The organism is Clostridium sp. CX1 (genome assembly GCF_025398335.1).
Lineage (GTDB): Bacteria > Bacillota > Clostridia > Clostridiales > Clostridiaceae > Clostridium_AM > Clostridium_AM tanneri.
The window spans coordinates 57,672-115,342 of sequence record NZ_JAODOO010000010.1 but is presented as its reverse complement, the minus strand read 5'-3'; the positions used below and the strand labels follow the sequence as shown (position 1 = coordinate 115,342).

Below are 57,671 nucleotides of genomic sequence, written 5' to 3'. Positions count from 1 at the left end.
AAAAATATTCTGTAATTCTTCTAAGGTTTCACTAATTTCTTTTGCACTTGAAACTAAGTCCAAGGCTACTGTTTCTGTTCTATTTAGCTCTTCATTATGTAAATTTACAATTTTTGAAATCTCACTAGTGTGTTTTACGATATTTTGTACCTCTGATGCCTGTACATTTGTGGCAGCAGCTACTTCATTAGCCTGTTCAGCTATATCCTTCACAGTATTTTTAATCTTATCAGCACCTGTTGCCTGTTCTTTTATAATTTCATTAATTTGTCTCATTTGCTCTCTTGCATTTATCGTTCCCTTGATAACCTCTTCTACACCTACTGCCTGCTCCTTGGCTGCCTTTGCTACCTGTGTTATTTGCCCTGCCAAATTCTCTGTTGCTACAGTTATATTTTGTCCCTGAGCAGCCTGTTCTTTTACTGCTGCTGTAATTTGTCTTACCTGTTCTCTTGCATTTTCTACACCCTTTATAACTTGCTCTACTGCTAAGGCTTGCTCTTTTCCTGCTGTAGCCACTTGTATTGTTTGTTCTGATACATTTTCTACTGCTGCAACTATATTTTGTCCCTGTTTAGCCTGCTCCTTTACAGCTACTGTAATTTGTCTTACCTGTTCCCTTGCATTTACTACCCCTCTTATAACTTCTTCTGCTCCCTCTGCCTGTTCCTTTGTTGCCGAAGTTACCTGTGCTGCTTGCTCTGTTACACTTTCTACTGCAGCAACAATATTTTGACTCTGCTGTGCCTGCTCTTTTACAGCTGAAGTGATCTGTCTCACTTGTTCTCTTGCATTAGCTACTCCATTTATAACTTCTTCTACAGTTATTGCTTGCTCCTTTGCAGCGGCAGCCACTTGTATTGTTTGTTCTGATACATTTTCTATAGCTATGACTATATTTTCCCCCTGCTTAGCCTGCTCTTTTACAGCCACTGTAATCTGTCTTACCTGCTCTCTTGCATTTACTATTCCTTTAATAATTTCTTCTACTCCTGCTGCTTGTTCCTTAGTTGCTTGAGTTACCATAATAGACTGATTTGTGACATTTTTCACTGCTTCTAAAACACTTTTGCTATCACTAGTTTGGGCCTCTGTAGCCGTTGTAACTTCTACTATCTCACTATTTACTCTTTCAATACCAGCTACTATTTTATCTATAGCTTTCCCAGCTTCGTCTCCTAAACGGGTGCCGTATTCCACCTTTTCCGTCCCTACTCCTATAGCTTTAATAGCATTTGCAGCTTCTTCTTGAATTCCTTTAATTAAGGAGGCTATTTCCTTAGTAGCTGCTGCTGAACGCTCAGCAAGCTTTCTAACTTCATCTGCAACTACAGCAAAACCCTTTCCATGATCTCCAGCTCTTGCTGCCTCAATAGCTGCATTCAAAGCAAGAAGATTTGTTTGGTCAGCAATATCATCAATTACCTCAATAATGCTGCCTATCTTCTCTGAACTTTTACCTAGTCCATCCATTACTTTTTCAGCTTGATGTATTACCTGAGAAATTTCCTTTATAGCAACTACTGATTCCCCTATAGCATTTTGTCCTTCTCTTGCATCTGCCTGAACTTTATCGCTAAGTTTATTTATATTTTGAGCATTCTTAGCCACCTGTTCTATAGAGGCTACCATTCCCTCTACTGTATTATGAGCTTCCACAGCAGATTGCTGAAGCATTTCTGAGTTATCAGCTACTCCTTTTATAGATTGGCCCATCTCTTCTATAGATGCTGATATTTGTTCTACTGAACTTGCAGTACTTTCACTGTTACCTGCTACCTGTTCTATAGAGGCTACAATTTCCTGTACCGCTGCGGAGGTTTCTTCTACTGAACCTTTTAAACTGTCCGAATTACCTGCTACTCCCTTAATAGACTTTCCCATCTGCTCTATAGATGCTGATATTTCCTCTACTGAGCTTGCAGTACTTTCACTATTGCCTGCTACTTGCTCTATAGAAGCTGCCATTTCCTGTACTGCTGCAGCAGTCTCTTCTGCTGATCCTTTAAGGCTCTCTGCATTACCTGCTACTCCCTTAATAGACTTTCCCATTTGCTCAATAGACACAGATATCTCTTCTACTGATTTGGCAGTGCTTTCACTGTTACCTGCTACCTGTTCTATAGATGCTACAGTCTCTTGCACTGCTGCGGAAGTTTCCTCTACTGATCCCTTTAAACTTTCTGCATTACCTGCTACTCCTTTTATGGACTTTCCTATCTGCTCTATAGATGCAGATATTTCCTCTACTGATCCTGTAGTACTTTCACTATTGCCTGCTACCTGCTCTATAGAAGCAGCCAATTCCTGTATTGCACTAGTGGTTTCTTTTGCTGATTCTTTTAAACTATCTGCATTACCTGCTACACCTTTTATTGACTTTCCCATCTGCTCAATAGACACAGATATTTCTTCTATAGAAGCAGCTGTACTTCTACTGTTTTCTGATGCACTTTTCATTCCTACTGTCATTTCTTCAATATATTCCGTTGAGTTTGTAGCTAACTCCTTAAGACGTTCAGAATTCTTTACCACACCAGTAATGGATTGAGAAAGTTCCTTTGTCATTGTGCTAGTAGACTCTGTTGATGCAGCCTGCTCTTTTGTCCCTTTGTTAATTTGTTTTACAACAGAGGATAAATCCTTCAACTGTTCCTGCAATGTTGTTGTGTTATTAGCTGCCTTGTTTAGTTTTTTGTTAACTCCATAGCCTTCCATGTACTTAATAGCCATTTTCTTTGTAAATGAGTTCATAATTTTCCTCCTGATCTACTATTTTTAGTTAATTATAAGTTTCTTCTACTAGCTACCATTTTGGCAATTCCTACTACATCTAGGATACAGGCAACGCTGCCATCTCCTAATATAGTTGCTCCCGAAAAACCATCAACCTTTCCTATGTAGCCTCCAAAAGACTTTACAACAATTTCTTGATTCCCTATTAGCTCGTCTACAACTATTCCAATTTGTTTTTCTGCTACTCCAATAATTACCACAAAAACATTTTTTCTCTCTGTAGTCCTTGAAATGTTAAAATAATCATGTAGCCAAACCAATGGAATAATCTTACCTCTTACCATAACAATTGGTTGTCCCTTAACATTTTCTATTTCACTTTTTTCTTTTCTTACAATTTCTATTACATTACTCATTGGAAGTGCATAGATTACATCTCTAAGTTTTATTAAAAGTCCCCTTAATATAGCTAATGTTAAAGGTAACTTAATTTTAAACTTCGTGCCCTGTCCTTCTTCTGTTTCTGTTTCTATGATGCCATTTAACTTATCAATATGATTTCTTACTATATCCATACCAACTCCACGACCGGATACATCACTTACGGTTTTTGATGTAGAGAAACCACTTTTAAATATTAAGTTTATGATATCCTCTCTAGACATAGTTTCTGCTTCTTGTGGAGCTATTAGTTTTTTTTCTATAGCAGACTCTTTTATCTTCTCTAAGTTTATTCCTGCTCCATCATCTTCAACGGTTATAATTACATGATTCTCCTGGTGACACGCTGTAACTTTTAATGTTCCCTTTTCTGCCTTTCCTGCACTTTTACGAAGTTCTGATTTCTCAATTCCATGGTCTACAGAATTACGAATTAGATGAATAAGTGGATCACTTATTTCTTCTATTATAGTCTTGTCCATTTCTGTATCTTCACCTTCTAGAATCAAAGTAACCTCTTTTTCTAGTGCAGCTGACAGATCCCTAACTATTCTAGGAAGTCTATTGAACAACTGCTTAACAGGGACCATCCTAGTTTTCATAACTCCCTCTTGCAGCTCACTAACTACTCTGGTTATATGATTAGAAATTCCTAAAAGTTCTTCCACAGAGTTGTCTTGGGAATAACGATTATATAAATCACTTCCAACCTTAGCCATCCTAGTCTGTTCAATTACTAATTCCCCTATTAAATTCATTATCTTTTCCAACCGTTCTACATCTACCCGTAGAGTTTGTAGTACTTTTTTATCACTATTAGGCTTGTCTTTATCTGTAGCAGCACTTTTTTCTTCTACAGTCTCTTCGTCTTTACAATTTTCTATCTGGTTACACTGTACTTCGTTAAAGTTATGTATTTCAACTTTATCTACATCCATCAACTGTTCTTCTGCATTCTTTTGAAGTTCTATTTTGTCATAATTACTAATAAGTAAATAACTTACCTTACCTACAGAAGATTCATCAGATAAATTCATTAAATCCGGTATAGTCTTTACTACAGTTCCAAGTTCATTAAAATGGTTCATGATAAGACAAGCTCTAGTTAACTTCATAAAACTTTCTTCTGAAATATGAATTTCACAAAGTAAAGTATTAAGTCCCATTTCCCTTGCTTGAACAACTTGCATTTTCACATCTTCATCCTGGAAAAGTTCCTTTGATAGACTTTCTAAATCAACTTCTCCACTGGATACATTTTGTTCTAATATTAGGTTCAGTTCCGAAATTATTTCATTAATTTCTGTAGTTATATTTGTTTTATCTACTACAAATTCATCTATTAACAACTTTAAATTGTCTAAACACTTAAATAAAATATCAATAACAGTTTTATTTAAAAAAAGTATTCCATTCCGGATTTTATCCAATACGTTCTCCATTTCATGGGTCAGTATCTTCATTTTCTCAAATCCCATAGAAGAAGATGATCCCTTCAAGGTATGAGCTACTCGAAATATTTTTTGTATAAGCTCAGGACTTTCACCACTTTGCTCCAATTCTAAAATACCTTGTTCTAATAACTGCAGCTGTTCTTCCACTTCATCCACAAAGGCTCTAATTATTTCAGAACGTTCAAATACTCCAGACATAGTTTTCAGCTCCTTTATTCATGGTAGAGAATCTTATCAATCTTCAAGATACCAGCAATCCCTTCTTCCATAATCCCAATTCCAAGAAAATAACTGCTGTCTAATTCACCTAACATATCAGGTGCTTGTTGAATTTCTTTAAAACGAAGAACTTGACTTACTTCATCTACTATCATTCCTATTATTTCATCTCTACTTTCAACCACAATAATTCTTGTGGACTTAGTGGCAGAATAATTTTTTATTCCAAATCTCTTATGTATATTCACTACTGGAACAACCTTCCCACGGAGATTAATAATCCCCTCTAGAAAAGCTCTGCTGTTAGGCACAGCAGTAATCTTTTGCATCCTAATTGTTTCAAAAATATCATTAATTTTTAAAGCACACTTATCATCAGCTAGCTTAAAGATAACGTATTGACTATCTAGTAAATCATCCATAAAAATTCAACCTCTGTTCATAATAATATTAGAGCTTATTAAGGGTTTGTACTACGTAATCTTCTTTATAAGGCTTTACAATGAATCCTTTCGCTCCTGCCATAACTGCTTCTCTAACAAAGGTTTCTTGTCCCATGGCAGAAATCATAACAACCTTCGCATTAGGATCTATCTTTCTAATTTCCCTTAAGGCATCTACTCCATCCATTTCAGGCATAGTTATATCCATTGTAACTACATCAGGGCAAAGTGATTTAAATTTTGTCACTCCATCTAAACCGTTTACTGCTTCACCTACAACTTCAAAGCCATTACTCTCTAAGATTGTCTTAAGGGATACCCTCATAAAGGCCGCGTCATCTACTATTAAAACCTTTTTCATTACCATCATCTCCCTAATCATTTATTTATATTATATAGATACTCTTTTTTTGTTTCATTCTTTAGTATCCAAAATATTACACTAGTTTAAAAACCATTTCCAAAGTTGAACTAACCTTTTCCTGTAAAGAGAATTTGCATTCATTCATTCTCCATTTCATTACCGTTTCTCTAAATAAACCTAAAATTACAGCCGAAAGCATTTCACCATCTAATTCAATAGAAAACTCTCCGGATTTTTTTCCTTCTTCTACAAGCTCAGCAATAAAATTACTTCGTGAATTAGAAATGGATTTAATTTTTTCGAATGCATCGTTATTTTGTCTGAAAAACTCGTATGAGTTATATATAGCTGTTATGGCAGGATAATTTTCATAGTACTGGGCAAAGGATTGTATAAAAAATCTTATGGCCTCTTTTGACTTTAATTCTTTTATTTTTATAGTTTCTATAATCACATCATCATAATGGCTATAGTATTCTATAACAGCTAAGATAATTTCATCTTTGCTTTTAAAATGCTTATATAAAGCCCCTTCCGTTACGCCTTGGTTTTTCGCAAGCTCCTTGGTAGACAGACCCTGCAAACCTAATCTATCAATTATTTCTACAGCACCTAAAATTATTCTTTCTCTTCTTGATATAAACAGATTCTTCATTTTTCCTCCTAGGTAAGTAAGTACTTACTTTCCACTATTAATTCCATTATATAAAAATTAGCATAATTTTGTCAATATGTAGGTTTTTTTAAGCTAAATTGTAGAATTTAGTATAATATTAACTTTTTGCCTTTTAATAGAGTCAAAGTAAAGAGCAAAAAAATACTGTCTAGTTCTAGAAATTACCTTCTATCCCTTAGACAGCTACTAAAATATTTTCTATCTTAAATCACTTAAAGTATTTTTATAGATCTGTATTATCTCCCTTACCAATTCATCATTATTAAAGTTTCTTTCACACCAGCTTTTTCCCCAGTCTCCTATTTTTTTACGTGCTTCTGGGTTTAATATTAGGTGTTTTATATCTCTAGCTATCCTAGCAGCATTAGGTTTCTCTAGGGCGTCATGATCTCCAAAATACATCTTCCATTGAATATCTCTGGTTCTTTCAGTTATAGGTCCCGCATAACCTTGATTTCCTACAGCAATTATTGGTTTGCTGCATAACATTCCTTCCAAGGCGACTCTTCCAGTACCTATTATTATCTCACTTTCTTTATAATAAGGTATTACATCTACCTTAGCACCTACTACATGAACGACCTTTTCATTTACCATTTCATTGATAACCTGTGCTTCCTTTTCTATACCCTCCTTTCCTGGACCATCTCCTACTATAACTGCGTGTAGATTATGGAACTGTCCTAGAAGTTGAGAATAGCTAAATAAAAATACACGGGCTGCGTCGGTCTTGTTCCAATCTAATCTACTACAGTAACACAGAATTCCTGCATTTCTTGGAATGCTAAGTTCTCTTCTTATGTCTGCAGACCTAGAAGAATCTTTAAGCATATCTGTACTGACTCCATTTTGAATTACAACAACTTTGCCCTTACTCCTATCTTCAAGTTTTGCCTCTAGCATTTCTTTTACTGGTTCGCTTACTGCAATGACCTTAGATGCCATTATACAGCTAGAGTATAAAATACTATTAGGATAAAATAGTCCATGAACGGTAACGACATAAGGTATCTTATACATTCTATAAAGTTCACTGGCAAGCTGCATACTTGCAAAGAGATGACAGTGAACTAAGTTTATTTTCTCTTCGTCAATAATGTTCTTTACCAGCTTTAGCATACCAAACTTTTTCTTATTAGATATATAATCTGTATCCATAGGAATTTTAATTACTTTTATCCCATAGGAATGTAGTATTGCTTCTGTAGGTCCACCGGAAGTCCCTACTACCACATAAACTCCCCTTTGAATTAGCTTTCTTGTAAGATTAACCACATGTGTTTCTGTTCCACCAACATTTAATGCATCTATAAGCATCAATACTCGTATATTACTTTTCTCATTTATTTGTATTTTGTTCTCAATAACCTTTAACTCCTTATAAAAATCGTTATATTGAAGATGATTTTTAACAGAAGGGTCTTTAAGAAGTTTAGATACTTGCTTATTATATTCCTTTTCGTTTTGCATATGGTATGCATCCTTATGTCTTCTATAAGAATATAGAATAGCCTCTACTTTTCTTACTTTGCCCATTTTAATAAGCTCTAGTAACAGCTCTACATGGTCGTCAAGCTCCAGGGTCTTATTTTCAAAATTCACTTTATCCATAAGTTCTTTACGAATCATTAAGGTAGGAAATAGAATAGGGATGAAGCCTCCAATGATGGCCTTTTGAATATCTTCATAAGTAACATAATGATTTTGAATTCTTTCCACAAAAGTACAGTCCTTTGCCAAGGATTGGTCTCTTGTAAAACAAGAAATAAGACAGGATACCATACCATCCTGTGGATTTTCCAACAAGTATTTTAACTGTAATTCTAAGCGGTTAGGTGCACTTATGTCATCACCGTCATGCCTTATGACAAAATCTCCCTTCGCAAGCTTGTATCCCTCTAAAAAGGCGTAGGTAAGTCCTTTATGCTGCTTTAGGTTTACTAAACGAATTCTAACGTCCTTTATTCCAGATATTTTTTCTTCTGTTTTATCTTCCGAACCATCATTTACAATTATCAATTCCCAGTTCCTATAGGTCTGCTCTAGTATACTTCTAATACTCTCTTCCATAAAAGCTTCACAGTTATATACCGGCATAATAATGCTAATTAGCGGTCTCATAAAATCAACCCCTTTGCTCAAAGTACAAAACATCTCTTAAATTTTGTACTTTATACCCATTGTTTAGTAGTCTGTAGATGAATTCGAAATCTGCTGCACCCTGCATTAAATTACTAAAACCAGCAGTTCTATGGATATGCTCATATCTTACCATTAGGGTATTAATATTAATACAACTTAATCCTTCTGAAATATAAGAGTACTCAAGCTTATCATCATATCTTATTCTTGAGCCCCCTGGTTCACAATTTGTGCCGATAGCCCCATACATAAAATTATTCTTTAAAAAGTCTACTTGTTTTTCTATTCTTTTAGGATGACTTATACCTTTATCATTATGAAAGGCAATGTATTCTCCCCTAGATAAATAAGCTCCCATATTATAAATCCAAGGCACCCCAACTTCCTTAGGAGGTTTAAAATATAATAATTCCTTAACAGCTTTTTTACCGGAAGAATTTCTATACTTTTTGTACCAGTTATTTATTATTTTTTCAGAGTCATCAGTAGAGTTATCATCTACCACAATGATTTCAATGTTAGGATAAGTTTGCTCAGCTATACTATTTAGTGCCTTCAAAATAGTACTCTGACTATTTTTGATAGGTAATACTACTGTGACGAGATTTTCAGTAACTTTCCTCTTTTGTAATACCTTTATATCCTTTTTATGCCTTAAATCACTACTCATAGAACCGGTATGTTTTCTTACATAGTGTAGTTCTTCCTTTATATTTTCAACAACAAAATCATGATTTACAATGTTATTCACAAAAAACATATCATTACCAACAGGAATAGCTTTGAAACATCCAATAATTTCTTCTAGCATAGCAGCTCTAAACATCAAGGTACCATAAGCAACACAGTGCCTGAAATGTTTTTTATAGTTTCTTTCAATACTTTCTGGTTTAAAACTTAACCAACCACTTCCTGCCTTACTTTTGGAAATACTATCTGTAAAAGTCCTAAAGCCTGTGCCTACCATAGCTGTATTAGGATGTTCTTCTAACAATTTAACCTGCTTTTCTATTTTTTCTGGATAGCTGACATCATCTGCATCATGGATTACAATATATTCACCTAGCGAAATTTGAAATCCAATATTGTAAGCCCAGCCGGCACCACAATTTCTTGGTAGTTTTAAATAAATAAAGTTTGAAAGTTTAGTTCCATATTTTCCATACCAAGACTTTACAAGTTCTTCTGTGTTATCCTCTGAATCATCGTCCATTACAATTAGCTCTATATTAGGATAGGTTTGGCTTTTAATGCCATCGAGAGCATCTACAATAAATTTGCCATAGTTATAGGTAGCAATGACGATAGTCACAAGTCCTGGCTTTCTATCGTACAATTTTGTCATCATAAGTCCCCCCTTTTTTCCAGTGTTTCTATTTATAATATATGTAAATTACTACATCCTGTGAGCAATTATAAAGTAATTTATTACTATTCCTTGTTATAAACATAAGCTATCTCCTGATAAATCATCAATATTGTCAAAGAGTCATTACCTCCTCCCTATATCACTATTCATCCTGGAACCTTATCTTATTGAACCACATATACTATATTACTAACTAATAAGCGAGGGATGAGAATGTGGTTAAGCAATAAAAACATTTTAATAACTGGTGGCACTGGTACAATTGGAAAGGCACTGCTGAATAGATTACTAAACTATGATGTAAAGCATATTTATATATTCAGCAGAGATGAACAAAAACAAGAAGCAGAACTTTATAATTTAAAATATAATCCTAAGGTTAGCTTCATAATTGGAGATATAAGAAACTACCATAGCATAAATACTGCTTTAAGAGGTATAGATATAGTTTTTCATACTGCAGCTATGAAGATTGTATCCATATGTGAAAATAACCCTAAGGAAGCCTTTATTACAAATATTATTGGCACTGACAACATTATAAGGAGTGCAACATTAAATGGAGTGGAAAAGGTTGTATTTACTAGTAGTGATAAAGCAGCCAATCCTACTACCGTAATGGGTGTTGGGAAGCTCTATAGCGAAAGACTTATGACCCATGGAAACTTTATAAATGAAAACAACACAATTTTTTCCACTGTACGTTTTGGAAATGTTCTAGGTTCAAGAGGTTGTGTTCTAGACTTATTTAAAGAACAAATAAAAAACCAAGATTATGTAACGGTTACTGACCCGGGGATGACACGGTTTATATGCACCATTGATGATGCCGTTGATTTGATGTTAAAAGGTGCTGAAAAAGCTGTTGGCGGAGAAATATTTATAAAAAAGATGCCAAGTATCCGCATAGAAGACTTAGCTGAAGCTTTAATCAATTATTTAGCACCATCTTTCTCTAAAGATCCCAAAAGTATAAAAGTACAGTTTATTGGAAAACAACCTTCTGAAAAATTATTTGAGGAACTAATCACAACTCATGAGGCAGAAAGATCCTTAGAGTTTGATGATTATTATTGCATACTTCCTACTATTTTAAAAGGTAGCAAGAATATATATCCTATAAAAAACTGCAAAGCAGTATCTGGCGAAATATCATCCCATACTAATAGACTTCTTACAAAGGAGGAAATTATAAATTTTCTTCTAGCTAATAAATTGCTATGATGGTCAATAACAGAATTTTTACGGTATAGAGGAGGAAGTGAGATATGAATATATTAGTAACTGGTGGTACAGGCTTTATTGGAAGATGGGTAGTAAAAAGACTTATAGAGGATAATCATAATGTCTGGATACTAGATAATCTTTCAAATAGTTCAATAGATAATATAAAAGAGTTTCAGGTTAACTATCCTAAAATCTTTTTTATAAAGGGCAGTATAACAAATCTCCCCCTTTTAGAAACTCTTTTTACAAATAAATTTGATATTTGCTATCACTTAGCAGCTTCAATCAATGTTCAAGATAGTATTGACAATCCTAAAACTACTTTTGAAAATGATGTGATAGGAACCTTCAATCTTCTGGAGCAGTGTAGGCATAGTAATACAAAATTTGTTTATATGAGCACCTGCATGGTTTATAGTAGAGCTTTAGATGAAGAAGGAATTTCGGAAAATCATAGTACCTGTCCTACATCCCCTTATGCTGCTGCTAAATTGGCAGGTGAACAACTAGCTTTATCTTTTTATTATGCTTACGGTCTTCCTGTGACTATTCTTCGCCCCTTCAACACCTATGGTCCTTACCAAAAGCAGAATAGCGAAGGTGGAGTTATTTCTATTTTTATAAATAAAAAACTTATGAACAAGCCACTAAAAGTCTACGGTAGCGGAAAACAAACTAGAGACTTTTTATATGTTACCGATTGTGCAAACTTTGTAGTTGCTGCAGGATACAGTAGCCGCACAGAGGGAAAAGTGTTGAATGCAGGCAGTGGTAGCGATATATCTATTACCGACTTAGCTAAAATGATTGCCGGTGAAGATGGAAGTATTAAATATATACCTCATATTCACCCTCAAAGTGAGATAAAAAAATTGCTATGCAATTCAAAACTAGCTGAAAAAACACTTTGCTGGAAACCAGAGGTTTCTCTGATAGAAGGTATAACTAAAACAGAGGAATTTTTAAAAAACAAACTATTATTGGAGGGGATATAGATGAAATCTTCCTTTCGTATTGTACTAATGGGTGATTGCAGTAAGCATACTATAGCCTTTAACTCCGAAATGCTTCACAACCTCCTCTCTAATATTAAAAAGTTATCTCCTCAACCAGATTTTATATTTTTTTTAGGAGACATGGTTTATGGTGGTTCCAATGTCAGTGAACAATTAGATAAGTGGAAACAATTTGTAAATAATTATTATCCAATTAATATGTTTTATACTCTTTTAGGAAACCATGAAAACAATGAAACTGCCTTTAGTAACGCTTTTTCCCATCTCCCAAATGAGCAATTAGAAAAATATCAAAGAACTGTATACTATTTTGATCATTTAAATACCCGTTTTATTTTTCTAAACTCCAACCGCTGGGGTAAGGGAGGAGGTTATGCTCTTGATCCAAAACAATTAACTTGGTTAGAAAACACTTTAGAAAGCAGCACTAGAAAATATAATTTTGTTATGTTTCACCTACCGGCTTTCCCTACAGGACATCATTATAGCGAAAGCCTAGATAGTAGTAAATGCGAACGAGATGCGCTCTGGTCAATTATTGATCGGTACAATGTAACAGCAGTTTTTGTAGGCCATGAGCACAACTACTGCAGACGTATTATTGATAAGTCTTTTAATACCAAAGGACTTATTATAAAAAACCCTATTTATCATATTACCACTGGTGGAGCAGGTTCTTCACTAAATGGACATATAAAAGATATAAAAAATGTTGTAGTTGGTCCATTAGCGATTTATCACTATGTTGTTTTAGACATCACGAGCCAAGGAGTTACTCTACATGCCTACGATAATAATAATACTCTTATAGATAGCTGTAGCCTTACATCCTTTAGCAATAAGATTAAAGATAACAATGTTTCTGATATTTTAATTCCTCTTAGTTCAACTTGGAGATACTTAGACAACGGCTCCAACCAAGGAACCCAGTGGAAGGAACTGAATTTTGATGACTCTAAATGGTCTTCTGGTTTGGCGGAATTTGGATATGGTGATGGTGGTGAAGCTACTGTTGTAAGTTACGGACCTAATGTTTACAAAAAATATATTACAACCTATTTTAGAAAGCATTTTACTATAGATGTGCCATCTCAGTATAGTGATTTAACTCTTCGAATTCAGCGAGATGATGGAGCAGTTGTATATTTGAATGGAACAGAAATATATAGAACTAATATGCCTTCTGGTAAAATTCATTATAATACTTTAGCAGTAAAAGCTTTGAGTGGCGCAGATGAAACTTCTTACCAAAAGGTTACAATAAGCACAAGTCTTCTTAGAAAGGGTGATAATGTAATAGCAGTTGAAATCCATCAAGCCAGTGCATCTAGTTCTGATATAAGCTTTAATTTTCAGCTTTTAGGTCACAAGAAAAATATAAAAATGGAGAATTGATTTTTTTCAATTCTCCTTTGGTTTTTACTATGGAATAATTTTCCGAACTAATTCGAAGGCTTCTGCATAGTTACAGCCTATAACTGTACCCCATCTCCTTGCAGCAGTTTCCAATCCTTCTATAGAGCGGGGATGAGGGAATTGTCTCAATTCGGATTTATAGCATTTTATTGCTTGAAGCTTATCCTTTAAGGTAGTTTCTATATTTACAAAATAGTTGGGAACAAATTTATCTTTGTCTATAAAGCTCCACTCTGTAGCAGAAAAGGTTTCAAAGCAATATAATTCTTTCACTGGGCAGTTAACCATAGGCCTTGATGCCGTTTGAACTGCTTGAAAAGTTCTCTGATGATCAATATTTAAATCCCCATAATGGTGAGTAAATATAATAGATGGCTTTAAGAGAACTATATATTTTTCTATAGCTTTTACTATATCTAAAAGGGTGTCTTTATCAAAGCTATTATCAACAAACTGACAGAAAAATAGTTCCTTATACCCAATAATTTTAGCTGCAGCTTGGCTTTGCTTAAGCCTATTTTTAATCTCTTCTAATACTACTTCCGTTAAGTTACCATGCCTGGAAGTAGTGCCATCAGATAAAATCAATGAATAGGCTTCATTGCCTTCATCTATAAGACGCTTAATAGTTCCACCACAGCCTAAAATCTCATCATCAGGATGAGCTGCAATGACTAATATCTTTTCCATATAAAGTCCTCCTAATTTAAGATATAAGTCTAAGTAATATTAATATCTATAACATTAAGCTATGCAAAGTTAATTTATTAAGTTACATATAACAATAATATATCGCATATTTATATATAGGACTATTCATCATAAAGGAAGGATTTATCATGAAACAATATAAGGCTTTAGTTACTTCTATTGGAGGTGATTTAGGTCAGGCAGTTTGTAAAGCTCTCTGTCGTTCTAACTACAATATAAAGATCTTTGGAACTGACTGCAGAAACTACGAGCCTCATCCTCTATTTTGTAACCTTTTTCAAACCATACCTAAAGCAAAGGATTCAACCTATCCCGAATTTATAAATAGATTTATTACTGAAAATTCAATAGACTTAGTTTATGTTTGCAGCGAGCAGGAGCTCTTATATATTTCTGATCATTTCCTGGAGATTGATGAGGAGATTCGCCCTCGTATTGTTATGCCTTCACCTGGGATAATTAATATATGCAGAGATAAATTAAAAACAGTTCAGTTTTTGAAAAATAACTATTTTCCTTATCCTCATTCAATCCTATATAACAGTTCAGTATCTGTTGATATGTTGCTGAAAGGTTTCAATTATCCCTTTATAGTAAAGAAGCTTTCTAGTAGTGGCTCAAAGGATTTTTATATGGTTAGAGATATTTTAGACTTTAAATCTATAAAAGATCTAGACAGCAGTTATATGCTTCAAGAGTATATTACTGGACTTGAATATACCAACGGAGTTTATAGAGATCCTTTTAACAATGAAACATACGTAATTACCCTTGAAAGGACTTTGAAGGATGGGGTAAGCAGTGAAGTTAAAGTTGTTTTCGACAAAGATATAGAAGAATTGTGTAAATCAGTAGCAAGAATTCTAAATTTATCCGGTTCTATTAATATTCAATTGCGAAAACAAAAGGATAGTGCTCCTGTAATCTTCGAAATTAATCCAAGATATTCTAGTACTGCTTTTATAAGGTCAAACTTTGGTTTCAATGATGTAATATATGCCTTTGAAAATATTATCCTTAAAAAGGCTATTGATAAACCTAATATAAAATCTGGTAAGGCATTCCGTTATTTAGAGGAATACTATAAATTTGATTAAGAGGTGTAAAGTATGGATTATCAAATAAACCGATTTGTTATCGAAATTCCCGACAGTGATGAAAAAACAAGTACAGACCAATTAGATATGGATTTTTTTCTGCAAAAGGATTATAGAAAAGTTATACTAGGTACAGTTCGTTTTCCAGATGGTGAACCAGCACCTTGCTCTGTAGTAAAAATCTTCAAATTAAAACACCCTCACTGTGATGCTGAAATCACATCAGAGCTTGAGCCTATTGGCCATGCAATAACTGATGATAATGGTCAATTTCTTTTAGGACCTTTATATCCCGGTGATAAAATAGTATTAAAAATACTGTATCTAAATGGTCTAGTATATGAGCCTTCCTCTAAATCTGTGAAAAGTACCTGTGAACCAATGGATACTGAATATGAGGAAGAAGAATAATTCATGGGTGACCTAGGAAAAAGAGATTCAGCTATTATAATTCCATGTAAAAATGAAGGAATCTATCTTAAGCAAACTATAGACTTTATGTTAAAAACTGAAGCTAAAAAGCTATCAGATATTTTTGTTATAGATGACAATTCTAACGATAACTGTTGTGAATTTTTAAAGAGTGCTTCTAAACGTTATCCTAACGTATCGCTAATTCAAACAAAGGGAATAGGTCCATCACAGGCTAGAAACTTAGGAGCAGCTCTAGCATCTGATGCGAGATTTCTAATCTTTTGTGATGCACATCTCACTATGAGGGAAGGCTGGCTTAATACTATGCTAGAAGCTTTTAATAATAGGGAAGTTAGCGTAATTTGTCCAGGTATTGGACATTTTCACCCTAACAGTGCTGTAGGCTATGGTCAAAGCTGGAATGAAAATCTAGAAACTTATTGGCTGGAGAGGCCTAACAGTATAGGAGAAATCCCATTGGCTCCTGGTGCCTGTATGATTATTAAAAGAGATGTATTTCATGCTGTAGGAGGTTTTGATCCCTTATTTACTAGCTGGGGTTATGAGGATGTGGAATTATCACTTAAACTCTGGCTTTTTGGATATAAAATTTTCGTACACCCTGCTGTTAAGGTCGGTCATAAATTTAGAAAAGTTCAGCCTTATAATGTAAATATAGTAGATTTTCATTATAATAAGTTAAGAATAGCCATTATCCATTTTAATAAGGCTAGGGTTAAAAAATTAATAAAATTAATGAATGATTATCCTCATTTTGAAAAAATAATAGAAAAAATAAAGATAAGTAATAGTCATGAACATCGCAAAAACTATTTTAGGCGACGTATATATGATGACAACTGGTTTTTCAATAAATTTAACATACCCTTTTAACATTAATATATAGAGGTGATCTACTTGAAATATTCACTAGAGGATATTGATAATAAAAAAAATTTCAAAGTTTCCGTTGAAGCAGTTATAGAGAAGATGTATAAATTAAATGGTACTAAAAGACAGGAAATTGATTGTAATCAGTTAGTATTAGAGGAAGAAGCCCCTAACTTAATAGAGTTAGATATTATTATAAGCCCACCGCAACACTAGCCTTGATCAAATACTTTACTATTGATGATAAATTTAAATTAATTCCTAGCTTAAGATGAGTGGGCGAGGGATTAATTTAAATTTATATAAAGAATTTCCTAAGGAGGGTGTCTATGTTAGAAATGCTTTCCTTTATTCAGCAGCTTATAATTTTATATAGTATTGCTTTAGTTGGTTACGCAGCTAAAAAATTTGGTATTATTGATGACACTGCTGATAAAGCTCTTACCAACATAATTCTCTATATTACTTTGCCGGCATTAATTGTCTTTTCTATGGATTTCCCTTTTTCCTTTTCTTTTTTAAAGAATTTCTACACTTTAATATTCCTATCAATATATATTCTTGTTTTAGCTTGTATATTAGCATTCTTTATGGCAAGACAGAACAAGCTTCCAGAAGATAAAGGAGGCGTTTATCAAAGCTTAATAATCTTTGGTAATCAAGGCTTTCTTGGCTATGCTCTTTGTTTTTCTTTATTTTCAAAGGAAGGAGTTATGTATGCTTCCGTATTCAACCTTTTTTTCTTATTCTTGATTTGGACCTACGGAGTATATTTAATCGCAAAAGAACAACTATCTTTTTCTTGGAGGATACTAATACTAAATCCTGGTGTTCTTGCTACTTCTTTTGGCTTATTACTCTTTCTTATGCCTTTTAAGCTTCCTTTGACTATATCAAAATTCCTTGAAAACCTTGGCACACCTACAACTCCTCTTTCCATGCTTCTTATTGGTAGCCTTATTGGTAATTTAAAAAAAGATGTACTCTTCAAACTATGCAAAGACAAGCATCTCTGGCAAGCAGTTTTTGCTAAACTAATAATTGTACCTTTACTTCCTTTTATGCTGATTTTTTTAAATATAAAATTTACTCTGCTAGCCATAGCAGTAATTTTAACTGCTATGCCCTCTGCTCCTACCACTGCCATATTTGCAAAAAAATATGGCAGTGATATCTACTTTGGATCTATAGGCATATGTGTATCCACCTTACTATCCTTGATATCTCTGCCACTACTATATTGGCTGTTGAATATTTTGGCTAAGTAGACTACATTGTCGGCATTTAATATATTCTAAAAATCATTGTTATGTTTACTTATATCTTAAATAGAGTTATTAGATGGATTATAAAACTACCTACACAATTTATTATAGCGTAAGTAGTTTTATAATCAGCTTTTATCTAGTTTCTGCGACTAACTTGTCTACAGCTAAGTTTACCTCATTAGAAGCTTTAACCTGTAATTGGGAAAGTTCATTAAGCTTATTTGTTGAACTCTTAATATTCTTTATTTCATCTGAAAGCTGGCCTAAAATTTACCCCCTAACTTTGTAGTTAGGAGGTGTAACTGTTAATTACTATTAATATTAATTTTTTATAAAGTGATTCCTTCAATCAACAATGCCCTTGTTGGCGCAGCTTCTACACCCTTTATTTTTAAAGGTGGAGCACAAAGCACATAACTTCCTTCACTAATATCTTTCAGTCTAAGTCCCTCTACTATGGTAATTCCCGCTTCCATTAGGATTTTATGTGTCTCATGGTTTGGCTGACTTCTTTCTATTCCTAATCCATCAGTTCCAACGCCCTTTATTTCCTTTTCCTTTAGGTACTCTGCTCCACTCTTCTCTAGATAAACAAAGTCAAAATCAAATTCTTCTGTATTAGAATTTCTTGTCTTTAATATTATAAAGTCTCCCTTTTGTATATCTTTTTTTATCAGATCTTCCCTCATTATTGTATTATGAACATTAGTTAAATCCAAGACCTTACATTTAGTTATAACAGTACTTAAATCAAGAGTTTCAATAGTACTGCCTTCTTCAATCATATGAAGAGGTGCATCAACATGAGTTCCTGTGTGCATATCCATTGAAATTCTAGATTCATAAGCACTGCTGTTAATAAAGTTCTGAACATTATTTAAAACAGGTCTCTTCTCTTCCTTATTCTTATATACCATCATATCATAGTGTATATTCATTGAAATATCATAAATTTTCATTTATTTCTCCTCTTTTAAACCAATAGACTAAATTTAGAACTCTTATTTTCTTGCACAAAAACTGTTAGACTCTATATTCCACCATTTTCTGTTATCTCTAGATAACAGCAGTTCCGCTTCTCTAGGACCATTGCTGCCTGCCTCATAGTTAGGAAAACTGTTTTCTTCACTTTTCCATGCCTCTAAGATACTGTCAACAAATTTCCATGAGTACTCAACCTCATCCCACCTTGTAAAGAGAGTAGGATCACCTTTCATAACATCATAAAGCAGCCTCTCATAAGCTTCTGGTGTATTGCTCTCAAATTCGCAATTTTGACAAAAATCCATCTGAAGGGGAAGAATGTTATTCCTTGAACCTGGCTCCTTCCCATTAAACTGAAATACTACCCCTTCCATTGGGTTAACTTTTATACTAAGCAAATTAGGCTGCAGCTCCTTATTTTCTTTAAAGTATAAAATATTAGGAAGTTCCTTAAATTGTACAGTTATTTCAGTAGATTTCCTATCAAGTCTCTTGCCACTTCTTATATAAAAGGGTACCCCAGCCCATCTAAAGTTCTGTACATGCATCTTTAACGCCGCAAAGGTTTCAACTTTTGACTCCGGTGATACATTAGCTTCGTTTCTATAGGCAGGCACAACTTTACCTTCAATTGAACCTGCTCCATATTGTCCTCTAACTACATTACTTTTAATAAATTCCGGTGTTAACTTTTCAAGAGACTGAAGTACCTTAACTTTCTCGTCTCTAATATGCTCAGTCTTAAGGCTTGGTGGTGGTTCCATGGCTGTTAAGGTAAGAAGTTGAAGCATATGGTTTTGAACCATATCTCTAAGGGCTCCTGCCTTTTCATAGTATCCTCCCCTATTTTCCACACCTACAGTTTCAATAGCAGTAATTTGAATGTTATCTATATATTTATTATTCCATATAGGTTCAAATATTGAGTTTGCAAACCTTATAATCATGATATTCTGTATCATTTCTTTACCAAGGTAATGGTCAATTCTATAAGTGTTATTTTCTGAGAACACTTCGGTAATCTTTTTATTCAAGTATTGAGCAGATTTCAAATCTCTTCCAAAGGGTTTTTCAATAACTACTCTTTTAAAGCCTTCTCTAGTATCAACCATATTGTGATTATTTAACTTATCTACTATTACTTCAAAATATTCTGGTGCTACAGCAAGATAGTACATCCTATTTCCGTTAGTATGATACTCTTTGTCTAAAGCCTTCAAAAATTCATTTAGTTTGCTATAGCCTAAGTTATCATCAAAACTAAACTTACTATAGTATATTTTATTTCTAAGAATACTCCATAGATCATTATCAATTTTAAGCCTAGAAAATTTTTGTATTGATTGGTATATACTATCTCTATACTCTTCATGAGATAAATCTCTTCTTCCAACAGCTACCACCGCAAAGTTTTCTGGCAGCATATTCTCATGAAGTAAGTTATATATAGCAGGCATAAGTTTTCTATGAGCAAGATCCCCTGTACCTCCAAAAATAGTCATAACACAGGATAAGTCTTTAGTTATTTCCACTTAAATCACCATCTTCCAAAATATAATGTCCTGTTTACTTCTTAGCAACTGCATGGCCGCCAAATTCATTTCTTAATGCAGCTACCACCTTACCAGTAAAAGTATCTTCTTGTTCAGAACGATATCTCATAAATAAAGACTCGGTGATTATTGGTGCAGGAACCTTAAGCTCTAAAGCCTCTTGTACTGTCCATAACCCCTCTCCTGATGAGTACATTATACCCTTAATTCCATCTAAATTAGCATCCTTTCTAAAGGCACTTTCCGCAAGCTCCATGAGCCACCCACGAATAACAGAGCCATTGTTCCAAACCCTAGCTACTTCCTTATAATTTAAATCAAATTGGCTTTTTTCAAGTATTTCAAATCCTTCTCCCATAGCTTGCATCATTCCGTATTCAATACCATTGTGGACCATTTTAACAAAATGTCCAGAACCGTTTTTACCTGTATGCAAATATCCCTTTTCTACACTTATATCCTTAATAAGTGGCTCTATGTGCTTAAAAACATCCTCTTCAGCACCTACCATTGTACAAGCACCATTTCTCGCTCCTTCTATTCCACCGCTTGTTCCTACATCTACAAAATCTATTTCTTTCTCCTTTAATTCTCTATATCTCCTAAGAGTATCTTTATAATTTGAATTTCCTCCATCAATAATTATATCCCTCTTATTTAATAATGGTACAAGCTTCTCTACCATATCATCTACTGTGTTTCCTGCAGGCACCATAAGCCAAATAATTTTTCTTCCAGTTAACTTATTTACTAACTCCTCTATGCTATAGGCTCCTGTAATACCTTCCTTTTCTGCTTCCTTCACCTTTTCCGCCGTTCTATTAAAAGCCACTACCTTATGACCTTTATCTCTCATATTTAGTGCAAGGTTAAAGCCCATTCTTCCCAAACCAATTAAACCTATTTCCATTATTGTAGTCCTCCTTAAAGATTATAAACAATAGCTTATAACATAGTATTATTTATAATTAACTAAGTTTATACTTTTATATTTCTCAGTTATAGTAACAGGTATACCAAATTTATATAATAAAAGCAGAAAATTATTATTCTACATTTTTGGCTGTAATTTTATTAACATTATATCATATTTTTAATGCTAATCAATAATAATTATCATTTAATACTTCATACTAATATAGTATAATTTTTCTTATATTTTGTGCATAACTCTTTTTTAATCATAAAAAGGGCATAAAAGTAAAAAACTTACTTTTACGCCCTTTTGGATATGCTATATATCTTTAATATGTTATCCTATTTCCTTAAGCTTATTTTTTATTAAAGAAATAATGTATTCCCTGTCCCTTTCATTATGTACATAATCAAGATTGTCTACCTCTACTACAAGCAGTGGTGATATATTATATTCACTAAAATAATCCTCATATTCCTTATTTAATTGCTCCCAGTATTCTCTTTCAACAACCTGTTCATAATCTCTTCCCCTTAACTTTATCTTTCTAATGATATCATCTGTGCTGCTCTTAAGGTAAATCATTAGCTTAGGTGGCTCCACATGCTCAAGCATATTAGCTAAAAGGTCCTTATATAGGGCATATTCTTCTGACTCCATTTCCTGATTATCTGCTAAGAGCTTAGCAAATATTACATCTCCATATATACTTCTATCCATTACAGTACCATCAATTTTAGCTGCTTCCTTAAGCATAGCAAACCTTTTATTTAAAAAGAATATCTGTAGTGGAAAAGAATATCGCTTTCTATTATAGTAAAACTTATCTAATAGCGGATTGTCTGTTACAGGCTCTAAAAAAGGAGTATATCTAAATTCCTCTTCTATAATATTCATAAGACTTGTCTTACCTGCTGCTACACAACCATCTATTATAATTGAATTCATTATTTTATCTTCCTTTCTGGCACTTTTTAATAACTTAAAAAACTCTATGTATTCATTCATTAATTTGCCTCCTAGCACATCTACTAAATAGAATCCTATATTAATATAACCAACATATTATATATTAAATAGTTCCAGAAAGACAAGCCTTAAAGGAGACCTTTAAGGCTTATTTATATTTAGGTACACTCAATTTTTATATTATATCTTTTCATAGTCTCTTCGCTTAGAGTTCCAAGCTCTCTAAATTCTATTTCTATCATCAAAATTATATCCTCAGGTAACTCTTCATTATCTACTTTAAAGATAATGGACTCAGTTTTAAAAATCAACATATAATCAACCCTCATTAAATTATTATTTCTTCAAAAAGTTTTATTTAGAAGGTATTATTCCTATATATATTTATTACATTTTTTTTATTTATAGTACTAATCTTTTTTCTGAATTATTTTTTTTATATATTCTTATTCTAATGATGGTTAATAGGTGATTGCAAAAGCAACCTTTTAAAAACTCCCCTATACCTTTCTCTAAAGTATAAAATTTAAAAACCTCTAACCTTTCAAAATAAAAGATTAGAGGTCTTTATTTAAACTTCTATATTGGCAAATAGTTCTGCTCCCTTAGTAACAGTGATTTGGTAGAGTATATAATCAATAATAACAAATAGTATACATAGAGATATACTTACAGTGACACCGTATTCTTGAAGTCTTATAGCTAAGAATGCAACTAAAGCTCCTCCAATCATACCTAGTACTAGATTTATAATTACATTAAAGTTCTGTTTTACTGCTTTTACTTCATTATCCCAAGTTAATTTTGGAAAGTTTAAATCAATTAATATTCCTACTAATGATGAAAATATAATACCAGGTAAAGAAGATACTAATACTACAAAAGGCAAGTATAACGGTATTCTAATAAGTAATACTGCTGCTAAAATCATAATTATTACAGATATAGTTCCCATAATTATCCCAGATAATAGTTTTGCAGTAATTTGGGTTTTATAACTAGTGGGAAGATACTTACTAATAAATATATTTTGCCCTTCTCTTGATATGGCCGTAGAGGTTATACCATTAGTAGAAGCGAGAAATATACTAGCAGCTAAAGATATCCCTATAACCATAGATATTATACTTGGATCCTTAATGAACTCTGAAGTATTTCTTAGTTCTACTAACATTTCAGGTTGGGTAAAAGCTGGAATTAGCATAAAAACTGGCCATAAGAAATTCATTAGTATACAATTCATAAAATAAACTGGCGTTCTAAATAGAAGTCTAAGTTCCTTCTTTGTTAAAGCATTAAGAGATGTCTTTTTCACAATTTGCTTTGCTAGCTCTTTAGAGGACAACTCTCTTCTTTTTGAAGAGGTTTCTGAAATTCCAACTACCCCTCTAAAATACAGTTTTTCTCCTAACATTACAAACAATAAAATTACAACTAAAGTAATCCCTGCAAATAGAAACATATTTACAAGTCCCTGTAAACTACTGTTATAAATTAATGCCTTGGTTACTATAGCTGTTCCTGGAAACATCTTGTTTGAAGCTTCAAGTAGAGAATTATTCCCAGCAGTTATCATTTGAAGCATCTTCTCTGGATTCCTTGAAGAAACGCCTATTCTCTGCATACCAATATTTAACCCTATGGCAAAAAACATGGCTATAATCCCGCCTAATATTTTAAGTTTATCTCTGTGTCTGCCTATATTTGTAAAGCTCATAAGTATCATATTTAACACTGAGGAAATAGCTAAAGGCATTATAGGCAGTAGTAAAAATATTATCGCTGAATTAAGATAATATACTATTCCAGCATCACTTTTTATTCCATAAACAATTAATAGAGGAAGCAGTAAAATTAACTCTGTTAAATATTCATAAAATAGTGCTACTGTAAACTTTGCACCTAAAATTTCAGAAGGTTTAAAAGGTAGCGGCAGTAAATTCTCTATATCATTTCCAAAGTAAAGCACATTTAAAGAATAAAAAATACCAAAGAAAAATATAAATATACTTACAAAAGAAACACCTAGCCCAAGTATTAGTCCCTGCTGATTTATCTTTAACAAAACGTCATAGGCAGATCCGATAAACTGTATAATAAGCAAAATTGTAGGTGCAAAGGCTAATGCCAAAAGCCCCCACATTGCTAGTGTTTTATTTCTCTTCTTTTTATCTTGTCTTAAAGGGCTTCCTCCATTTTTCAAAAGTACCTTTGTCAAGGCTATATATCTACTCATTTTCAGTCATCTCCAAAAATATATTTTCTAAGGATTTATTCTCTTTGAATTGTTCTTTTAATTCTTCAAAAGTACCAGAAAATAATATTTTTCCCTTATTTATAATAGCAATTCTATCGCATATTTTTTCTGCAACCTCAAGAACATGAGTAGAAAAAAACACTGTATTTCCCTTATCTGCATGCTCCCTCATCATCTCCTTCAACATATATGCTGATTTAGGATCTAAACCTGTCATAGGCTCATCTAGTATCCATACTGATGGGTTATGCACAAGGGCTCCCATTAAAATAATTTTTTGTCTCATTCCATGAGAATAACTTTGAATTTGATCACCTAAAGCTTTAGTCATCTCAAATCTTTCTGATAACTTTCTTATTCTATCTTCTCTTTCTTCACTTTCTACACCATATATGTCTGACATAAAGTTTAAATATTCAATTCCTTTAAGTCTTAAAAACATATCCGGACTATCTGGCACAAAACCAAATTGTTTTTTTGCCTCTATAGGATTATCCTTTATATTTACTCCATTTATAGTTATATTTCCTGCATCAGAATTTATAATCCCAGTAAGCATCTTAATAGTAGTGGTTTTTCCTGCTCCATTAGGTCCTAAAAAACCAAATATTACTCCATTCGGTATTGAGAGATTTAGGTTATCTACTGCTTTTTGTTTTCCGTTATAACTTTTACTTATATTGACTAATTCTACCATTCTTATTCCCCCAAGTTATATTTATTATAGCTATTATATTTGTTATACATAATATATGGCAAATATAATAACTCTGCAAGTAATTTTCATAATAAAAAATTTAGGATTAAAATTTAACCCTAAATTTTTTATTATATTCTAGTAAATATTAAACCATGTATCTATAAATCTTTTAATCCTTTTAATACTGCCAGCTTTGACATGCTGTATATAGAATTATTTTCTTTTCTTATTACTATTTCTTCATTAATACTCTTTCCATCCTCGCTTATATTAAATAAGGAAATGACATTTTTCTTGAAGGAGTATTCTACTAAATTATTTAAAATATCTTTGGCACTTTCCCTTTCCTTCAATATCTTATACAGATAGTTTGCAGTTTGTTGTGCTTTCTCTACATTTCTGTCCTTTAAAAAGTTCTTCTCAATAGCCCTTTCTAGAGCAAGAATTGCCATTTTTCCAATTCTGTTTTGTAAAATAGCACTTCCATTTATACAATTATTGTAAATAAATTCTACAGATTTATTTAATTGATTGAAGTATATATCAATATCTTCTTCACCAATACCAAAGGCTAAAAGTGCCATAGCAGTGGTCTCAACCTTATCTTCAATATTGCTGTCTTCATAATCTACAAAAGCACCATCTGCAAGTTGATTTTTAGCAATTAACCTGAGAAGTTCTTCTCTTGGATAAACTTTATCTAAATATTGATTGTGATCTATGTCTTCTTCCTCATCTCCACTATAGGATTTGTATAAAAAGCCTAATTGTTCATTTTCTTTAAAGTCTTCCATATCTATTTCATCAGCTAGTGTACCTTCTTGTACCTTTATAGGAATTATATCCCTAAGTTCAATACCTAGAACAGGTTCATATCTAAGTTCCATAAATATGAAGGTGGTTTCAGGACTTATGATTCCATTGTTTTTAGATAGCTCTACTACCTTTCTTCTCATAGCTTCCCTTGTTTCGCCACGCTCGGCTATCATATTTAATTCTATAGACTTTATTCTCTTTCTTGCCCAAACTTTTTTAAGAAGATTAGCATTTTCTTCTGTATTGAAGTTATCTAGGTTTATTGTCTTAATGTATTGCTTCCCATCTACCATTCCTTTTATAGTTATTTCTCCACTTACTTCTCCCACTACATCCGCAAATATTGAAAATGGTTCTCTATCATACATATAATCTATAGTTCTTGGATAAGTGCTTGCAACCTTCAATGTTCCCCAATCAATCTTAATATCGTCTACTTCTGGATTTTGTATTCTAGTAAACTGCCTTAAAACAACATCTTCAATTCTCTTTCCTTTATTTATAAACTCTGCCTTTCCGTAGCTTTCATGAGCAAGCTTATTTAGGAAATAATTATTAGTAGCAGAATCAATACCAAAGGAGAATATTCTATTATCACCGATATTCTCTCTTACATAAGATAATATTTCCTCTTCCTCTTCTACCTGATCATCAGTAAAAATTAGTATGGTGTTATGACCAACTTCATTTTCAAGACTGTATTTAATAGCTCCAAATATATCTGCATCTTCCTCTGTCTCTAAATCATCTATCCACTTTGATGCTTTTCTCAAGTTATCTGCATTAAACTCTGCCATGCCTTCATCAACGAAATACTTTAATGTATCTCCTACAGCAATTATGTCAAAAGTATCACCTTCCGATAAGTTTCTTATACACAATTGCAGTGCATTCTTTGCCTGCTTTAACTTATTACCTTTCATGGTTTCGGAAATATCTATTAGAAAAACATAGCTTTCTTTTACTTCTTCCTCAAAGAAATCTAGTCTTGGCACCATTCTTAAATAGACTATACCTTTTTCCTGCTCTCCTTCTTTATATTCATAAATCATTCCATCAGCCTCTAGTGGATTTTGCTCCTTCATGAGAAGTATAAAATCCCTATCCATAGTGTTATAGTCATCCTGAAGATTAATCCTAGCTACTGTATCTCCTTCTCTTTCTACATCTATTTTATGGTAGGTGGATTTAAATTCTAGCCTACAGAGAGATTCTACAAGTATGTTCGTTTTAAATTCAAAATCACTTTCATTTTCTTCTTTGATAAACTTCCTTTTTATACTATTCTTTATACTATTGATTGGTGATTCCTCATCTATTCTCTTTGGCTCAAAAACTGCTGGAATCTTAAGTTTAAAGGTATTATCCTTATACTCCATTTCATCAATATAGGATAGCCTTATTTTAACAATTTCTCCGGATATAATTTTTCCTATACTTATTTTAAATACATTAGGTTTGAATTCCTCTAGTAAGAAGGACTCTTTTTCCCTATTCTTTATATTTTCGTAAATTTTTATTGCTTTTTCTCTTTCTTCAACTATTGCTCTTAAAGTTCTTCCTCCTATTTCCGCTTCGAAACCAGAGATTATAGCAGTCCTAGGAATCGGAAACATGTAAACTCCCTCAATGTCATCCTTTCCTTTGTTTTCATAATCATGGCTTATAGTTATTTCTGCATAACTACCGCATACATTACCGCTTATGCTAATTCTTTTTAAAACCATTCCTTTGGCATCACCTTTAATTTCTTTTATACCATACACCATATCATACCCACCTTTTATTTCCATTTACTTAATTATACCAAATATTCCTTATTAATAGTGTTAACATAAATTCAATATTTATTTTTTACAATTATCTTTTTCACTATTATAAAGATAAAATTTTTTATTTAACTTATAAAAAAACCTCCATGTAGAACATAGAGGTTTTTTTACCTTAAACTATTTTGTTGCTTTTTTAAATCTATCATTTACTGTATTCCAGTTTACAATATTCCACCAAGCATCAACAAATGCAGCTCTTTTATTTTGATATTTTAGATAATAAGCGTGCTCCCATAGATCTAAGATAAGCAAAGGTTTTACACCCCATTGAGTTAAGTTTTGATGCTTTTCTGCCTGTAAAATTTCTAACTTATTAAACATGCAATTCCAGCAAAGTATAGTCCATCCGGAGCCTTCTACTGCTACCGCTGCAGCTGAGAATTGCTTCTTAAAGGCTTCATAGCTTCCAAAGTCCTTAGTAATTTGATCTCCAATTTCTCCAGAGGCATCTCCTCCTGCATTTGGGCCCATGTTCTCCCAAAATAATGTATGTAAAATATGTCCTGAACCATGGAAAGCTAATTCTCTTTCCCAATGTTTTATTAGTGCAAAATCACCATTTTTTCTTGCTTCCTCTAATTTTGACTCTGCATTATTTAATCCATCTACATAAGATTTATGGTGGGCATCATGATGCAACCTTACTGTTTGCTCATCATAGTGTGGTTCTAAAGCATTGTAATCGTAAGGAAGTGGTGGTAAAGTGTGTGTCATATTCATTCACCTCGTGTTTATTATTGTTTTTAACATTAATATTATGGTAATAAAATTTTTCTTTTATTCATTAAGAGGTATAGTAAAAGTGATATTTTTCCGAAACGCTATTTTTAATATAAATCTCTATTTAAAGTTTTTTAGTTATAAAACCGGAAATTATGTTATAATTAGGTAAATAATAAATATAATATTGCTATGGGGGAGATTCTAATATGAATAAAGAATTATGGACAAAGTGTGTACAGTTCCACGGACATGAATGTCCTGGACTTGCCATAGGCTATAAAGTCAGTGAAGCGGCAAAAGAAAAGTTAGGACTTAGCTTTTCAAAAGACGAAGAAATAGTTTGCATAGCTGAAAATGATGCCTGTTGTGTAGATGCAGTTCAGGTTTTAACTGGCTGTTCTGTAGGTAAAGGAAATTTATTATTTAAGGACTCAGGAAAAATGGCCTTTACATTTTTTAGTAGAACAGATAAAGAAGGCGTTAGAATTGTGGTTAAATCCCGTAAGAAAAGCGAGAATAGACAGAGGGAAATGGAATACATATTAGACGCTTCCTACGATGAACTATTTGAATTTAAAAAACCTAGTTTTCAACTTCCAGAAAGAGCTCGAATTTTTACAAGTGTAGTATGTGAAGAATGTGGAGAAGCCTCTGCTGAACACAAGATAAGGTTTATGAATGGTAAAAAAGTATGTGGTGATTGCTTTAAAGATTATTCAAGAAATCTTTAGTAGTTATACGTAGTGTATTTTCTGTTTTTTTAAATGTATTATAAGAGGCTGTTCCATTAAGTATAACTAACACAATATATTGACTTTTTACTGTTTTACAAACCAATATATTGTCTATAAATTACCTAATATAACAGTCTCTTCTTAACTTACATGTACTAAATTTCTCTAGTGTCGTTCCATATCCAAAGTAGCCTTATTAATAATATCTGAAAACTCGCTCAAATCAAAGGGTTTAATCATATAATAGTATGCCCCTAATTCTAACCCTTTCTTAATATCCGACTTTTGAGCCTTTGCTGAAAGCATTATTACTTTGCTTTTTATATTTCTCTCTATAAGTTTTTTTACAACCTCATATCCTGTAAGCTTAGGCATGGCAACATCTAGAACTATTATATCCGGTTTAATTTCTATGGACAGCTTGAGAGCCTCTTCCCCATCACAAGCTTCATATAAATTATAATCGCCAGAGGCCAAAATTTCTTTTAAGACAAATCTAAGATGAGGTTCATCATCTGCTATCAAAATACTTTTCATCTTTATCCCCCTAGTAAGGTAATTTACAAAGTTTCCAATACATATAAATTGCTCTTAAGGTATCCGTAAATTGACTATAATCTACAGGTTTAACCATATAACCTGAAACTCCTAAATCATAGGATTTTATAACGTCTTGCTCTTCTTTTGAAGTAATTAAAACAATTACTGGAATCTTTTTCAGTTCCTTATCCTTTTTTGAAATTTTCAAAAACTCTATGCCGTTCATCCTAGGCATATTTAAATCTAGAATTATTATAAAAGGTTTTTCATTCTTATTGTCCTTAAGATAATCTAATGCTTCTTCTCCATTGCCTGCTGCAATCACAGGGTTATGGATTTTCAGTTCTCTTAAAGTACGCTTTATAGTCATAACATCAATCTCATCCATCTACCAAGAGATTGACTTTGCTATCTTTCATTTATATACCTCCAAATGTTAATTAGTTAACAAGTTCTATTAAGATATGATCTTAGGAATAGTAAAGTAAAACTCACTTCCTTCATTTAACTTTGAATTTACACCAATTTTTCCTTCGTGAGCATTTACTATTTCCTTACATATAACAAGGCCTAAACCTGTGCCTCCTACTTTTCTGTGATCTGAGTTATCAACACGATAGAACTTTGTAAAGAGCATAGGTATGCTGTCCTTAGGTATGCCAAGTCCCTTGTCTACTACAGAAACCCTTATTTCTGTCTCCAGCTCCCTAACTACTATTCTTATCTCTCTATTTTCAGGAGAATACTTAATTGCATTAGATACTAAATTAGTTAAAAGCTGAATCATCCTTTGAGAATCTGCAAATATAGGTGAGTAGTCTACTTTATCCATATCAACTATCAATTCATGGGTTTCATTTACTTCGTAAAGAGATATAACCTCTTCTACTACATCAACTATACATATCTTTTCCCTGTTCAATACCTTCCTTCCGCTTTCCATTCGTTGTATATCAAGAAAATCATTTACTAAATTCGTTAACCTTTTTGTTTCTGTGTGCATAGTATTGTAGTATTTTTTAAGCTTTTCTTCGCTTAAGGTATCATTGGTCAAAAGGAGCTGTGAAAGAGCTAGCATTACTGTTAGAGGTGTTCTAATCTCATGACTTACAGTACTGACAAACTCTGACTTCATCTTATCAGTTTCAACCTTTTCTGTTATATCTCTTGATATATTTATAAGAGTTCTATCAGTTCTACCTTCATTATTAACAATAGATCTAGATAAGAACACTGGAAAAACACTTCCATCCTTCTTTCTATGCTTGAATTCTCCTGACCCATTTTTTGAAAGGTATTCATTAGTACTATAAAAATTCCTCTCCTTATCCCATAACTCATAGCTTTTCCTACCAATTATTTCACTACTACTATAGCCATAAGTTCTACAAAAAGCACTGTTAACAAATTTTATACTGTAATCTTTATCAGTAATATAAACGCTATCATTAATAGTCATAATAGCCTGTGACAGCATTGCTAGCTGTTCTTTATCTTTCCTATTCTTAATTGCATTTTCAATAATAGAAGGTAAAAGCTTTATATAATTTTTATCTATATCTTTAATTAAATAATCATAAACCCCAGATCTCATTGCCTTTACCGCAGTCTCCTCATCTCCAGCACCAGTAGTAAAGATTATTGGAGTATCTCCAATTATATTCATTAAATCAAAAGCTGTACCGTCTCCCAAATCATAATCTAAGATTACCACATCAAATTTATTGTATAGCAAGGCCTCTTTCGCAGATAGTACTGAATCAGAAATACAGTATTCATAGTTAAGCTTCTCATTTTTTATAAGCCTTTTAAAAACTATTTGATCAACATAGTCATCTTCTACAAGCAAAATTTTCTTAATCAATTCTTCCATTTAATCACCCTAAATCCTATAATAAAATATTTACTTTTTTAGCGTAAAGAAAAAGGTAGTACCTTCCATCGGTATGGATTCAAGCCATATCCTGCCGCCATATAACTCTACAATCTTTTTTACTATGGTTAATCCTATTCCTGTTCCCTCTACCTTGTCCCTGGAATTTAAGGCTTTAAAAATTTTAAATATCTTTTTAAAATACCTTTGTTCAATTCCCGGGCCATTATCTCTTATATAAAACTGCCAAAATCCTTCCATATCAATAGAACCTATTGAAATTTGTCCTATAGGTTTGTCCATATATTTAACAGCATTTCCGATTAAATTTTGAAAAACCTGACTAGCACGAGTCTCCTCAAAAAATATGTTTGGCAATTTATTTTCTATTCTAACTTCTATATTTTCAGGTACACTTAATAGATTGATTACATCTTTTACTAATTCATTGAAGTCAATTGGGACTTTTTCCTCTTTTACTCGTCCAACTCTTGAGTACTGCAGTATTCCATCTATCAAGTTATTCATCCTGCGTATTCTTCCTAGGAGCATATCTATCATCTTGTTTCCTTCGTCGTCCAGCTTATCCTTGTAATCTTCAGCTATCCAACCTGCTAAGAAGCTTATACCTCTAAGTGGAGCTTTTAAATCATGAGATACTACATAGGCGAAATCCTTTAATTCCTGATTTGCATTTTTTAATTCTTTATTAAGTCTTATAGTTTCTTCTAATTGTTTCTTAGTTTCTTTTTCCTGTTGCTCCAGGCTTTCTAAGGTCTGCATTAAAACTTGATTTTGTGCCTGCAGTTCCTCAACAAAGCTTTTAGGTGTATCCTGTGCTAATGCTGTTGTCCAGTCTCTGATAACTTCTGAAGTTATTGCCTTTAGTGTAAAAACTATTTCCTTTCCTAAGGTAACTATGTTTCCGCAGTCTTCCTTATGTTCTATATTGAAATAATCAACTAGGTTTTTTGCACCACTAATTCCTATGCCCATACCATTTTTTAACTTATAAGGTCTTTGAAGAATTTTTGTTAAATCTTCTAAACTGTTATCAGTAACAATTGCTTGAATAAATTGTTCACGTCTCTTTGTAACAAGGGAAAATTCAACTTTCCCTCCTTTGCCGTACATAATAGTATTTCTAGCTATTTCAGAAACTGCTGTTACAAACCTTGTTTGGTCAGTTATTGAAAGCCCTGCAAGAGATGTGATTTTTTTAGCCCTTTGTCTAACAGATATAATATCGTATTCTGATTTAATCATTACTGCAACTATCTGCATCTCTACTACCTCCGTTTTAAATTTCTAACAACTACAACTGCCATATCATCATTTTTTGTAGAAAAATCCCTATATATTAACGCGGCTATTAAGCTTGACTTTTTATTTAATATTCCAGGATAGTGATTAAAATTTATACTTGTTGCAAAACCATCTGTGTTCATTATAAAAACTGACTCTTCAAAAAATTTATACGTGAATCTTTGATATTTCCCCATATTTGCTCCAACAATACCTTCAGTAGAAATACAACTTTGATAAGTTTCATTGTAAAAAATACGACCAGATATGTTTCCAACTCCAATATAATTTATGCTATCTTTATTAAGATTCACATGAGCTATAGCTATAGCTGCTCCACGAGTACCTTTTAAACCTTCATGTAGATTAAGAAGCTTATCCTCTAAGGGGCTTTCTTTATCCTGTATAAATATTTTTACTGCTTCACGGGAGGTTTTAGCTGCTCCTTCACCGTGACCTAAAGCATCAGAAACCAAAATACATAAGCTATCTTTCTCAGTTCGAATTAACCAATCGTCTCCACAGACTTCTTGACCTGGTTTTGCCATTGAGAAAACACCAAAATCTACACTATCTTTGTGTAACTGTACTACTTCGCTGTCCTCCCAAACCCTCGACATAACTATTGTGCCTTTTTCCGGCTGCGAATAAATATCGAATTCCTGTGAAAGCCTTTTAATGGCTCCTAGTCCAGTTCCCATACTTCCAGCAGTGGAAAATCCATCCCTTAGAGCAGCACCTATATTCTTAATTCCCACTCCGCTGTCTATGGATATAACTTCTATACCTTTTACTCCGTTATAAGTTAACCTTTTAGTTATAACCTTGCCGCTGCAACCAGCATGTTTCAAGATATTTGTAGACATCTCATTTGTAATTATTGAAAGCTTGCCAATATTCTCTTCAGTTAATCCTATACTTTTTCCTAAATCTGATACTACTCTTCTTAATTCTCCAACATTACTTTTTTCAATTATATCAATACTTATATGTTGATTCATAAAATTCCTCCAGATTAACTAATCCACTTTACTATAATTACCTTTGTTCCCTTACCTAGCTCTGAAGTAATTTGGAATTCATCCATTAATCGTTTTGTACCAGGTAAGCCTAACCCCATTCCATCAGAACTAGAATATCCATCCCTCATAGCTAAATTAATATCAGCTATTCCAGGTCCAAAATCTTCAAAGGTTATTCGCAAACCTTCTCTAATACTGTTAAAGATATGCTCAATATAAACTGTTCCCTTACCAGCATATTTTATAATATTACGAGTTAACTCACTGGTAGCTGTAATTATCTTGGTTTGATCTACTATACTAAATTTTTTCTTTTTAACATAACTCAATACTATATGTCCTGCATTTATAATGCTCAATTCATCGGTTATATATATTTTCTCACCTCTAAGTATACTATTCATTGCTATCTTCCTCGGAAGTGCTAACGCGCTTTCTTAAAAGTTCAATTCCTCTATCAACGTTTAGTGCTGTGAGAACTTCTGGTAGAGTCATACCTAACTCAACTAAAGTAATTGCAACAGCAGGCTGCATTCCTACAACTACAGTTTCTGCATCTAATAGTCTTCCAATTGATGCAATGTTAGCTATCATTCTTCCGGTAAAGGAATCTAACATATCTACTGCAGATATGTCAATCAAAACACCTTTAGCTTCATGTTTCTTAATACTTTTTGTTAAATCATTTTGAAGCTTTACAACAAGTCTGTCATGTAAATCTACTTGTATACTTATTAATAAAAACTCATTTAATTTTATAATGGGAATTGTCTCCATAAATATGACTTAAATTCTAAGCCTTCACCTCTTTCTAACTCATGTCTAGAACTATTACTGTAATTAAAATAGCCTTAAGGTTAGCTATTTTTCAATTTTAGAAAATCTTAATTTTAGGCTCTGTTTTAAATAAGTGTTGATATGTAATACTTTTCTGAAAGATAGGTTATAATATAGATATAATCAATTTTAGGAGGAATAACCATGAATAATGTAGCATCAGTATTATCACAAGCCAAAGCATTATCAGAGCAAGAACAGCAAGAATTATTAACTCAATTAGAAGAATATCTTGTTTTAGGCTCTCAAGTTACACAAGTAACTAAAGAAGTTAAAGAAATGAGATTTTCAAAAGGAAGAGTATGTTGTCATTGTGGTGGTACTGATGTTGTTAGAAATGGTAAAAACAAAGGCGTTCAAAGATACCTTTGTAGGGAATGTCGCAAAAGTTTTTCTGATTTAACTAATTCGGCTACTTACAAGAGTAAGAAAACCTTAGATAAATGGTTTAGGTACGCTAAGTGCATGTTGAATGGTTACTCTATAAGAAAATCTGCTGAAATTGTAGAGATTAATATAGCAACAAGTTTTTATTGGCGACATAAACTACTTAACTGTATAAGCGAATTTCTCGGGGTAGGCTCTGTTGATGGGGTTATAGAGGCAGATGAAGTTTTCTTTGCTTATTCATATAAAGGAACTAAACCTGCAAATATGCCAAGACCTTCTCGTAAAAGAGGTAAGCAAATAAAGAAAAGGGGGATATCCAAGGAACAAGTTTGTGTTGCAACTGCTCTTGATAGGCAAGGTAATTTAATTATAGAGTTACTATGCACTGGTAGAATGACTTCTGATGAATTAAAGAGACTTTATAGCAACCGTATGGGAGAAGAATCCATTCTTTGCACAGATAGCCACAAGAGTTATATGCAATTTGCTACAGATATGGAATTAGAACATAAGAGAATTAAAAGAGGTAGACACAAAGAAGATATATACCATATTCAACACATTAATAGCCTTCATTCTAATTTAAAAAGATGGATGAGCAGGTTTAATGGTGTTGCAACTAAATACCTAAGCAACTACCTTAAATGGCATAAATGGATAAATACTTTCATCACAGAAAAAGAGACAATTAGAACCAAAAATTTAATAGTACATAGTAATATACCTCATAGTTACACTATGATAAAGGAATTTAAGAATAGACAACCAATATTTGTTTAAATTCGATTTATTTTATGTTTTTAGGTGGAGTTATAATCCATAAACTATGTATAATATAAATATAAACTATTAAACAATAGTAATTTATTGTGTCGTAATCATAGGCTGTTAATAGATAAGTTTTGTGGAGGTGAAAGATGAAAAAAATAATATTAATAACTTTGTTTTTAATGTTTGTATTCACAGGATGTTCTACAGTAAAAACACAAGAGATTAATTCACAAAAGCAACCATTAGAGCCAAAACAAGTAGTAGAAAATTATTTTAAATACTATAACGAAAAAAATTTAGAAGGGGTAAATTCAACACGAACTCAATGGAGTCAAATAACAACTGGATTAGACGAAAACTTGAAATATATTAAGCTAAACAGTATATCAGAAGATGTTCCCCCCACTATGAAGGAAGGATATATAAAATACGGAAATGGACTAATAACTGGTGCAAAAGAAGAGAATATAACAATTTATAAGATTGAATTTACGGTCAAATATAAAAAAGATAGAGTTGGTCCACAAGACAGTGGAAAATATATTAAGTGGTGTACTCTTATTAGAAAAGATGAAAACTCACCTTGGTTAATTGATGAGATAGGAGAAGGTTAGCTATTTGTTATAATATTTAATTCATAATCTTCTTTTTAGACGAACTAAAAGTGGACAAATTAAGTGTCCACTTTAATTTTGTTAATTTATCAACATTGGTTTAAAACAGAGCCTAATTTTAAAGTATCAAATGCCATTTTTAGAGCAGAAGCAAGAGTAGCCTTAGTTTTAACATCAGATAAATCGACCCCTAGGTGAACTATAGTCTGTGCTATAGCAGGGCGAATGCCGCTTATAATACATTCTGCTCCCATTAGTCTTACAGCCTTTACAGTTCTTATTAAATGCTGGACAACAAGTGTATCCATAGCAGGAACCCCTGAAATATCAAGTATAGTTATTTCAGCTCCCTTCACTGTTATCTCCTTAAGAAGATTTTCCATTACGATTTGAGAACGAATGCTATCTAGTGTTCCTATAAGTGGAACTGCCAGTATTCCATCCCATACTTGAATAACAGGGGTTGACAGTTCTAATATTTCCTGCTGTTGTCGTAAAATTATACCTTCCCGTTTTTTTGTATAATTTTCAAAAGTATATAACCCTAGCTGGTCCAATAACTTATTAATTTTAATAAGTTCAATAGTTAGAACATCTGGTTTATCCCTGAACTGCTCTTGAAGAAAGCTTAACAACACATCCTTAAGGCTAAATACATAGGTAGCGGTCTCAGAAGGAGCAAAACCTTGCTGAGCACGGGCATCACTTATCTCTCTTAATATTTCTTTCAAAGTTGAATATTCCTCAGAATCTATATCATTTACGTTTCCATGTCTTACTGCTTTGATAAGTTCATCTAAAAATGTCTTTGATTGAGACTTTAACTCCTCTATACTAAAAAGGTCTTCTCTTAAGCTGTCACTTGACATCTGTGCTAGTATCCACTGTTCATAAATAGGTTCTTTTTCCCCTAGAAGTATGTCGACTACTTCCTTCTTATCTGTATTCATATCTGCAGCCCTCCTAAAAAGCTTTTCATAAAAATAATTAAGATCTTATTATAGCAGTAAAATTACTGCATCTTATTATTCAGATAGTATTTTACCACATCCTACTACATTTTGCACCATTAACTTCCATTTCCTTATAATTCCTACCATATATCACTTTTACATTTTTAGATATAATTCACAACAAATTATTTACTATTTTACTACCAAGTACTGATATGATTTTTCGTTTTTTTGCCCTAGAGCTACAATAGAAGGTGCTTGTACGTTTTCTATGCTTACCCTAATTTATTTCATAGCCATCTTCAGTTTTTTTCTGATATAACCCTATCCAATCTGGTATGTTTCCTTTGCTTTTTAATATTTCAATTGCCACATCTCCAACTACTGCAAGGTCTTCAGCATTAAAATAGTATTCTATATTTCTATCAAAAAGTATGTTAGCTGCAGCCTCCATCTCATCATCGCCTTGCCAAACTACAAAGGTAATGTAGACGTTGTCAATAAATTCAAACTTACAGGCTCCGTCTCCCATCTTAAGTAACTGCCCACCTACTGCTTTCGCCCCTTCTTCCATTCTTTTTATATCATTTCCAAATCTGCGAGCAAGCTTTAGAATAGTTCTGTTATAAAAGTTTCTATAATAAACTAATCCTCCTGGGATTTCCTTATAAGTAATATCCTTATTAAAAGGCGGCACTGCCTTAGAGTTCACGAGATACCTTAAAACTAAGGTTCTTATAGTATATGCTTTTATTTCCTCTGATGTTTCTAAATCATATAGTTGTCCTGATGGATGCTTAACACTATATTCTCTTCCCATCATTTTAATTACAAAAGAGCCTTTTTCTTTATCATAAGGTATAGTAGATTGATTAGATATGTCTATTGGATCGGTTTCTGCGAATATGTTCTGAATGTACTCGAAAGGAACTCTCCCCTGTCTATCATCCTTTATTCCCTCATTACTCATATAACTTCCCCCTTAGATTACATTTTCCCTGTAATACTATTTTATTACAAATTTATGAAACATAAAAGCAAATTTATGCGACACAAAGAGGGGCTTAGAAATTAGACTTGGCGGCCTGTGTATACGGGCAGTTATGCTGTCGCATAGATTTTATGTGTGATGACGGGTATAATAAAACTTTTAGCTGCACTAAAAACAGATGCGTAGGTAGAGATATACTGCGTAGAAAGCTTCGAATAAGGGTTAGAAGGTCTTATGCTGGCGATTTCGAAAATATTAACTTAAACTCAGCTTTCTCAGAAAGCATTGAGTTTGAGTTCATTTTCGAAGTTGAGCGAGCATTAGACCTTCTTCCAAAAGTGAGGGCTTTCAAGTAGTACACCTCTACTTAACACACCGGTGTTCAGTGCTTCAAGTTTTTGTGCTGCATCATAATCTTTATTCCACTCTGATAATCTCCGCATTCTCTAAAGCACTGTAATGTGTGTACCCACCTATATGCAGAGGAGTATCTCCAAGCTCAGGGTCTACCTTCATACCTCCAAGGCAGGGATAACTGTGCCAGAACTTAGCTACAGATTTCTTTGCTTCTTCCCCTAGTCTAGTTCCTATAAGGTGTTTTGCTATATTATAACCATTACCACAGGGTGCAGAAATTATAACCTTTGCATCAACAATTATGTCTTCTTTATCTACAAAAAGTTTGAATTTGGGTTTACCTAGTTTAAACTCATCAATAAATTCATTAATTATAGGGAATTTACCATAATTCAAAGTACAGAAGGGTTTTGGAAAAGCATATTCTAGTCCATATTTATTACATTCTTCTATAACTAACTCTCTAGTCCATTTTGACACCCAATCTCCACTTTCAGAAGGAACCATTATAGCTTTTCCACCGCTCTCTTTTACAAGTCTGGGAATTTCTACTAATACATCTTGATGAACCCCAATAATTACTGCTAAATCATGCTCCTCAAATTTTTCAGGTAGGTATTTTAAAGGATCATCTTCAAAAAGTTGATAAAAATCCGGAAGATACACCACTTGAGAAATGCTGTCCTTAAAATTCAAATTATACTTTCCTCTGCACCAAACACATTCCTTACCACATAAAGTACAGACTTCTTTAACATTTTTTAAATGTGGTACAAATTTTGTATTTGCAAATCTAGTATCAGTCTTCATATAAAACTCATTTTCTGGTAACCTATCACTTTTTTCAGAACAAATTATCAATAGTTTCATTTTTTCGCCCCCATAAATTAATATAATTCCTATTTATTATCTAGTTATTTATTAATCAATTGTCGTACAAACAAGAAGCAAGTATATATACTTATTTCACTTTAATCCTATAAAACTATTATACTAAAACTATTTCAAAAACTCCGTAACACTTGTTACCAGTCATTACTATAATTACCAGAGCAGAAAAGATTCTATACTTTAAATAAGCTTTTATATAATAAAATATAATCTTTAGCCAAAGCGAGTTGTTAGAAGGGATATTTATTGAATAAAAATAAAATAGGTAGCAATCTTAACTACCTATTTAGGAAACCATGTTACTTTTTCTCTATTCTTCTTTCAAAACAGATAAACATAAGTATAGCATCAATTCCCCACTGAATTACTGTAACCCACCATACATATATAATTGAAAGCTTTAAAATATAGATAAAATAAAATATTAGAGGCAGTCTTATTAGCCAGCTGGTAGCTAAGGATATAAAAAATGGATTTTTAGTATCTCCTGAGCCCTTTAATGCTCCTGCAAATACTGATGAAAGGGCTATAGTTGGTTGTTCAAAAGCACCAATAAATAAGCATAGGGATGCTATATATATTAGTTTTATCTCTTCCTCTCCAACAAATAAATTGACCAAAAAGCTAGGCATTAGAAGAAATATAACTGCAAAAACAGACATCATTGCCACTGCCCCTAGGGCACAGGCATAAGTATATTCCTTTGCCTCCTTATAATTTTTTTCTCCAATTTTAATTCCTACTAAGGTTGTCGCAGCAACTCCAAATCCCATACCAGGCATGAAAGAAATAGACTCTACAGTATTGGCAATTTGATTAGCAGCAAAGGCTACGGTACCTGCTCTCATTATAATAAAGGTACATAATAATCTGCTGACGCTAAAGGCCCCATCTTCCATAATTGAAGGTATAGAAAGTCCAAATAACTTCCTAACCTTGTCCATCTTCATTGATAGTATATACTTTAATCTAACCTTAATTTTTGACTTAAAGATTAAGTATAAGAATATGAAAATAAAGCCAATAAATTGTGAAATTACAGAAGCTATAGCTGAACCTAATATACCTAATTCTGGTGTTATAACTCCAAAAATTAGAATATAATCTAAACTTAACTTGATTAAAGTCACTAATACAGATATCTTAAAAGGTGTATATGTATTTCCGTAACTTCTTAATATAGAACTAATCACATTTATCATCATGCTAAAAAATATTGCTATTACAGTAATTCTCATAAAAATATCGCTTAAGACAAGTATCCCTCCTCTAGCTCCACCTAAAAACAATATCTGCTCACTAAATGTAAATAGCACATAACAAATAGTGATGGCTAGGCAAATTCCTGACAAAAATCCTATAGAAGCATATTCCTCAGCAGCTTTTGTATCCTTTGCTCCTACACTCCTTGACACATAAGAGGCTATGCCAATACAAAGCCCTACCCCTATGAAGATATTCACACAGGCATATAATATTTCCATACTTAAGCCTACTACGCTTAAAGCTTTATTTCCACCATAATTTCCAATCATCATGGTATCGAAAATGGACATTAAGGTATATACTGTTGCTTCACCTACTGCTGGAAGAGAAATATCTAAAACTTCTTTTATTGCTTTTTTACTAATCATACTTACTCCGCCTTCTATACTTTAGAATTCTAACCGTTAAAATACGTCCTTGTTTAAATATATTAATTCAGTAGTGATTTTAATATATTTTTATACAGTAAATTTTCTTAAGTACTTTTAACTCTTTCAGTAAAATTTAATTTACACCAAAATCATAGTACTGAATATTATAGTATCGAAATGAAAGAAGAATACTTTTTGGTATATATCAGGGGAGGATAAAATTGGATAAGCTTACATTTATACATTCAATAAAGTCAAAAATAATTTTAGCCATTGCAATTACATCTATTATAGTATGTACTATAATTAGTGGCTATCTACAAACCAAAAACACAAACTCCCTACGAGAAGAAATTAAACAAAAGCTTATATTAATGGGGGAAAATAATAAAAATAAGTATGATAAAACTCTCTCAGATGTGGAAAACTCCGTTAACTTTCTTACTAACACTCTAGTCTCCACTATGGATGTTAACAAAATGATCTCTGATACTCTTTATCTGGAGAACTATACTAATCTTAATGAAAACATTATAAAAGAGGCTACCAAAAATACTAAGGGCAGCATGGGAACCTATCTTTTTCTAAATCCTGATATCTTCGGGAATCAAAAGGGTATATGGTATGCAGATACTGATGGTAAAGGTACTCTTAGTAAACAGCAGCTAACGGATATATCCCAATATGATAAGTCTGATAGAGAGCATGTAGGTTGGTATTATGAACCTATAAACGCTGGTAAAGGTGTGTGGCTACATCCCTATCTTAATAAAAACATCAACAAATATATGATTTCCTATGTATCACCTATATATAAAGATGATAAAACCATAGGAGTACTAGGTATGGATATTCTTTTTGATGACTTATTCGGCAGCATTAAAGAAACAAAAATATATAATTCTGGCTATATCTCTTTACTTGATTCAAATTATAATTTTTTAATTGATCCCAAGTTAACCGAAAAGGATAACCTTAAAACTTTGGATAACGGTAGTCATAAATTTATCATTGATGATATGGAGAAAAACAATATAGGAATTGCACAATCAACCTTTGATGGAGTAAGTAAATATATAATCTACGCAAAACTAAGTAATGGTTTTAGACTTTATATGCCAGTTACTAAGTCCGAGTGTTTTTCAAGTATTAGTAGTTCCACTAGGAATGTAATATTGTTATCTGCTGTAATGGTAGTACTAAGTATTTTCATAGCATTATTTATTAGTGCTATGATTACAAAACCTATAAATAAGCTAACAAAACTAATTGAAAAAACATCCCAGTTAAATTTAACTAATAGTGGAGAGTATAATTCATTACTGAAGCTTAGAGATGAAACTGGAATCATGGCAAAGGCAACTATTGACACTAATTATATTCTTAGCAAATTAATATCAAATATTAAAGTAGTGTCGGACAATGCCTATTCTAATTCCAATGAACTTTCAAATACTATTGCTGAGACTACTAAATCAATCGAAGGTGTTGCCAAAGGTACTAATGACCTAGCAGAGGGAATTTCAAGTCTTGCAAAAAATATAAGCGAAAGTGCAGATAATCTTAATGATTTATCCGAAAGTATAAATGCCGTTGTTACTAGCTCAAATAACGTTAAGGAATATGCTAAAAATACCGAAACAACTACAGAAAATGGATTAAGTGCAATGAATAGACTAAAGGAAGCTATAAACCAAACCACTAGTGCATCTGAAATGGTATCTAATAAAATAGTCTCACTGGACAGCAAATCAGAAGGAATAAGAAAGATAATTGACACTATCAAATCAATTGCTGAACAAGTGAATTTGTTATCTTTAAATGCAGCCATAGAGGCAGCAAGAGCAGGTAAAGCAGGCTCTGGATTTGCTGTTGTAGCAGAAGAGATAAGAAAACTAGCAAGTGAGACATCAAACTCTACCAGAGAAATTGAAAATATAATTGATGAAGTTAGACATGAGATAGAAGGCACCAAAACTTTAATCCTTAATACAAAAACCTTTGCTTGTAACACAAATTCCATTTCCGACGAAAGCTTATCGGCCTTTAATGAAATAAAAAAATCAGTGGATATTATAAGCAGCTCTATAGATGCCCTAACTAATGAAATTAGTAATATGAATAAGAAAAAAGCTGAAGTTATAAAAGCTACAGAAGAGATCTCTTCTATTTCTGAACAATCAGCAGCTACCACGGAAGAAATATCATCATCAGTTCAAGAACAATCAGCAAATATGTCTCAAATATCTAATGCTTCAGCAAAACTTAAAGATATCTCAATTGAACTAAAAAATCTAGTTAGTAAGTTTATTGTATAATTAGAAAAGTCTATAAGACAAAAAACTCAAGGGTTGTTCTAAAGTTCACTATTAGAACAACCCTTGAAGTAATATATTTATATCTAAAGCGTAAGGATACTACTAATTATTACCTTTAACTTTACAAATAACCGCCTTTATAGAAGTATAGCTAACTTCTTCTGGAAGAGCTTCTTTTATTATTTTTAACCTTTTTGCCCCTACCTTCTCAATTGCCTCTACTATAAGTTTTTCATGTCCTTCAGGTATCAATGAGTTTAAATCTACTTCCAATCCTTCTAAGGCACATCTCATTATGTGGTCTTCCACTGTAGTAAATTTCATATCTCTTTCCTCTGATATTTCTTTTAGACTCTTACCCTCCTTATACATGTTTAAGGTTATAATATGACTTGGTACATCACTCTTCTTTAGTGAATTTTTACTAATGTCTATTTCATTTTTTGATTTATTTTCTAAGTTGTCTATGTGTATTTTTCCACTCATACCTTTTATTCCGTGGTCTGCAGTATATTCTACAATAGTCTTTAAAAAGTCCTCTCCATACTTTTTAAGCTTAGCTTCTCCTACCCCTTTTATGGTCAGCATAGCTTCTTCATCTATTGGATAGTATTCACTCATTTCACGAAGAGTACTATCTGCAAAAATTATGTAAGGAGGAATCATTTCTCTCTCAGAAATACTCTTTCTTACTTCTTTTAATAGAATAAATAGAGAGTTATCTTTCTCTGCCTTAACTTTTCTCTTTTGTATTCTTTGAAATACCTTTTCTCTGCCTTTAAGTACTTCTACAGCTTTTTCCTTTAATCTAACTACCGGAAATTGGCTTTCTGTTAAGAATAAATAGTTATCTGCAATGAGCACATTTATTAAGTCCTTAACTTCCTTTAAGGTATATTCTTTCATAATCCCATAGGTTGAAAGCTTGTCAAATCCTAACTCTAAAACTTTTTTATCCTTAGATGCTTTAAGTACTTGAGCAACCATTACTGTACCAAATCTTTGCTGCATTCTAGCTATACAGGAGAAAATTTTCTGAGCTTCTATGGTTATATCCGTAAGTTCCGTCTCATCTTTGCAATTACTACAGTTATCACAGCCTTCCTCAGTATACTCATCTCCAAAGTAGTCTAGGATATACTTTCTTAAACATTTTGTAGTATGGCAATAATCAACCATATCCTGAAGTCTTCTATATTCATTAATTCTTCTTTCTTCAGAAAATATACTTTGCTCAATTAAAAATTTTTGAAGTATTGTATCTTGTGGTCCAAATAAAAGCACACACTCACTGGGCTCTCCATCTCTACCAGCACGGCCAGCTTCTTGGTAGTATGCCTCCATATTTTTAGTAATATTATAGTGTATTACATACCTTACATTTGACTTATCTATCCCCATACCAAAGGCATTGGTAGCTACAATTATATTTACATTATCATATAAAAAATCTTCCTGTGCCTTTGTTCTTACAGCATCACTTAAGCCGGCATGATATTTAGATACAGCATATCCTTTATTACTTAAAAGTTCATGAATGCTGTCCACTTCTTTTCTTGTTGCTGCATATACTATTCCTACATCTTTTTTATTATCCTCAATATACTTAAGCAGATAGTCTTTTTTATTTTCTCCTCTAATAACAGAAAAAAATAGATTTTGCCTGTCAAAGCCAGTAGCAAATATATTAGGACTTTTTAACTCTAAAAGTCTTATTACATCTCCTTTTACCTCTTCTGTAGCTGTAGCTGTAAAAGCTGCTACAATAGGTCTTGGGGAAAGTGATCTAATTAAAGGTGCAATGGCTCTGTAACTAGTCCTAAAATCATGTCCCCACTGGGATACACAGTGAGACTCGTCCACTGCCACCATAGAAACAGGCATAGTTCTTAATAATTGGCAGAAGCTATCTGACTCCAATCTTTCCGGTGCTACGTACAATAATTTTGTATACCCGCTTACTGCCATAAGTATTCTTTCTTGCACCTCATTTTGATCTAAAGTACTATTTATGAAAGCCGCCTTTATTCCTATACTATTCAAAGAATCTACTTGATCCTTCATCAAAGAAATTAAAGGAGAAACTACAATAGTTATGCCGCTTAATAATAGTGCTGGTATCTGATAACATATAGATTTACCAGCCCCCGTTGGCATTATTCCAAAGGTATCCTTACCTGATAATATACTTTCTATAACTTTCTCCTGCCCTTTTCTAAAGCTGTCATATCCATAGTATCGTTTTAACAGACCTTTTGCATTTTCAAGCATTGAAGCTTTACCTCCCAAATCCATTTCTATATTCATTCTAAACAATTATTCTGTTAATTAATCATAAGTATTATTGCTAACTAAAATTTTTTAGTTAAAATACAATAGTTCTAGTATAAAACAAATTTATCATTTATACATCTCAAAAACTGTTGTAAATAACAAAAATATAGACTAATTCATTTCTTTTATGTTTATATACTTGAATATTTATATTTGTTTTTTGACGAACTTTTGGCGTCAAATACAAGTATAAACTATAAATAAATCTTTAGAAAGTATCACTTACAGCATTCCCTTATCTGTTCTTGCAAAATAAAAAGAGCTTGGGTTAACCAAACTCTTAAAGCTAATATCTTTCTATTATTCACTAAACTTACATAATTTTTTGCTCCATTAACTTTGCCACTAACTAGAGTAAAAGTACAATGAAATCTATATTTTCTAATTTTTCTAAGATTTTATATACTAATAAACACTTATGTGACATAACTATTCTTCATTTACTCAATATAATAAATTTACAAATTAAAGAGACACCTTTTTCAGTGCCCTAATATAAGAAGGTCTTATGAAATTTCCTTGAAATTCCTAGAAAACATAGTATAATTAATCTAGGTGATGGAGCTCACCTTTAACTGCGAAAAGCTAATGGCTCCTACTTTAATGTTTTCATTAGAGTAGGGCTTTTTTTGTTGACTAACTTGTAATCAAAAGGAGACTTCTAATATGAAGAAATATATTTTTATAGGTGCAGGAGGCTTTCTAGGCGCCATTATAAGGTTTTGGATTAAAACCACTCCAATTAATAGTTATAAAGAATTCATTCCAATTAATACACTATTCATCAATATAACAGGTAGTTTTCTTCTAGCTTTAATAACTGTAACTGCTTTAGAAATTATAAAAATAGATGAGTCACTAAGACTAGGCATATGTACAGGATTACTAGGTGCTTATACCACCTTTTCTACTATGTGTAAAGAGGCTGTGGAGCTTTTAAGCAAAGGTTACTATTTTTCTTCTTTGTCATACATTACAAACTCTGTTGTATTAGGCCTTGCATCAGCGTACCTTGGGGCTGCCGTTGCTAGAGAGCTTATTCCTAAACTGTTTCCAAGCCATGGTAGAAATGACTTAAGTAACCTGTAATAGGCACTTATAGAAATGTAAATTTTTATTATATATCTTTAAGAGATGAGGTAGAGATAATGGAATTTTTGTTAGTAGGTATTGGAGGTATCTTCGGCAGCATAACTAGGTTTTCCTTAGGAAAGTTTATTTCCAAGAAGTTGAACTCCTCTTTCCCCTTTGGAACTTTTATCATAAACATTACCGGAGCTATTTTGCTTGGTATAGTAACCAGTATAGGCTCTAGTAAAAATCTATATATAACTTTAGGTGATGGATTTCTAGGAGCATACACCACCTTTTCTACTTTTATGTATGAAGGTTTTAATCTTTTTCAAGGAAAGTCTAAACTAAATGCCTTTGCTTATATATTATGCTCAGTGGTGTTGGGTATAATTGGATATGCTATAGGTGAAAAGTTAGGATTGTTTCTAAAGTTGTATAATCTTATCTTATGACCATATTCATTGATCCACAATTATTCATTATTACTGATAATGTTATAGAAAGCAATTGTCCAGAAGAGGACTTTCTTCCCATAAGGGTGACTTTTAACCACTTTACCTCTACTGGACATACAATTACTTTCTATCATACTATATACTTTTAATGTATTGCTTTCTTTTTATATCTCTTTCCTGATGCTTCAACACTGGACACAGTAATTAGAGCATTGTCATCAAAGCCATTAATAATAGACTTCAACTTAGAAATTTCAAGTCTAGATACAACAGCATATATTACATTTGTGCGAAGACCCTTATAGGCACCTTTTCCATTAAGTAATGTTACTCCTCTACCTAACCTTGCTACTATCGCCTCTGCTATTTTTTCATGTTGATCTGATATAATAATTACTGCCTTTGATTCGTCTAATCCCTCTACAGTAATATCAATGACTTTAAAGGCTATAAAGTAAGCGATGAGTGAATACATAGCCCTGTCCCAACCAAAAATCAGCCCTGAGGAACCTAAAATGAATATGTTAAAAAACATTACAATCTCGCCAATAGAAAAGCTTGATCTTTTATCTAATATTATAGCCACAATCTCCGTGCCGTCTAAAGAACCACCATTTCGGATTATTAGTCCAACACCAACTCCTAATATAATTCCACCAAAAATTGATGCTAAGAAGACGTCATGTGTTATCCCCGGAATGGGATGAAAGAAAGATACGCCAATAGATAGGCATACAACAGAAAATAATGTTGATAAAGTAAAAGTTTTTCCTATGTGTTTATATCCTATAATAAAGAATGGAATATTTAATATAAAGGTAAATACACCTAAAGGAATTTTAGTTAAATGACTTGCCATAATTGAAATACCCACCACTCCACCGTCTATAACGTTGTTGGGTATTAAGAAGACTTCAAGTCCAATTGATACTAGAATTGACCCTAATATCATGAAAAATACTCTGTTTGCTATGTTAAAAAACTTATGATACTTTTTTCTCATCAAATTCCCCCTTTTTTAATCTCATGAATATTACTTTCTTCAAATTTTATAAGCTTTTTATACATTAATTATACTATAATTTCAGCACATTGTCAATTGAGAATGATTTTCTATTGCTATTCTGTTAGAATTGCTGATATTATGAATGCTTCTCATCTATCTATCTGTATCCCTTTTATCAACTGAACATATAATAAATAGAAAGTAAATTAATGCGATGTATTAATATTTAGGAGGCCCTCTTTATGAATAAACAAAGTGCTGCTTTTTTATCTATAGTATCCAACTCTTTTCTTATAATTCTTAAGCTAACAGCAGGATTACTAATAGGATCAATTAGTGTTATTTCTGAGGCTATACATTCTTCTATGGATTTACTGGCAAGTTTTATAGCGTTTTTTTCTATAAAAAAAGCTTCAAAGGCAGCAGACGATGAACATCCCTTTGGCCATGGTAAATACGAAAACCTTTCTGGCTTTGTTGAAGCAATGTTAATCTTTCTAGCAGCAGCTTTTATCATTTTCGAAGCAATAAAAAAAATTATTTACGGTTCAACTATAGAAACTTTTGCTGCAGGGCTAATAGTTATGTTTATTTCAGCAGTTGTAAATCTAGTAATTTCTGCAGCGTTATTTAAAATTTCCAAAAGAGAAAACTCTATAGCCTTAGAGGCTGACGCAATGCATCTTCTAACAGATGTAATTACAGCTGCTGGAGTCTTTTTAGGACTTTTAATTGTGAAAGTTACAAACTTAACTATTATAGATCCTATAACTGCTATAATTGTAGCTTTACTAATAGTTAAAACTTCTATAAATCTGACTAAAAGGTCCATAAAAGATTTGGTTGACAGCAAACTTCCTGATGAAGACATAAAAAAAATTGTAAAGGTCATAAAAAGTCATGATGAAATCAGAGGATACCACAGACTTAGAACAAGAAACTGCGGTCCTAAGAAGGAAGTTGATATTCACTTATCAATTAATGAGGAGCTTTCCTTTGTTGAAGCTCACAATTTATGCTCTAAAATTGAGGAAGATATAAGAACCATTTTTCCTAATTCTTATATCCTTATACATCCAGAGCCAGTTCAGAAGATTCCCTCCTCAAATAAAATTACCTATAGGAATATATAAAAATCTTTTATACTATTACCCTCTTAAGAGCTAAAGAATAAAACCAAAAAATTTAGGCTGATTATAATCTACAATCAATCTTTGATCATAGACTATAACCAGCCTAAAACTATTATACTATTTTTCCCTTTTTCTATGTTCGTAATTGTTTATACTAATTTTACAAAAGCATTTTTTGAAGTTTTTCAGGGTCTACAGGATATCCTATTTCTCTTGCAGCATCCATCATAGCTTGTATATTTTCCAGTGGTGTTTCTACCGGAAGGCTGCAGCCAGACATTAGTGTATAGCCTTTGGGACTATCATATCCTTCTAGTACACAGTTAGCTACAGCTCTTCTTATTTCTTTAGAAGTGCCAGCATACATAACATTTGAAGGATCTACATTGCCTATAATCCTCACCTTGTTTCCTATTGTCCTCTTACAATCCTTAAGACTAACTACGTTGTCCATACTAAAACCTGCAACACCTACAGAAGCCATATCGCCTATATCTGTCCATATCTTTTCTGTTTTTCCGCATATGTGAAGAACTGCAGTTTTACCCTTTGAATTTATAAATTCTACTAATCTCCTTAAATAGGGTAGACAAAAAATTCGGAAATGCTTAGGACTTATTATAGTACAAGACCCTAGCGGTTCTGAGATAGTTATTCCTAGCCCAAGGTCTATAATTACCTTAACATATTCAATACAGCTTTGAAGAGAAATTTCACAAAGTTTGTGTACTGCCTCTGGATCTTTAAAAAATAGCTTTGTCATCTCCTCTATTCCAATAAGAAAAAAAGCATTGGAAAAGGGTCCCACTACACCTGCAGAGCAAGCAACTTCATGGCCTATCCTATCTTTTAAAAATTTCATAGCATCTATATATACAGGCAATCTTCCATCCTTATAAGGATCCACTACTTTTAATTTATCTATATCTTTAATACTGCTTAATGCAGGCTTAAGCAAATCTGCTGTGTTATCTTCTGACAATACCAGCTCTGCTCCCATAGCCTCCGCCCAAGCGTATAAATCAGTAAAGACCCTAACTCCATCCATTCCATATCTTTTATATGCAGATATTTGAGCTTCTGCAATAGTTTTGCCATTGGTATTAAACTCTGAAATCTTACACCCGTGAATACGAGCTACTCCATTAGCTATGTTAGGATTACAAGGTAACCTGTCTACATTTTGACCTTTGCTTAAAGCAATCGCCCTTTCTATTGGAGTCATTTGATCTTTCATTATTCTACGCCTCCTGAGCTAAATTAGCATTTTCTTCATTATTATCATTTTCTCCTACCAATATTTTTGCGTATTTAGCTGCCTTTGAGGCATCAACAGTATAAGCATCTGCCCCTATCTTATCAGCGAAGCTTTGAGATATTGGTCCTCCTCCTATCATAACCTTTATTTTATCCTTTAAATTCTCTTCTTTCAATATTCTAACAACTTCTGCCATACCTTCCATTGTAGTGGTCATAAGAGTAGACAGACCAATTATGCTTGCATTAACTTCCTTTGCTTTATCTACAAAATCCCTTGGAGGTACATCTCTTCCAAGATCTATTACTTCAAATCCCTCTGTTTCCATCATTATCTTCACTAAGTTTTTTCCTATATCATGAGTATCCCCTTGTACAACGCCAATTACTACCTTGTGCTTGTTTTCCCCATCTTTTTTCTCTAAATGAGGTTTTAAAATATTGATTCCAGAATACATAGCATCAGAACACATTAAAAGTTCTGGGATATAATATTCCTCCTCTTCATAAAGCTTTCCAGCTCTATTCATTCCATCACCTAAACCCTTATCAATTGCCTCATAAGCACTAATTTTGTTTTCAATACACATTTTAGAGATTTCAACAGTTTTCTCTTCCTCCATTTCAACTACTGAATCTGAAAGTTCTTTAAAAAGCTTTTCTTTTAATTCAATCATGATTTATCTCCCTTTCTATTTAATTTAATAAGACTATTTACACTATCTTTACGAAAAATTTATCATTTTGTATTAAAATACCCTTCTACTCTATGTTCCTATAAAACTTATACTTCTTCTAAAGCATTTCAATAAAGGCAGCTATTCTCGTATTTATCTGTCCTATATCTGTTTGAGAATAATCTGTTTCTATACTCATATAAGCGGTTTTCTTCTTATCATTTACAAATCTTTTAATATTAAAGGCCTCTACACTATAAGTATGGCAAGCTTGAAGGATTACATCTATAACTCCATCCACCTTATAGTCATCTATCAACTCAGATAAAAGGTTTACTCTGTTATCATTTGGACTCATACAAGAACAGCCTATATTTAAATATTTTTCTGTAAGAGCATCTATAGGGTCTATAGTTTCATCTACCAGTTTGCTTATTTCTTTAATTCCTGTGCAGTTTTCATAGCAAACTACTGCTCCTCCATTTTCCTCTATGGCTTTTATTATTTTCTCTGTAGCTTCTCCCATTGGACATCCTGTGATTAATATTCTTTTGGCATCTGGTGAAACCTTTCTTTGCCCTTCCTGGTATTCACTTTTTGACCTGTTTATCAGATCCTTCAGTTCTCTTATCTCCTCATCCTTATCCCATTTAAAAGAAGCACCATTTAACACTTTCAGCATTTCTAATCCTGTAATTGGTGGAGGACACATCTTCCCTAATTCATAAAACTCTTTTAATGCAATTCTTTCTCTATTACGAAGTTTTATAGATTGTGATAGCTCTTCCTTTGTTACATCAACGCCGAATTCTTTCTGTAGTTTTTCTTTCAATCTTATTATTTCATTTCTCCATAGTCTGTAAGCATCTTCCCCTTTATAAGTCTGAGGCAACTGCATAACATGTACCTCTTTTATTTCTCCTAAATACTCGTACATTTTTTTCTTTCCATCACAGGTTGTCTCTCCCACAATTAAATCTGAAAAGTAAAAGTATGGACACTTATCTGTAATGGCAAAGCCATAACTTGACTTTATAAGCGGGCATAGATTTCTTGGGAGATGCTTTTCTGCATCTGCTATAGTTTCATCACTTTTAGCACATAGTGATACCGGCACTGCCCCTGCTGCATGTATAACTTCCCAAGGGGTAAAAGTACAAAAAGTACCTACAACCTTTTTGCCTCCATCTTTTAGATTTTTAATAGTTATAAACCCTTGTTTTCTTGCCTCACTAAAATCTTCAAATACTTCAGGTAAATTATTCATTAATAGCACATCCCTTATCTAATTTTTAACTATATTGATGGAATCTTTTTATAAATAAAATTGTTATTTTCCACCTTCTTATACTAAATAAATTCTATCACAAATTTGTTTAAGACTTTATTTATCTTATTTATAGTTCATTAGCCGTCTATAAGGAAAACAAATTATGTATCTAATTATTTTCTTTCGATATGAAAACCAAAATTTCAGTTAGCTTGTTTCCTTATTTTATGCTATAATCAAAAATAAGAATTTTAAGGAGGAGAGCTATGAGTATAGCAGTTGATTCCTACATTCGAGATTATTTGAATGTAGTGTGCAATATAACATTCAATTTTGGGTACCAAGGGAAAAGTGCGTCCAAAATTGAATATGTTGTGAATTAACTGACGATATAATCCTTCAAACTTAGAATAAAACATAACAAAATGTTAGTGTAGGCCTAAGCAGAAGTATATCTCTGTTTAGGCTTTTTTGTGCGCATTTTTGGTTGGGTGGGTAAGAAATGCTTTATATATTAAGATAAAGGAGCAAAATTTCATGAAAATAAATAGTAATAAACTAGAATTTAACATAATTAAAAATTACATTTTTATTTTTTTAAGTAGATTAGATTTAACTCAGGGTATATGGATGATATACTTTGCTACTAAAGGAATGGATTTGACTAAGCTAGGAATCCTGGAAGGAATCTTCCACCTAGTTTCTTTTTCTATGGAGGTGCCAACAGGAGTAATTGCTGATTTATGGGGAAGGAGGGTTAGTAGGATATTAGGAAGATTACTAGCTATGATAAGTATGCTATTACTAACCTTTTCCAACGACTTTTATATGTTTGCCCTATCTTTTACAATTTTAGCTATATCCTATAACTTAGAATCAGGAGCAGGAGATGCCTTGCTTTACGATTCTTTAAAAGTATTAGGTAGAGAAGAAGAGTACCTAAAAATTAATGGTAAAAATGAAATGTTTATGCAGATAGGTAGTGTGGCAGCCTTAGTATTAGGAGGATATTTAGGATCTAAAGACTATTATCTAGCTTTTTTAGTAAGTGCTATAATAGCTGGAATAACCTTTATTCAATCTTTTACTTTTGTAGAACCTGCCAATACTCCGAAGTCTGTACGAGTTGTAAAACATGAGACTGTTAAAAAAACAAAGTTATTATTAAGGCAAGTTATTGATAGTATAAATATAATTAAAGGTAATCAAAAGGTCGGTTTCTTGATTATCCTTATCAATATAGTCTCTATACTTGCAACCAGTATGTTTTACTACTTACAAAACTTTTGGAAGACACAGGGCAATTCTGAATTTACAATAGGAATCTACTTATCAATATCTTCCCTATTAGCCGGATTTATGGCTACAAAAGTTTATAAATTAAAAGATTTATTAAGGGAAAAGGGAATTATGATTTCTATGCCTATAATAATTGCTCTATCCATTTGGGGAATTGTAATAACTAGCGGAGCTCAAGTTTTCTATGCAATAATTTGCATAGCAGATTCTATTGCTTATGTAATTATAAGTGATTATATAAATAAATTAATTCCTAGTAAAAACAGGGCTACTATCTTGTCTTTCCAAAGTATGGTTTTTAGTTTTTTTATGATATTGTTATTTCCACTTATAGGCAAACTAGGAGATTGTTTTTCTCTGAATTTTTCATTCATAATTATGGCAATTATAGCTAGTTTGTTATCTGTGCTAAATGTTTATGTTTTAACTACTAAATTTAGAAGTATTTAAGTAGTAAGTGATATGGTGGAAAGTCACCTTTAGTATAATTAAAGACATAACTAAAGCCTCTGATGTTGATGAATTTAAAAGAATTTAAATTTCAGTCAACATTAGAGGCTATTTTTCTAAAGTATTTCGTCTATAATTCCGCCGCCTATAAGTAAGTCTTTGTTATAAAAAACTACAGACTGTCCCTTTGTTATAGCACGCTGCTTATCTTCAAATACAACCTTTATCTTTCCTTCTCCAATAGGGCTTATCCATGCCTTTGCAGGCTTAGCTGAATATCTAATCTTGGCTTCTACTTCCATAGTGCTTTCCAAGCTGTCAAAGGGAATAAAATTTATATCCTTAGCAACTAGCTTTGTCTTAAATATATCTTCTTCACTTCCAAGGACAACGGTATTAGTTAGTGGGTTAATATCTGTTACAAAAACTGGTTTCCCAAGTGCTATTCCTAAACCTTTTCTTTGACCTATAGTGTAATAAACTATACCTTTATGTTTTCCTAAAAGATTCCCGTGCTTATCTACAAAGTAACCTTCTCTTACCTTATTTGGTGCCTGCTTTTTTATATATGAACCATGATCATTATCTGGAATAAAGCAAATTTCTTCACTATCCTTTTTATTGTGAACAATAAGCCCTATTTCCTTGGCAATTTCTCTTATCCTATCCTTTTTATATTCGCCACAAGGCATTAAAGTATGTGCTAACTGATGCTGGGTTAAATTATATAAAGCATAGGTCTGATCCTTCCTATCATCTTCAGATTTTCTAAGCAAGTATCTGTCACCATCTTTTTCTATAGTGGCATAATGGCCAGTAGCTACATAATCTGCTCCTAAATCCATAGCTTTTTTTAGTAAAGCATCAAATTTAATATATTTATTACAAGCTACACAAGGGTTAGGAGTTCTTCCTTCCATGTACTCATCAATAAAATAATCTATAACATTTTTCTTGAATATATCCTTAAAATTCATAACATAAAAAGGAATATCTAGTTTATAGGCTACCATTCTTGCATCTTCCACAGCACTTAAGGAGCAGCATCCACCTTCATTTGCCTCATACTCTTCATCTTCCTGCCATACCTGCATAGTTACACCTATAACATCATAACCTTGTTCCTTTAAAAGATAGGCAGCAACAGAACTATCCACTCCGCCACTCATACCTACAACAACTTTTTTCTTCAACTTTATCACCTTTCCCTGGGGCACTCCCCTTTACATTTTTACATTGCCATCTCAGTAATAACTTTTAAAACATAGTCTATTTCTTCCTCTGTAGTTCCAGATCCTATAGTAAGTCTTAAGGAGTTTTTTGCTCTCTCCTCAGGTAAACCTAAAGCAATCAAGACATGAGAAGGCTCTAAGGCACCAGCAGAACAAGCACTTCCGCTAGAAGCACATATTCCCATGCTGTCTAGTCTCATAAGCAATATATCTCCTGCAGCTCCTTCAAAGCTTATATTTACATTGCCTGGTAGTCTTTTTTCTCCTGAAGGACCATTTAATCTAGTGCCTGGGATTTTTAATAGTCCTTGTATTAACTTATCTCTTAAAATTGTTAATCTTTTAGACTCATTTTCCATATTTTCCGTAGCTAGCTCCACGGCTTTTCCCATACCTACAATACCAGCTATGTTTTCTGTACCGGCTCTTCTGGCTCTTTCCTGCGCTCCTCCATGAATTAAATTGTGTATTTTAATCCCCTTTTTTATATAAAGGGCACCCATTCCTTTAGGACCATAAAATTTATGGGAAGCCATAGAAAGTAAGTCTATATTCATAGCAGTAACATCAATAGGAACATTTCCTACTGCCTGAACTGCATCAGTGTGAAAAATTACTCTCTTTTCTCTGCAAAGTTCTCCAATTTCCATTATAGATTGAATAGTACCTATTTCATTATTAGCAAACATTATAGATACTAATATTGTTTTATCTGTTATAGCCTTTTTTAAGTCTTCAATTTTTACAAATCCAAACTCATCAACTGGTAAATAGGTTATTTCAAAACCTAACTCCTCTAAATATTCACAGGTATGAAGCACTGCATGGTGCTCAATTTTTGTAGTTATTATATGATTTCCTCTGTCCTTATTCGCAAAGGCCACTCCTTTAATTGCCCAGTTATCTGCTTCTGACCCTCCAGAGGTAAAGAATATTTCATCTCTTCTAGCCTTTATTGCAGTTGCGATTCTCTGTCTAGCAGCATCTATTGCTCCCTTGGTTTTTCTTGAAATATGGTAAATCGATGACGGATTTCCAAAATACTCCGTAAGATATGGATTCATCTCTTTTATAACTTCTGGCTTTATATAAGTTGTAGCAGCATAATCCATATAAACTTCTCTTTCCATTCTTATCTCTCCTCAAATTCTATATAAACTTTCAATTAATTCAGAGTAATTTACTACGACATTACTATTCTATTTTTTCAAGGATTTTTTGTCAACAGATTTAAGCTTTATTTTTTGTACTATGTATGTGTAATAGTATCATAAAAAAGGCAGCAATAGACGCCAGCATAAAAGTTAGTGGCCAAACGGCAGATATTCCTGCCATATCTATATATTTCCCTATAAGAGAGGTGCCAAGAGCAGCTCCAGAGGCCCAGCTCAAACTCCCTACAGCATTAAATCTTGCTCTATAATTTACCGGACTGTTATTTGCTAAGTATACTCCAAAATTTGTGGCAGTTAATATTTCTCCAATGGTCCAAAAAATTGTTGATACTATAAAAAGAGGTAGAGAATTCACTATTCCAATCATACCAAATCCAATAGCATAAAGTATTCCTGCCATTATTATGTTACATAAAGGCTGAAGTTTTCTCGTGAAACTTGT

At 32.7% G+C, this 57,671-nt stretch carries 53 protein-coding genes and 1 riboswitch (2 of these 54 cut by a window edge); of the genes, 17 read left to right on the top strand and 36 right to left on the bottom strand.

From position 1 onward, the window contains the following. From N4T77_RS12495 to N4T77_RS12465, 7 genes are all read right to left on the bottom strand, one after another. Positions 1-2,754, bottom strand: the 5' portion of a protein-coding gene (locus N4T77_RS12495) for a methyl-accepting chemotaxis protein (RefSeq protein ID WP_261672136.1). Its footprint begins 3 nt before the window's first position; the window shows 2,754 of its 2,757 coding nt (coding positions 1-2,754); it begins with the start codon at positions 2,752-2,754; its stop codon lies beyond the left edge, outside the window. 32 nt (positions 2,755-2,786) lie between these two features. After that, complete coding sequence (locus N4T77_RS12490) at positions 2,787-4,829, bottom strand: chemotaxis protein CheA (protein ID WP_261672135.1); 2,043 nt, start codon at positions 4,827-4,829, stop codon at positions 2,787-2,789. A 14-nt stretch (positions 4,830-4,843) separates the two neighbouring features. Continuing rightward, the gene (locus N4T77_RS12485; protein WP_261672134.1) at positions 4,844-5,272 is read right to left on the bottom strand and encodes a chemotaxis protein CheW; all 429 of its coding nucleotides are present in this window, start codon (positions 5,270-5,272) and stop codon (positions 4,844-4,846) included. A 28-nt stretch (positions 5,273-5,300) separates the two neighbouring features. After that, positions 5,301-5,654 carry a response regulator gene (locus N4T77_RS12480; protein WP_315903169.1) on the bottom strand — a complete coding sequence of 118 codons (354 nt, stop codon included), beginning with the start codon at positions 5,652-5,654 and terminating at the stop codon, positions 5,301-5,303. Between the two features lie 76 nt (positions 5,655-5,730). Beyond that, positions 5,731-6,312, bottom strand: a complete 582-nt coding sequence (locus N4T77_RS12475) for a TetR/AcrR family transcriptional regulator (RefSeq protein WP_261672133.1) — start codon at positions 6,310-6,312, stop codon at positions 5,731-5,733. 219 nt (positions 6,313-6,531) lie between these two features. Next, positions 6,532-8,454 (bottom strand): glycosyltransferase, encoded by a 1,923-nt coding sequence (locus tag N4T77_RS12470; RefSeq protein ID WP_261672132.1) that lies wholly within the window; start codon positions 8,452-8,454, stop codon positions 6,532-6,534. A 4-nt stretch (positions 8,455-8,458) separates the two neighbouring features. Then, entirely contained in the window at positions 8,459-9,820 is a 1,362-nt protein-coding gene (locus tag N4T77_RS12465; RefSeq protein WP_261672131.1) for a glycosyltransferase family 2 protein, read from the bottom strand. A 237-nt stretch (positions 9,821-10,057) separates the two neighbouring features. Here N4T77_RS12465 and N4T77_RS12460 point away from each other — a divergent pair, with 237 nt between their 5' ends. From N4T77_RS12460 to N4T77_RS12450, 3 genes are read left to right on the top strand one after another with little or no spacing between them, the layout of a single operon-like run. Next, positions 10,058-11,068, top strand: coding sequence for an SDR family NAD(P)-dependent oxidoreductase (locus N4T77_RS12460; protein ID WP_261672130.1), 1,011 nt, complete (start codon positions 10,058-10,060; stop codon positions 11,066-11,068). 44 nt (positions 11,069-11,112) lie between these two features. Next, positions 11,113-12,066 (top strand): dTDP-glucose 4,6-dehydratase, encoded by a 954-nt coding sequence (locus N4T77_RS12455; protein ID WP_261672129.1) that lies wholly within the window; start codon positions 11,113-11,115, stop codon positions 12,064-12,066. Further along, entirely contained in the window at positions 12,067-13,482 is a 1,416-nt protein-coding gene (locus tag N4T77_RS12450; RefSeq protein WP_261672128.1) for a metallophosphoesterase, read from the top strand. Positions 13,483-13,509: 27 nt separating this feature from the next. Here N4T77_RS12450 and N4T77_RS12445 read toward each other — a convergent pair whose 3' ends face one another. Beyond that, a complete protein-coding gene (locus N4T77_RS12445) occupies positions 13,510-14,193 on the bottom strand; it encodes a PIG-L deacetylase family protein (RefSeq protein ID WP_261672127.1) in 684 nt (227 codons plus the stop codon). A 149-nt stretch (positions 14,194-14,342) separates the two neighbouring features. On the opposite strand from N4T77_RS12445, the gene N4T77_RS12440 reads away from it, so the two are divergent. From N4T77_RS12440 to N4T77_RS12420, 5 genes are all read left to right on the top strand, one after another. Then, complete coding sequence (locus N4T77_RS12440) at positions 14,343-15,311, top strand: ATP-grasp domain-containing protein (protein WP_261672126.1); 969 nt, start codon at positions 14,343-14,345, stop codon at positions 15,309-15,311. A gap of 12 nt (positions 15,312-15,323) precedes the next feature. After that, complete coding sequence (locus tag N4T77_RS12435) at positions 15,324-15,722, top strand: hypothetical protein (protein WP_261672125.1); 399 nt, start codon at positions 15,324-15,326, stop codon at positions 15,720-15,722. Positions 15,723-15,725: 3 nt separating this feature from the next. Beyond that, entirely contained in the window at positions 15,726-16,619 is an 894-nt protein-coding gene (locus tag N4T77_RS12430; protein WP_261672124.1) for a glycosyltransferase family 2 protein, read from the top strand. A gap of 24 nt (positions 16,620-16,643) precedes the next feature. Beyond that, a complete protein-coding gene (locus N4T77_RS12425) occupies positions 16,644-16,832 on the top strand; it encodes a hypothetical protein (RefSeq protein WP_261672123.1) in 189 nt (62 codons plus the stop codon). A 113-nt stretch (positions 16,833-16,945) separates the two neighbouring features. Then, a complete protein-coding gene (locus N4T77_RS12420; protein ID WP_261672122.1) occupies positions 16,946-17,884 on the top strand; it encodes an AEC family transporter in 939 nt (312 codons plus the stop codon). Positions 17,885-18,213: 329 nt separating this feature from the next. Here N4T77_RS12420 and N4T77_RS12415 read toward each other — a convergent pair whose 3' ends face one another. The 9 genes from N4T77_RS12415 to N4T77_RS12375 all read right to left on the bottom strand — a co-directional run bounded on the left by N4T77_RS12415 (position 18,214) and on the right by N4T77_RS12375 (position 28,625). Then, complete coding sequence (locus N4T77_RS12415; protein ID WP_261672121.1) at positions 18,214-18,843, bottom strand: cyclase family protein; 630 nt, start codon at positions 18,841-18,843, stop codon at positions 18,214-18,216. 42 nt (positions 18,844-18,885) lie between these two features. Beyond that, positions 18,886-20,400 carry a glucose-6-phosphate dehydrogenase gene (zwf, locus tag N4T77_RS12410; protein ID WP_261672120.1) on the bottom strand — a complete coding sequence of 505 codons (1,515 nt, stop codon included), beginning with the start codon at positions 20,398-20,400 and terminating at the stop codon, positions 18,886-18,888. Between the two features lie 34 nt (positions 20,401-20,434). Then, on the bottom strand, positions 20,435-21,331 hold the full coding sequence (gnd, locus tag N4T77_RS12405; RefSeq protein WP_261672119.1) for a phosphogluconate dehydrogenase (NAD(+)-dependent, decarboxylating): 897 nt from the start codon (positions 21,329-21,331) through the stop codon (positions 20,435-20,437). Between the two features lie 342 nt (positions 21,332-21,673). Further along, positions 21,674-22,345: a deoxynucleoside kinase gene (locus N4T77_RS12400; protein WP_261672118.1), complete on the bottom strand. Its 672-nt coding sequence runs from the start codon at positions 22,343-22,345 to the stop codon at positions 21,674-21,676. A 119-nt stretch (positions 22,346-22,464) separates the two neighbouring features. Next, positions 22,465-22,620: a hypothetical protein gene (locus tag N4T77_RS12395; RefSeq protein ID WP_261672117.1), complete on the bottom strand. Its 156-nt coding sequence runs from the start codon at positions 22,618-22,620 to the stop codon at positions 22,465-22,467. 257 nt (positions 22,621-22,877) lie between these two features. Next, entirely contained in the window at positions 22,878-24,542 is a 1,665-nt protein-coding gene (locus N4T77_RS12390) for a putative ABC transporter permease subunit (protein ID WP_261672116.1), read from the bottom strand. Continuing rightward, positions 24,535-25,260 (bottom strand): ABC transporter ATP-binding protein, encoded by a 726-nt coding sequence (locus N4T77_RS12385; RefSeq protein WP_261672115.1) that lies wholly within the window; start codon positions 25,258-25,260, stop codon positions 24,535-24,537. The genes N4T77_RS12390 and N4T77_RS12385 overlap by 8 nt, the downstream gene beginning before the upstream one ends. A 161-nt stretch (positions 25,261-25,421) precedes the next feature. After that, complete coding sequence (locus N4T77_RS12380) at positions 25,422-27,872, bottom strand: VIT and VWA domain-containing protein (protein WP_261672114.1); 2,451 nt, start codon at positions 27,870-27,872, stop codon at positions 25,422-25,424. Between the two features lie 156 nt (positions 27,873-28,028). Next, complete coding sequence (locus tag N4T77_RS12375) at positions 28,029-28,625, bottom strand: superoxide dismutase (protein WP_261672113.1); 597 nt, start codon at positions 28,623-28,625, stop codon at positions 28,029-28,031. 215 nt (positions 28,626-28,840) lie between these two features. On the opposite strand from N4T77_RS12375, the gene N4T77_RS12370 reads away from it, so the two are divergent. Continuing rightward, positions 28,841-29,365: an FmdE family protein gene (locus N4T77_RS12370; RefSeq protein WP_261672112.1), complete on the top strand. Its 525-nt coding sequence runs from the start codon at positions 28,841-28,843 to the stop codon at positions 29,363-29,365. A 168-nt stretch (positions 29,366-29,533) separates the two neighbouring features. On the opposite strand, the gene N4T77_RS12365 is transcribed toward N4T77_RS12370, so the two are convergent. From N4T77_RS12365 to N4T77_RS12335, 7 genes are all read right to left on the bottom strand, one after another. After that, positions 29,534-29,905, bottom strand: coding sequence for a response regulator transcription factor (locus N4T77_RS12365; RefSeq protein WP_261672111.1), 372 nt, complete (start codon positions 29,903-29,905; stop codon positions 29,534-29,536). A gap of 10 nt (positions 29,906-29,915) precedes the next feature. Further along, a complete protein-coding gene (locus N4T77_RS12360; RefSeq protein ID WP_261672110.1) occupies positions 29,916-30,296 on the bottom strand; it encodes a response regulator in 381 nt (126 codons plus the stop codon). A gap of 69 nt (positions 30,297-30,365) precedes the next feature. After that, positions 30,366-31,781 (bottom strand): ATP-binding protein, encoded by a 1,416-nt coding sequence (locus tag N4T77_RS12355; protein WP_261672109.1) that lies wholly within the window; start codon positions 31,779-31,781, stop codon positions 30,366-30,368. Between the two features lie 30 nt (positions 31,782-31,811). Then, positions 31,812-33,065, bottom strand: a complete 1,254-nt coding sequence (locus tag N4T77_RS12350) for an ATP-binding protein (RefSeq protein ID WP_261672108.1) — start codon at positions 33,063-33,065, stop codon at positions 31,812-31,814. A gap of 5 nt (positions 33,066-33,070) precedes the next feature. Continuing rightward, complete coding sequence (locus tag N4T77_RS12345; protein WP_261672107.1) at positions 33,071-34,087, bottom strand: ATP-binding SpoIIE family protein phosphatase; 1,017 nt, start codon at positions 34,085-34,087, stop codon at positions 33,071-33,073. A gap of 14 nt (positions 34,088-34,101) precedes the next feature. Beyond that, positions 34,102-34,512 carry an anti-sigma regulatory factor gene (locus N4T77_RS12340; protein ID WP_261672106.1) on the bottom strand — a complete coding sequence of 137 codons (411 nt, stop codon included), beginning with the start codon at positions 34,510-34,512 and terminating at the stop codon, positions 34,102-34,104. Further along, positions 34,505-34,885 (bottom strand): STAS domain-containing protein, encoded by a 381-nt coding sequence (locus N4T77_RS12335; RefSeq protein ID WP_261672105.1) that lies wholly within the window; start codon positions 34,883-34,885, stop codon positions 34,505-34,507. The genes N4T77_RS12340 and N4T77_RS12335 overlap by 8 nt, the downstream gene beginning before the upstream one ends. 204 nt (positions 34,886-35,089) lie before the next feature. Between N4T77_RS12335 and N4T77_RS12330 the strand changes: the two genes are divergently transcribed. After that, entirely contained in the window at positions 35,090-36,115 is a 1,026-nt protein-coding gene (locus N4T77_RS12330) for an IS1595 family transposase (protein WP_261672104.1), read from the top strand. A 137-nt stretch (positions 36,116-36,252) separates the two neighbouring features. Then, positions 36,253-36,720, top strand: a complete 468-nt coding sequence (locus tag N4T77_RS12325; RefSeq protein ID WP_261672103.1) for a DUF4829 domain-containing protein — start codon at positions 36,253-36,255, stop codon at positions 36,718-36,720. An 89-nt stretch (positions 36,721-36,809) separates the two neighbouring features. On the opposite strand, the gene N4T77_RS12320 is transcribed toward N4T77_RS12325, so the two are convergent. Next, on the bottom strand, positions 36,810-37,670 hold the full coding sequence (locus N4T77_RS12320; RefSeq protein WP_261672102.1) for an STAS domain-containing protein: 861 nt from the start codon (positions 37,668-37,670) through the stop codon (positions 36,810-36,812). A gap of 283 nt (positions 37,671-37,953) precedes the next feature. After that, positions 37,954-38,643: a DUF3786 domain-containing protein gene (locus N4T77_RS12315; RefSeq protein WP_261672101.1), complete on the bottom strand. Its 690-nt coding sequence runs from the start codon at positions 38,641-38,643 to the stop codon at positions 37,954-37,956. A gap of 107 nt (positions 38,644-38,750) precedes the next feature. Between N4T77_RS12315 and N4T77_RS12310 the strand changes: the two genes are divergently transcribed. Then, positions 38,751-39,020: a hypothetical protein gene (locus N4T77_RS12310; RefSeq protein WP_261672100.1), complete on the top strand. Its 270-nt coding sequence runs from the start codon at positions 38,751-38,753 to the stop codon at positions 39,018-39,020. Positions 39,021-39,081: 61 nt separating this feature from the next. Here N4T77_RS12310 and N4T77_RS12305 read toward each other — a convergent pair whose 3' ends face one another. Beyond that, positions 39,082-39,891 (bottom strand): DUF166 domain-containing protein, encoded by an 810-nt coding sequence (locus N4T77_RS12305; RefSeq protein ID WP_261672099.1) that lies wholly within the window; start codon positions 39,889-39,891, stop codon positions 39,082-39,084. A gap of 320 nt (positions 39,892-40,211) precedes the next feature. Then, the gene (locus N4T77_RS12300; protein WP_261672098.1) at positions 40,212-41,546 is read right to left on the bottom strand and encodes an MATE family efflux transporter; all 1,335 of its coding nucleotides are present in this window, start codon (positions 41,544-41,546) and stop codon (positions 40,212-40,214) included. Between the two features lie 224 nt (positions 41,547-41,770). Here N4T77_RS12300 and N4T77_RS12295 point away from each other — a divergent pair, with 224 nt between their 5' ends. Beyond that, positions 41,771-43,867, top strand: a complete 2,097-nt coding sequence (locus tag N4T77_RS12295; protein ID WP_261672097.1) for a methyl-accepting chemotaxis protein — start codon at positions 41,771-41,773, stop codon at positions 43,865-43,867. A gap of 102 nt (positions 43,868-43,969) precedes the next feature. Here N4T77_RS12295 and recQ read toward each other — a convergent pair whose 3' ends face one another. Further along, on the bottom strand, positions 43,970-46,138 hold the full coding sequence (gene recQ, locus N4T77_RS12290) for a DNA helicase RecQ (RefSeq protein WP_261672096.1): 2,169 nt from the start codon (positions 46,136-46,138) through the stop codon (positions 43,970-43,972). Between the two features lie 608 nt (positions 46,139-46,746). Further along, positions 46,747-46,806: riboswitch (Fluoride riboswitch) on the top strand. A 61-nt stretch (positions 46,807-46,867) separates the two neighbouring features. Between recQ and crcB (N4T77_RS12285) the strand changes: the two genes are divergently transcribed. Next, a complete protein-coding gene (gene crcB / locus N4T77_RS12285) occupies positions 46,868-47,290 on the top strand; it encodes a fluoride efflux transporter CrcB (RefSeq protein WP_261672095.1) in 423 nt (140 codons plus the stop codon). 59 nt (positions 47,291-47,349) lie between these two features. After that, the gene (gene crcB / locus N4T77_RS12280) at positions 47,350-47,727 is read left to right on the top strand and encodes a fluoride efflux transporter CrcB (RefSeq protein ID WP_261672094.1); all 378 of its coding nucleotides are present in this window, start codon (positions 47,350-47,352) and stop codon (positions 47,725-47,727) included. 148 nt (positions 47,728-47,875) lie between these two features. Here crcB (N4T77_RS12280) and N4T77_RS12275 read toward each other — a convergent pair whose 3' ends face one another. Then, complete coding sequence (locus N4T77_RS12275) at positions 47,876-48,733, bottom strand: YitT family protein (RefSeq protein WP_261672093.1); 858 nt, start codon at positions 48,731-48,733, stop codon at positions 47,876-47,878. A 245-nt stretch (positions 48,734-48,978) separates the two neighbouring features. On the opposite strand from N4T77_RS12275, the gene N4T77_RS12270 reads away from it, so the two are divergent. Continuing rightward, positions 48,979-49,869, top strand: coding sequence for a cation diffusion facilitator family transporter (locus N4T77_RS12270; protein WP_261672092.1), 891 nt, complete (start codon positions 48,979-48,981; stop codon positions 49,867-49,869). A gap of 160 nt (positions 49,870-50,029) precedes the next feature. Here N4T77_RS12270 and N4T77_RS12265 read toward each other — a convergent pair whose 3' ends face one another. The 3 genes from N4T77_RS12265 to N4T77_RS12255 all read right to left on the bottom strand — a co-directional run bounded on the left by N4T77_RS12265 (position 50,030) and on the right by N4T77_RS12255 (position 53,070). Then, on the bottom strand, positions 50,030-51,106 hold the full coding sequence (locus N4T77_RS12265) for a uroporphyrinogen decarboxylase family protein (protein ID WP_261672091.1): 1,077 nt from the start codon (positions 51,104-51,106) through the stop codon (positions 50,030-50,032). Between the two features lie 4 nt (positions 51,107-51,110). Next, complete coding sequence (locus tag N4T77_RS12260; protein WP_261672090.1) at positions 51,111-51,803, bottom strand: corrinoid protein; 693 nt, start codon at positions 51,801-51,803, stop codon at positions 51,111-51,113. Positions 51,804-51,921: 118 nt separating this feature from the next. Beyond that, entirely contained in the window at positions 51,922-53,070 is a 1,149-nt protein-coding gene (locus N4T77_RS12255) for a double-cubane-cluster-containing anaerobic reductase (RefSeq protein ID WP_261672089.1), read from the bottom strand. Positions 53,071-53,610: 540 nt separating this feature from the next. On the opposite strand from N4T77_RS12255, the gene N4T77_RS12250 reads away from it, so the two are divergent. Continuing rightward, on the top strand, positions 53,611-54,822 hold the full coding sequence (locus N4T77_RS12250) for an MFS transporter (RefSeq protein ID WP_261672088.1): 1,212 nt from the start codon (positions 53,611-53,613) through the stop codon (positions 54,820-54,822). 116 nt (positions 54,823-54,938) lie between these two features. Here N4T77_RS12250 and mnmA read toward each other — a convergent pair whose 3' ends face one another. The 3 genes from mnmA to N4T77_RS12235 form a co-directional block, all read right to left on the bottom strand. Continuing rightward, positions 54,939-56,015, bottom strand: coding sequence for a tRNA 2-thiouridine(34) synthase MnmA (gene mnmA / locus N4T77_RS12245; protein WP_261672087.1), 1,077 nt, complete (start codon positions 56,013-56,015; stop codon positions 54,939-54,941). 38 nt (positions 56,016-56,053) lie between these two features. After that, complete coding sequence (gene nifS, locus N4T77_RS12240) at positions 56,054-57,184, bottom strand: cysteine desulfurase NifS (protein ID WP_261672086.1); 1,131 nt, start codon at positions 57,182-57,184, stop codon at positions 56,054-56,056. A 100-nt stretch (positions 57,185-57,284) separates the two neighbouring features. Beyond that, positions 57,285-57,671: the 3' end of an MFS transporter gene (locus N4T77_RS12235; protein WP_261672085.1), read on the bottom strand. Its footprint extends 825 nt past the window's final position; 387 of the gene's 1,212 nt are visible here — the last part of the coding sequence; its start codon lies off the right edge, out of view — the gene reads right to left on this strand; it ends in the stop codon at positions 57,285-57,287.

Coding starts and splice junctions, on each gene's coding strand:
- N4T77_RS12490 (WP_261672135.1), bottom strand. CDS start 4,829: ATGTCTGGAGTATTTGAACGTTCTGAAATAATTAGAGCCTTTGTGGAT.
- N4T77_RS12485 (WP_261672134.1), bottom strand. CDS start 5,272: ATGGATGATTTACTAGATAGTCAATACGTTATCTTTAAGCTAGCTGAT.
- N4T77_RS12480 (WP_315903169.1), bottom strand. CDS start 5,654: ATGAAAAAGGTTTTAATAGTAGATGACGCGGCCTTTATGAGGGTATCC.
- N4T77_RS12475 (WP_261672133.1), bottom strand. CDS start 6,312: ATGAAGAATCTGTTTATATCAAGAAGAGAAAGAATAATTTTAGGTGCT.
- N4T77_RS12470 (WP_261672132.1), bottom strand. CDS start 8,454: ATGAGACCGCTAATTAGCATTATTATGCCGGTATATAACTGTGAAGCT.
- N4T77_RS12465 (WP_261672131.1), bottom strand. CDS start 9,820: ATGACAAAATTGTACGATAGAAAGCCAGGACTTGTGACTATCGTCATT.
- N4T77_RS12460 (WP_261672130.1), top strand. CDS start 10,058: ATGTGGTTAAGCAATAAAAACATTTTAATAACTGGTGGCACTGGTACA.
- N4T77_RS12455 (WP_261672129.1), top strand. CDS start 11,113: ATGAATATATTAGTAACTGGTGGTACAGGCTTTATTGGAAGATGGGTA.
- N4T77_RS12450 (WP_261672128.1), top strand. CDS start 12,067: ATGAAATCTTCCTTTCGTATTGTACTAATGGGTGATTGCAGTAAGCAT.
- N4T77_RS12445 (WP_261672127.1), bottom strand. CDS start 14,193: ATGGAAAAGATATTAGTCATTGCAGCTCATCCTGATGATGAGATTTTA.
- N4T77_RS12440 (WP_261672126.1), top strand. CDS start 14,343: ATGAAACAATATAAGGCTTTAGTTACTTCTATTGGAGGTGATTTAGGT.
- N4T77_RS12435 (WP_261672125.1), top strand. CDS start 15,324: ATGGATTATCAAATAAACCGATTTGTTATCGAAATTCCCGACAGTGAT.
- N4T77_RS12430 (WP_261672124.1), top strand. CDS start 15,726: ATGGGTGACCTAGGAAAAAGAGATTCAGCTATTATAATTCCATGTAAA.
- N4T77_RS12420 (WP_261672122.1), top strand. CDS start 16,946: ATGTTAGAAATGCTTTCCTTTATTCAGCAGCTTATAATTTTATATAGT.
- N4T77_RS12415 (WP_261672121.1), bottom strand. CDS start 18,843: ATGAAAATTTATGATATTTCAATGAATATACACTATGATATGATGGTA.
- gnd (WP_261672119.1), bottom strand. CDS start 21,331: ATGGAAATAGGTTTAATTGGTTTGGGAAGAATGGGCTTTAACCTTGCA.
- N4T77_RS12400 (WP_261672118.1), bottom strand. CDS start 22,345: ATGAATGAATACATAGAGTTTTTTAAGTTATTAAAAAGTGCCAGAAAG.
- N4T77_RS12395 (WP_261672117.1), bottom strand. CDS start 22,620: ATGTTGATTTTTAAAACTGAGTCCATTATCTTTAAAGTAGATAATGAA.
- N4T77_RS12390 (WP_261672116.1), bottom strand. CDS start 24,542: ATGAGTAGATATATAGCCTTGACAAAGGTACTTTTGAAAAATGGAGGA.
- N4T77_RS12385 (WP_261672115.1), bottom strand. CDS start 25,260: ATGGTAGAATTAGTCAATATAAGTAAAAGTTATAACGGAAAACAAAAA.
- N4T77_RS12380 (WP_261672114.1), bottom strand. CDS start 27,872: ATGGAAATAAAAGGTGGGTATGATATGGTGTATGGTATAAAAGAAATT.
- N4T77_RS12375 (WP_261672113.1), bottom strand. CDS start 28,625: ATGACACACACTTTACCACCACTTCCTTACGATTACAATGCTTTAGAA.
- N4T77_RS12370 (WP_261672112.1), top strand. CDS start 28,841: ATGAATAAAGAATTATGGACAAAGTGTGTACAGTTCCACGGACATGAA.
- N4T77_RS12365 (WP_261672111.1), bottom strand. CDS start 29,905: ATGAAAAGTATTTTGATAGCAGATGATGAACCTCATCTTAGATTTGTC.
- N4T77_RS12360 (WP_261672110.1), bottom strand. CDS start 30,296: ATGGATGAGATTGATGTTATGACTATAAAGCGTACTTTAAGAGAACTG.
- N4T77_RS12355 (WP_261672109.1), bottom strand. CDS start 31,781: ATGGAAGAATTGATTAAGAAAATTTTGCTTGTAGAAGATGACTATGTT.
- N4T77_RS12350 (WP_261672108.1), bottom strand. CDS start 33,065: ATGCAGATAGTTGCAGTAATGATTAAATCAGAATACGATATTATATCT.
- N4T77_RS12345 (WP_261672107.1), bottom strand. CDS start 34,087: ATGAATCAACATATAAGTATTGATATAATTGAAAAAAGTAATGTTGGA.
- N4T77_RS12340 (WP_261672106.1), bottom strand. CDS start 34,512: ATGAATAGTATACTTAGAGGTGAGAAAATATATATAACCGATGAATTG.
- N4T77_RS12335 (WP_261672105.1), bottom strand. CDS start 34,885: ATGGAGACAATTCCCATTATAAAATTAAATGAGTTTTTATTAATAAGT.
- N4T77_RS12330 (WP_261672104.1), top strand. CDS start 35,090: ATGAATAATGTAGCATCAGTATTATCACAAGCCAAAGCATTATCAGAG.
- N4T77_RS12325 (WP_261672103.1), top strand. CDS start 36,253: ATGAAAAAAATAATATTAATAACTTTGTTTTTAATGTTTGTATTCACA.
- N4T77_RS12320 (WP_261672102.1), bottom strand. CDS start 37,670: ATGAATACAGATAAGAAGGAAGTAGTCGACATACTTCTAGGGGAAAAA.
- N4T77_RS12315 (WP_261672101.1), bottom strand. CDS start 38,643: ATGAGTAATGAGGGAATAAAGGATGATAGACAGGGGAGAGTTCCTTTC.
- N4T77_RS12305 (WP_261672099.1), bottom strand. CDS start 39,891: ATGAAACTATTGATAATTTGTTCTGAAAAAAGTGATAGGTTACCAGAA.
- N4T77_RS12300 (WP_261672098.1), bottom strand. CDS start 41,546: ATGATTAGTAAAAAAGCAATAAAAGAAGTTTTAGATATTTCTCTTCCA.
- recQ (WP_261672096.1), bottom strand. CDS start 46,138: ATGCTTGAAAATGCAAAAGGTCTGTTAAAACGATACTATGGATATGAC.
- crcB (WP_261672095.1), top strand. CDS start 46,868: ATGAAGAAATATATTTTTATAGGTGCAGGAGGCTTTCTAGGCGCCATT.
- crcB (WP_261672094.1), top strand. CDS start 47,350: ATGGAATTTTTGTTAGTAGGTATTGGAGGTATCTTCGGCAGCATAACT.
- N4T77_RS12275 (WP_261672093.1), bottom strand. CDS start 48,733: ATGAGAAAAAAGTATCATAAGTTTTTTAACATAGCAAACAGAGTATTT.
- N4T77_RS12270 (WP_261672092.1), top strand. CDS start 48,979: ATGAATAAACAAAGTGCTGCTTTTTTATCTATAGTATCCAACTCTTTT.
- N4T77_RS12265 (WP_261672091.1), bottom strand. CDS start 51,106: ATGAAAGATCAAATGACTCCAATAGAAAGGGCGATTGCTTTAAGCAAA.
- N4T77_RS12260 (WP_261672090.1), bottom strand. CDS start 51,803: ATGATTGAATTAAAAGAAAAGCTTTTTAAAGAACTTTCAGATTCAGTA.
- N4T77_RS12255 (WP_261672089.1), bottom strand. CDS start 53,070: ATGAATAATTTACCTGAAGTATTTGAAGATTTTAGTGAGGCAAGAAAA.
- N4T77_RS12250 (WP_261672088.1), top strand. CDS start 53,611: ATGAAAATAAATAGTAATAAACTAGAATTTAACATAATTAAAAATTAC.
- nifS (WP_261672086.1), bottom strand. CDS start 57,184: ATGGAAAGAGAAGTTTATATGGATTATGCTGCTACAACTTATATAAAG.